This is a genomic window from Streptomyces sp. NPDC048172 (assembly GCF_043202595.1).
GTDB lineage: Bacteria > Actinomycetota > Actinomycetes > Streptomycetales > Streptomycetaceae > Streptomyces.
On record NZ_JBIDAT010000003.1, the window covers coordinates 397,106 to 451,896 of the forward strand.

A 54,791-nucleotide genomic window follows, 5' to 3' on the forward strand; every position below is an offset into this window, starting at 1 on the left:
CCCTGCGTTCCCGCAAGGAGTACGCGATGCCCGCACCCTCCGGAGCACCCTCCTCCGTAAGACTCGCCGCCGCTCAGATCATCGGCACCACCATCGAGTGGTACGACTTCTTCATCTACGGCACGGCCTCCGCCCTCGTCTTCAACAAGGTCTTCTTCCCCGACCTGTCCCCGCTGATCGGCACGCTTCTCGCACTCGCCACCTTCGGCGCGGGCTTCCTCGCCCGACCCGTCGGCGCGATCCTCTTCGGCCACTTCGGCGACCGCGCGGGACGCAAGAAGATGCTCGTGACGACGCTGCTGCTGATGGGCCTCTCCACGGTCGCCATCGGCCTGCTGCCTTCGTACGCGCAGATCGGAGCCGCCGCCCCGCTGCTGCTCCTCGCGCTGCGCATCGTGCAGGGCATGGCGGTCGGCGGCGAGTGGGGAGGCGCGGCGCTCATCGGCATCGAGCACGCCAGCCCGCGCCGCAAGACGCTCTTCGGCTCCTTCGCCCAACTCGGCTCGCCCCTCGGCCTGGTGCTGGCCACATGCGCGTTCCTCCTCGTCACCCTGGGCTCCGACGCCTGGCTGGAGACCTGGGGATGGCGCATCCCGTTCGTGGCGTCCGCGCTGCTCATCCCCGTCGGGCTGATCATCCGGAAGAAGATCCACGAGTCGCCCGACTTCGAGGCCGCCCGTAAGCAGGACAAGCAGGACAAGGGGGACAAGCGCACCTCGCTGCCGGTCGCGGAGGTGTTCCGCACGGACTGGAAGCGCATCCTCATCGGCACCGGCGCCTTCTCCGGCGTCTTCGTCACGTACTACCTGCTGACCACCTTCACCGTCGTGTACGCGACCGAGACGCTCGGCATGAGCACCTCCATCACGTTGCCCGCGAACCTCGTGGCGGCCCTCAGCGAAGGCGCGTTCGTCGTCGGCGCCCTCCTCGCGCCGCGCTTCAGCGCCCGGCGGGTCGCGACGGTCTCGGCGGTCGGCCTGCTGCTGTGGGCATATCCGGCGTTCGCCCTGGTCAGCACCGAGAATCCGGCGCTGCTGTACCTCGGTGTCGGCATCAGCATGGCGTTCGTCGGCGCCGGATACGGTGTGCTCGCCGCCGATGTCGCGCTGCTGTTCCGCCCCGAGGTGCGCTACACCGGGGCCTCGCTGTGCTACGGGCTCGCCGGAACCGTCGGCGGCATCACCCCCAGCGTCTCCACCTACCTGTTCGACGTCACGGACTCCGTCTACTCCGTGGCCGGACTGACCGCCGGTATCGCCGCGCTGATGGTGGCGTCCTGCCTCGCCCTGCCCCTGCGCCGCGACGAGGACGAACCCGCGCCCCCGGCCCTCGCCGACGCCGTGCCCGCGCCCGACCCCGCGCGCGATCCCGCGCGCGCCTGATTCCACGTTCCCGCCCCCTTACATGGAGAGACCAGCATGCCCGACCCCCACCCCTCCGCCGGTACGGTCGCCAACGGCCAGGTGTCCTTCTGGTTCCGCCAGACCGGCTTCCCGGCCCGCCGCCCGCCGCTCGACGGTCCCGACTCCGCCGACGTGTGCATCGTCGGCGCGGGCTACACCGGGCTGTGGACCGCGTACCACCTGAAGAAGACCCGGCCGGACCTGGACGTGGTCGTGCTGGAGCGGGAGTTCGCCGGGTTCGGCGCCTCCGGGCGCAACGGCGGCTGGCTGGCGGCGAAGGTCCCGGGCTCGCCCACGCGGTTCGCCAAGGAACACGGGCGCCAGGCCGTGCTCCGCTTCCAGGAACTGATGACCGCCGAGGTCGACAGGGTCCTGGAAGTGCTGGACAGCGAGGAGATCGACGCCCATCAGATCAAGAGCGGCTACCTGCGCGTCGCCCACGCCCCCGCCCAGCTCGACCGGCTGCGGACGTCCGTCGAGACCGACCGCGCCTGGGGGCACCACGACGAAGAGCTGCTCACCGCCGCCGGGCTGGCCGAGCGGATCGAGGTCGCGGGCGGCCTGGGCGCCGCGTACAACCCGCACTGCGCCCGCATCCACCCGGCCCGACTCGTCACGGGCCTCGCCCGGGCCGTCGAGCGGATGGGCGTGCGGATACATGAGTCCACGCCCGTCACGCGCATCGAACCGCGGGCCGCGGAGACCCCGTTCGGCCGCGTCACGGCCCGCTTCGTGCTCCGCTGCACCGAAGGCTTCACCGCTCAACTGCCCGGAGAGTCCCGCACCTGGCTGCCGATGAACTCCTCGATGATCGTCACCGAACCGCTTCCGGCGGAGGCTTGGGAGCGCATCGGCTGGAGCGGGCAGGAGCTGTTCAGCGACCAGACGCACGCCTACCTGTACGGACAGCGGACCGCCGACGGCCGGATCGCGCTCGGCGGACGGGGCGTCCCGTACCGCTTCGGCTCCCGGATCCGCCCCTGGGGCGGCACCAGCGAGGGCACCGTGACCGCGCTCGGCGGCATCCTCGCCCGCCTCTTCCCGGCCGCCGCCGATGTGCCGATCGCGCACGCGTGGTCCGGCGTCCTGGCCGTACCGCGCGACTGGTGCCCCTCGGTCTGCCTGGACCGGCGCACCGGCGTCGGCTGGGCGGGCGGCTACGTGGGGCAGGGCGTCACCGCCTCCCACCTGGCCGCCCGCACGCTCACGGACCTGGTGCTCGGCGAGGACAGCGAGCTGTGCCGACTGCCGTGGACGGGCCGTACGTCGCGGGGCTGGGAGCCCGAGCCGCTGCGCTGGCTGGGCGTGCACGGGATGTACGCGGCCTACCGCGCCGCCGACCGGCGGGAGACGGAGGGCCGCCCGACGACCTCGCCGATCGCCCGGGTGGCGGACGTCATCGCGTCCCGCTGAACCGTCAGCGCCCTCGCAGGCGCAGGCGCAGGGTCAGACTTCGGGCGCCGTGTCCGCGGTCATGTCGTACTCGTCGACGTCCAGGACCGTGCCCGTGACGGTGAGGAAGTCCAGCACCTCGCGATCGAGGTGCCAGCCGCAGAGGTTCGGCTCCGCGTCGGTGTCTCTGTCCGAGCCGGCCGGTTGCTCGAAGTAGCGGACGACCTGCAACACGGCGGCGTTGCCGGGCTCAGGCTCTTGGTCCAGCTGCCGCACGAGTTCGGCGATGCGGGCGGTGTGGTGCTGGAGGCGCTCGACGACCTGTGCGATCTGTTCCTCGACGCGCAGGCCCGACGTCCGGCATACGATCTTCCAGCTGTGGCAGACGGGGAGCGCGGGTTCGGTGCCGCGGCTGCCGCGCAGTGTCTTCTCATCGGGCTCGAAGCCCAGGAAGTCGGCCATCTCACGGGCGCTGGTGCGCTCGCTCTTCAGGGCGAAGTAGACGTACTGGTCGACAGGCATCCCCGGACGATATCCGCGTGTGCCCAGCCGTGCGCCGCTCTTCCCGAACGCCCGATAGACACTCCCCTGGGGTAGGGGGCCCCGTGGCTCGGTGGACATGCGGAGCGGCTGCGTCACCTGTGCGAGCGCTCCCGAGGCCAGGACGGGTTCGCCTTCAACTGCCCGCTCTCGGCGCCCGAGACCCTGCTCGCGGTGCTGGCCCAGCGGGAGGAGGCCGACAGGGCCGCCAGCCGGGACCGGGACCGCGACCGGTTCCGCACCGTGGCCGAGCGGGGCCTGCGCGTGCTGCGCCACTGACTGGCGCCCGGCGGACGGTACGCGGCAGGGCCGCCGCAGACGATCAGCATGGAGCTGCCGATGCCCGCCGGGTGCGTGACCGGGCGGCTGGCCGGTAGGCGGGCGGACGCCGCTGCGCAGTGAGCTTCCTGCGCTACTGCCGTGCCCACGACCCGGACTTCGCCGAATTCATCGAGCTGCTCATCGGCACCAAACTGCGCAAGGGCGAGGTCCTCGCGCCCTGCACTGGGCCGACGTCGACCTCGACCTCGACCAGGAGAGCCTGTACGTCCGCTCGACGCTCTCGACCATCGACGACGACCAGCTCGTCATGACACGGCCGAAGACCCACAAGAGCCGCGACCGGGTGGCCCTCGCACGCCCGCGCCGCACGGATGACGACCACTCCACGACCACACACGCAGAAGGCCGTTCCCACCTCTCGGTGGAAACGGCCTCCGACCTACTGAAACACCGTCGGGACGGCGGGATTTGAACCCACGACCCCTTGACCCCCAGTACGGTCCCGACGCCCCAGTGACCAGCGTGTTTTGCTATCAATGCTGGTCAGAGCGTCGGTCTGCGTTGGCGTGAGTGAGTCACGAAGAGCGTTGGAACCTAGATCGTCTCCCAGGATTCTCCCAACCGCTCAGCTTGTTCCTTAACCTTGGCCGTCATGTTCGGTGATGGTGACAGGGCGTTTGACGGTCTTTCTGGCGTCGTAGCGATTGGCCGGGTGTCGGTTCCTGGAGCCGGGCGGGCGTCCGGGACCACACCCTCGTTGGAAGGAGTCCAGTGACGGACGTCGAAAAGACCACGGCGACCGCGGAGGTCACGGTCGGAGTCGCTCAGCGCCCCGGCACCGAGCCGCCGTGCGCGGACGGCGCCCACGTCCACAGGCGAGACGACCGGGTGTGCGCGGCCGTCGTGGATGGGGCCGGTCATCGCGAGGAAGTCGTCGACTTCGCCAAGCGCGCACCGGCCGTGATCACCCTCATGGGGATGGCCATGGGTGGGCTCGTCGGCCTGACCACCGCCGGGCGGATGACCGAGGCGTACGACCGCCCGCCCCACATGTCCGCCATCTACGCCTCCATGGAGCCAGGCCGTCCCACGGGCGTCCACTGGATCGGGGACTGCCGGGCGTACGGCTGGGACGGGGAGACGCTCACCCAGTGGAGCACGGACCAGACGATGGGGCAGTGGCTGCGCTGGAACGGCGGCGTCCCCATTGAGGTCGCGGAGACTCAGGACAACTGGGCGAGGCTCGGTCTCGCGCAGGCGACAGAGATGACGTGCCGCCAGGTGGAGATCCCCGAGGACGTCCCCCTGGTGCTGCTCGTCAGCGACGGGATCTCCGACCAGGTGGACCAGGAGGCGGCCGAGGAGCTGTGCCGGGAGCACGCCGACGCCCCGCAGGTCCTCGCGGACGCACTCGTCGCCGCCGCCGAGGGTGAGGAAGAGGAGGACGCCGGGGAGCTGTACCGCGACGACGCGACCGTGGTCGTTCTGCGCAGGCCCATTACCTGACCTCGCTCAACAACCCGTCCACCACCATCGCGCGCTCGATCCCGAGCCTCTCACCCCGAACCAGAAGATCGCCGGGATAGCGGTATCACCGAACGTGACGAACGAGGTCCGGACGGGCGTCGGCAGATTTACAGTCACTCCAGCCAAGGCGCTCTGATCAGGTTTGCCGCACCAGCCGCACGGTACTGCCCCACTCGTGCCCCGCGGGTGCTCATCACGGGGCATGAATCTCTGCATCCGGGCGGGTGACAGGCCACTCGATCTACAGCCGAATCTCGGAGATCTGATCTACGACTCTGCCGGTCGCCCGGAGGATTCCCTGCCCGAAATCAGTCGGCGCCAGCAGAAGACCCAGAATCAACGCGAGGATCACTGTTAGCTGCTGGTCGCCACGGCTTCGAGCCTGTACCCGACGCCGCAGACGAAGCACGACGACGACCGCCAAGAGAACGGCTAAGTTGATCGTCAGCACCCTGCCCCTCCCTTCGTCCCACACAGCCTCTTATAGGACAAACGCAGCCTCACCGGCAGCGTGTACGGGAAGGGTTGGCGCTGAAGGGTGCCACTTTGACTGAAGGGTGTAGGGCCGCTAGATCACTCTCGACTCTTGCGGGTACGGGAAGGTGCCGCGCCATCCCACTCTTGACTCACGCTTGACCAAATGTCCTCCGACTTCTGGTCAAGCTGGCCCGGCGGCGGGCGGCAGGTACTCCGCCACGGCCGCAGCCGACAACAATCCGGCGCTGAGGTCGCAGTCCAAGGTGGGCGGTCCCCCGACACGGAGCGCTTCACGGATCGCAGTGGCGGTCAAGGCGCCGTCCGCCACTGCCCCCAGGGCCAGCACTTCAGCCAGCCACTGCTCAGGCCCCTTCGGCGCCCGGCGCCCCGCGCATCCAGTGGTCGCGCACTTTCACCTTGGACCGTCGTCACCATGTCGGTCATGCGCCCCAGCATCCCATCCCCGTGCGCCGTAGACGACGGCGCAGAGAAGGAGCCCTCATTGCTCCCACTGCCCCACGCAGCAACTCCCCGTTACGCTGGCACGCACCAGACGATTAACCAGGAGGGCTCTCCGAGTATGGGACCGCAGTCCATGGAGGCATACCACACGATCCGGCAGTGGATCGATTCCGGAGAGCTGAAGCCTGGCGAGAAGATTCCCAGTGAGCGCAAGCTGGAGGAAATGCTGCCCGTACGTCGCACTGCTCTGCGCCAGGTGCTTGCCCGTCTCGTGTCGGAGGGCCTGCTGGAGGTCCACGGCCGCAGCTCGTACCGGGTCGCGGGCAGCGTCAGCGTGAAGCGTCCGGCCGGGGTAGAGCCGTGGAAGATTCACGGTGAGCGGAGTCTCTACGAGAACCGCTGGGTGAACCTCGACCTCGTGGATGTTGATCCGCCCGGAGTCGAGCGTTTCGAGCACCACGTCGTCCGGCTGCAGCACGTCTCCATCGCCGCCATCGTGGACGACAAGGATCGTGTGCTCATGCTGTGGCGGTATCGCTTTGTGCCCCAGGCGTTCGGCTGGGAGCTCCCTGGGGGCATCGTGGACCCAGGTGAGGATCCGATGGCGACGGCGGCCCGCGAGGTCGAAGAAGAGACCGGTTGGCGTCCGACCGGGCCTCTGAAGCGCATCACGAAGTTTCAGCCCATGGTCGGCATGGTCGATTCGCCGCACGAGGTGTTCATCGGCCGCGGCGCGGAGCGGATCGGCGAGCCGACCGACGCGGAAGAAGCTGGTCACGTCGAATGGGTGCCGCTCAGCGACGTGCGCGGTCTGATGGCCCAAGGCGAACTCATGGGAGCAGGCACGCTTGTTGGGCTCAACTACCTGTTGGCTAACCGAGGGCAGCTCCCTCCGCCTACCGACGAGGCTGCGTAAGCAGTTCCACCCGCCGCTGCTGGCGAACGGATCCCGTCCGCTTCGCCAGCAGACGCGCCTGCTGCAAGTGCTGCTGCGCTTGCCCCGCCTCGCCGCGCACGAAGTGAGCTTGCGCCAGGTCGCATCGCAGACCGGCCTGAGCACGGACGAAGCTCGGGTCGGCGGCTTCAAGGGCCGCGTACAGGTCACCCACCGCTTCGTCTTCGCCGAGCAGTGCCAGCGCGTTGCCCCGCCACCTCGTCAGGTGGCCGTGATTCAGGAAGACGCTGAGAAGGTCGGGGTCGCGCGTCTCCCCGTCGTCCGGGAGGCAAACGACGGCGTTGTCGAGCGCGCGTCGGCAGTCGTCCGGCATCCCCGCCTTCGCGCAGAGTTCCGCTTCGGCCGCGTGCAGCCAGGCTCGAAGCCGTGGCGACAGCCGCTCCCCGCCGACTTCGCGCGCATACCGCACGAGCGCTACGGCGTCGTCCACGCGACCCGCTTCCCCGAGCACGTACGCCTGCTCTCCGGTGGCGTGCGCAAGGTACATGGGGGTGTCGGCTTCCTGCGCGGCACGCTTCGCCAGCTCGTACCGGCGCCAGGCCCTCTCGACAAACCCGCCGTCAAGGGCCTGCCAGGCGGCGAGCGAGGCGGCGCCCGTCAGCGCGAGAGCGACGGGCTTCCGCGTGTCGGGGAGCACGGCGAAGGTGAGTGCCTCTTCGAGAGCGGAGAGGTGATTGCTCATCTGGTCGACCAAGCCCGCGGCGCCCATCTGGCGATCCATCGTGCGCAGCAGCTCGGTCTGGTCCATGAACGTCTGCACCATGGACTGGCTGACACTGCGAGCTGAGTCGATGCGGTCGAGCAGGTCGTCGTAGCCGTCGGTGCTCGGCTGCTTCGCCGGTTCCGAGCCGAGCTGAGGCCCTCTCAGCTCCTCGTCGGTGACCCCCAGAACGGCGCGCAGAATCCTGGCGTACTGGTCGCCGATCTTGCGTTTGCCGTTCTCCCAGTCCGAGACGTAGACCTTCAGGCTCGACGGACTGGCGATCTCCATGCCGTGTCGCCCTGCGTACACCCCGATCGCGTGAACGAGCCGATCTTGGGACATTCCCTGTGCTTCTCGCGTGGCGCGTAGTGCGTTGCTCATGTGCACCGTCCTCGGCCTTGCTTCAGTGCTGCCTTCAGCAGCATGCCCTACATATCCGCAGGTCGTCAGGGGTTAACAGGATCTCTTAACCCTCCGCGTGTGAACCCGTGTTGGCTACCGCGGCCCCCTCACCCGCCCTTTCCTGGAAGTGCGCCGAGCTGAGCGATCGAGGGCGTCTGACTCGAAGGGCTTGACTCTGGTGCGCACCAGATGCAGTCTATTGGTGCGCACCAGATGAAGTCCAGCTTCATTCGGCGCACCGCCCGGCAGGCCCGGTGACACGGGCCCGGTCGAAGCGGTTCGAGAATTCAACAGCGTGATCCGCCACCGGTGATGGTCGTGACGACACCGGCCTAGGTGAGTGGAGATCCGTCGTGAGAGGGCCATTACCGCTGGTGGTGGCAGTCGGCATGTGCGAGGACCCCGCAGGGCTCATTGCTGTGGGAGAGCGCGGTGGGTCGGCACCTTGACGACGTAAAAGAACGACGCGGCACTACACCTTCGGCTGGAACTACGGCTCGGGATGAAGGTCTCCCCGGGCCCGAACGGCCGCCGCGTCAACGAGGCCAGCAGTCCTGTACTGCACGTCGTCCCCCTTCCCGAGCCTTCATGGGCTCGCGGCGGAAGGGCGTCGGCGTGGGGTCGCAGGAAGGCTCGTACGCCTGATCGAGGAGGAACTCATGGAGTACGTCGTGATCGCCTACCAGTACGGCGGGGTCGTGTGCGAGGTCGGCACCCTCGGGGCGGCGCTTCCGGCCGAGATGGCCACGGGCTTCGCCCGTGAGCTGCGTGCCGAGTTCCCGGGCGCGATCGTCGCGATCACACCCCGCGCCTCGTACGTCTCCCCGTTCTAGCCCAACACAAGGAGCCCGCCCGGTGCGGCTACACCGGGCGGGCTGTGAGACCGAACCCCTGATGTGACCAGGAGGTTGATCCTGATGAGGAAGCTTACCGGCGCCGCCTCGGCGCTGACCGATGCCGAGCGTGCGGAGCTGGCCCGGCGGGCCGCCGAGGCCACCTGGCGCAGCGAGAACAACGCCCGCATGAAGGGTGGCCGGTGATGGTGGCCGTTGAGATCGTCTCGTTCGGCTACCTGCACGGCGAGCCGCCGCCCGCGCATTTGACCATCGACCTGCGCGAGCACTTCCGCGACCCGCACGTCAGCCCGGAGCTGCGGTACATGACCGCCGACGATGAGCCGGTTCGGGCCGCGGTGCTGAACACCCCCGGCGTCGCGGAGCTGGTCGAGGCCGCGGCGACGGCGGTTGCCGCGTTCGCGTCCGGCCCGAGCGCCAGGGTGGTGACCGTCGCGGACGGTTGCGCGGGCGGTCGGCATCGTGCCCCGACCTTTGCCCGTGCGCTGGCTGAGCGGCTGCGGGCTGCCGGGCACAGCGTGACCGTGCGGCACCGCGACATGGGCAAGCCGGTCGTCGCGCGCTGAGGGTGTCGGCCCTTCCGTCCTCCGCGGGCTGCGGTCCGTGGGGGGCGGTGGGTCCGGGCACAGGGTCCGGGCGCGACCAGGAAGGAGCGCCCCTCATGGCGCGCAAGCACTCCGAGGACTGCGACCAGAACGTCACCGGCGTGGTGATCAATGGCGCCACCGGCCCGGTGCACCTGGGCAACGGGGACCTGAATATCTCCACCACCACGATCAACGGCGAGGGCATGACCGTGATCGAGGACGCCCACGGCGGCACGTTCTGCCGCTCCTGGGACCGCCGGTGACTGTCGTCTGGAGGAGGCATGGACTTCGACCACTACGCGTGCATTGAAGACCTCGCTGAGCGGCGCGAGGCTGTGGCCGCCGATCTGGAGGCCGAAGGCCGCGCCACACGGAACTCCGACTACCAGGACGCTGCTGATTTCCTGCGCGCCCTGAACGACCGCGACCGCGACTGACGGTTGCCTGATCCGCCCGGCACAGTGCGGGCGGTGAGGGGAGCCGGGACAGTCCCGGCCCGAACTACGGCGAGAGAAGAGGCCAGCTCATGGCACGCGACTACAGCGGCTACAGCGACGACGACGTGAAGTTCGACGTGTTCAACAGCTCCGCCTGCGCCAAGGAGGACCGCGCTGAGGGGCACGACGACAGTGACCGTCAGCGGGCCGTGAACGAGGGCCTGGACGAACTGAACAGGCGCAGCGGACGCTGACCGGTTGCCCGATCCGCCCGGACCTCGTGCCGGGCGGTGAGGGGAGCCGGGACAGATCCCGGCCCCGCGAAGGGCCCGGCCCGGTGCTGGCACACCGGGCCGGGGGAGAGCGAACCACCTGATCTGATGCGGAGGTTGATGCTCATGCGTATACGCCCGCGCGAGGGGCGGCCGGTGAGGGAGGGCTGCGTGTTCTGCTCCATCGTTGCTGGTCGGGTGCCCGCCGAGGTGGTGCGCGCTTGGGATGACGTGATCGCGATCGTGCCGCTGGACCCGGTCACGCCGGGGCATGTGCTGGTCATCCCGCACACCCACGTCGCCGACATCGGCGAGGACCCGGTGGTCTCCGCCCGCACCATGGCGTGCGCGGCGGAGCTGGCCGGGGAGCTGGAGGCGGCGAACGTCATCACGTCCAAGGGTTCCATCGCGACGCAGACCGTTTTCCACCTGCACGTTCACGTGGTTCCCCGACGCGAGGCGGATGCGCTGCCGCTGCCGTGGACGCCGCGGCAGGAGGCCAAGGAACGCTGCGCGGCCTGACGGTTGCCCGCGTCGTCCCGCCCGCTGTGGCGGGGCGGCAAGGGGAGCCGGGAGCGAGTGGCCCCGGATCCGGAAGGGAAGCATATGTGCACCATCAACCATTCCGCCTTCGCGAAGCCGGGCTATTTGATCGATACCCGGTGTGAGTCGCTGGCTCCCGCCGGGGCGCTGTTCACGCGGCTGCTGGGACACCACAAGGAGCTGGGGCTGACCGCGAAGCAGGTCGGCGAGCTGCTGGAGGTCTCCCGCGAGTACCACGACAGGCAGGTCGCGCTGCGTATCGAGTTTGCCCAGGTCACCGAACGGCTGGAGATCAAGTGGGGCCGGGTGGACGCTGAGTTCGTCGCCCAGCGCAAGGACCTGCTTGCGCAGCACGCGGAGCTGTTCGCCGCGGATGAGGCGCTGTTCTTCGAGTACGGCGAGAAGGGCCACGCCATTCTGACCGACGCGCAGATCGACGCCGCCGAACGCATCTACCACCGTGAGAAGGACGAGGGCCTTCAGGCGCTGAGCGAGGCGCTGAACAACGCCGTCGCGCCGGGCTTCTGCTTCTCCTCGCGGCGGGAGAGCATGGCGGCATGAGCGAGAGCGCTGCGGAGCAGTGGGCACACTGGCTGACCCGTCAGCGCGATCAGCATGTGGGCGCGGCGCGCGCCGCCGCCTCGTTGTCCGGGATCCGGGATCGGGTGTTGGCCGGATCCCGGATCCAGCCCGGGGACCGCGTCCTCGACCTGGGGGCGGGCACCGGGCTGCTGGCCCGTGAGGCGGTCGAGTTCGTCGGCCCGGAGGGCAGCGTCGTCGCGGTGGACATCTCCACCTCCGCGCTGGCGACGCTGCCCGAATCGGTCCATGCCGTGGCCGGGAGCGCGACACAGATCCCGCTGCGGGACGCGAGCGTGGACCAGGTACTCATCCGCTCCGTGCTGATCTACATCGAGGATCTCAACGCGGCGGCACGGGAGATCACCCGGGTGCTGCGTCCGGGCGGCTCGCTGTCGCTGTTTGAACCGATCAACGCGCAGCGGTTCCATGATGCGGGCGTCCGCGGCTTCACCGAGCAGCAGCTCGCTGAGCTGGCCGACGCGCAAAAACGGGGGAGCGGATCCGCGCGCACGATGCTCGCCTTCAGTTCCTGGCGGCTGCGCGAGGCGCTGCTTGACGCGTGCCTGTGTATCGATCACGCGGTCACCGAGCTGCACGAGGAGCGCCTGGAAGGCGAGGAGGCCGCCGCCGGGTACCTGGAGCGCCGGGGCCATGCCGGGGCGTTCACTGTCTTGGAGCAGGTCGAGGCGCTGTGGGGGAGCGAGGCGGCCGACCGTTACCGGGACGCCTGGTTGCGAGCCGCCCGTGAGCAAGGCGTGATCACTTTCTTCACTCCCACGCTGTACCTCCTGGCCAGCAAGCCCCCCAGGCCCTGACCGGGCCCCTCCCGCCTCACCCCTGGCGGCCCCGATGGGGCCGCCGCGTGTGGCCTGACGGCTGCCCGATCCGTTCGGACTTCGTGCCGGGCGGTGAGGGGAGCCGGGACAGTCCCGGCCCGTGAGGGGGTCCAATGTCTGACCGCATGAAGCAGCAGGCCAACGCCAACCGTGAGGCTGCGAGGACGCTGCGGGACCGCGGCAAGGACGACGCCGCGCAGCGCCTGGAGAGCCGGGCCGATGAGCTGGAGTCCGGCCGCGTCACCGACGTCACCGAGTCCGTGTCCAGGCTCATCGGTTGGGGTTTCGGCCGCCGCTGACCTTCCCCCTTTTTTCCCTTGTGCAGTGGCGCGGCCCCGGTGCTCGAACACCGGGGCCGCTTTCGGGCCGTTGCCACATTCATTCCGAGAGGACCCCGACCCATGTTCAACATCTGTACCGACTATGCGACCGTTACAGGCTGCGGCCTGCTGCGCGAGCCGACCCGCGGGGAGCTGGCCGCCATCGAGCGGGAGATGCCCGTCATCGAGGCGGACATCGACCTGCTGGACGTGCGGATCGCCGTGATGGACCGTCCGCCCAACGAGCTGGACGACCGCCGCCTGCGCCGGGCGCGTCGCCGCCTGCTGGACGCCCGCCGCGCGTTGACCAACCGCACCACTCCCAACGAGGGGGCGGCGTCATGAGCACGCGCAATCCCCAGGGCCTGGCGCTCTTTCTCGTGCTCGCCGGGATTCTCCTGGCCTTCACCGGCCTCGCCGGTGCGGTGGCGGTCCGGGACAACCGGCTGATGCTCATCGCCTCGGTGGGGTTCGCGCTCCAGGTCGCGGGCTGGCGCCGCGCCGCCCGGGCGGGAGGTGCGGCATGAGTGCCCCGGCTGACGCGGCGCTGGTCGCCGCGCACACGGAGGTGAAGGCGGAGCTGGCGCGCACGGACACCAAGGCGTCGCTGCTGCTGGCCTTCCACGCCGCGCTGCTGGCCGGAGCGCTGGCCCTCGCGACCGGCGCGCCCCTGACCCTCGCGTCGGCCCTCGTCGGCGCCGCCGGGCTCGGGGTGCTGCTGGCGGCGACGGCGCTGTTGCTGCTGACGGTCCGCCCGAACCTGGGTGGCGGCGGGGGCTTCCCGCTGTGGGCCACGCTCACCCCCGCGGGGCTGCGTACGCATCTGAGCGCGGACCGCCTCCCCAAGGACATCACCAACCTGTCGCGGATCGCGGTGGGCAAGTTCGCCCGCCTGCGCGCCGCGATCTCCATGACCCTGCTGGCCGGTGCCCTGCTGGTGGCCGCGGCCGTTCTCACACTGGGAGGTGCCCTGTGAGCGCCCCTACGGCACGTCAGAAGCTGACCAAGCCGCAGATTGTGGTACTGGCCGCGGCGTTCGTCCCGATGCTCGCGACCGGTATCGCCGGGGGCGTGGGCACGTTCAGCAACATCGGTGCTGCCTACGGCAAGGGCACCGCGCTGGGCGCGGTGTCCGCCGGTGAGGGCGCCACCGCCGTGCTGGCGCTCGTTCTGCTGGGTCTGACCATGCTGGGGCAGTCCTCGCCGCGGATCGTCCGTGCCGGGCTGTGGGCGCTGCCCGCCGCCGCCTCGGCCATGGCCGCGATGGCGGCGCCCGACGTGGGCCGCACCGTGATCTACGCCGTCACGCCGATGGGCATGACGGTGGCTGCGGAAGGCATGGCCTTCCTCGCCCGCCGCATCGTCGTCCACCAGGACGGCCGGGATGCCGAAGCGGAGGCTCGGGCGGCGGGCGTGGTCCGCGAGCTGGCCTATCAGCGCGCGGTGGCCGCCAACCACCCCGACAAGAAGGTGAAGAAGAAGGCGGAGCGGGAGGCGTGGAAGCTGGCCCGCCAGGTCGGGATGGGCGACGTCGAGCTGTCGGCCCGGCTGCTGCACGTCCAGCGCGAGCGCGTCATCGTCGGCGCGGACGCCGCGCTGGAGGCCATGTTCGTCGCCCCGGCACCCGAGGCGCCCGCCCTGCCGACCGGCCCGACCCAGATGGCTGCCCCCGCCCTTCCCCCGGTCGACGCAGACTGGGAGGAAACAGAGGTTCCTACCGCGAACCGGTCGGTACCCGAGCTGGGAGAACCGGCCCGCGCGGGGGAGGCGCGCCCCATGCCGACCCCGGCTGACGGGAACCCCTTCTGGGAGCCGGGAGACTCGACTCCTGTCCAGGCTGCTGGTCCCGCACCGCGCGCGGTGGCGGCGGAGTCGGCGCGGCCCCGCCGGGCGACCGGTCGGGTGCCGCAGTCGGCTCGCCGCCCGGCCCGACCCAAGCGCACGGCGGCCGAACTGCTCACCGAGGCCCGGAAGGCAACGGCCGACTGGCCCGAGGGGCAGTTGACCGCCGACCGGATCCGCGCCGCGGTGCACACCTCCTCCCAGCGCGCCCGCGAGCTGCGCGAGACCTTGCGGGACGAGCGCATCGGCCGTGCGGCCGAACAGCGCCACCAGTTCGAAGAGCCGCCGGAGGTCGAGGCCGCGTTCGCCCGGCTCGCCCCCGGCACCCCGGCCCGCCGTGAGGCGCTGGGGGTGGCGGCATGAGCGGGGCGGTGATGCCGCTGTACGTGCGCAACCCGGACGGCACGACCGGCATGATCCGCCGCCAGTGCACCAAGGAGTACAAGCTCACACCCATCAAGAAGCAGGTGCGGGCCCTGCTCGGCCACCCGGCCGGGCGGGTGCCCAAGGGCGTGTTCGCGGAGCAGTGGGTGGGCATCTCCCGCGATGAGTTCGACCGCGCGAAGGACTCCGGGATCCAGTACGCCATCAACCGGCACCCGCTGCTGGAGATGGACTGGTCACGGGCCGACTGCCTGCGTTTCCTGGCTCGCCGGGGCTGGGCATCGACGCCCAAGTCCGCGTGCATCGGCTGCCCGTTCCACACCAACGCGATGTGGCGCACCATGCGCGATGAGCGCCCGCGCGAGTGGGCGGACGCGGTCGCCTTCGACCGCGCCATCCGCCAAGGCGGAGTGCGCGGTATTCACCTCGGACGCCCTCTACTAGGGCAGGCGTTCTTGCACCGCTCATGTCTCCCGCTGGATCAGGCGCCGATCGACAAGGTCACCGCGCACGAATGGGGTCAGCGGCAAGGCTCCCTCCTTGACCTCATCGACAAAGACGAGGAGGGCGAGCCAAGCGGCTGCTCGCCCTGGACCTGCCACGGGGATGGCCGCGAGATCCTGCCCGAGCCGCAGGTGGTGGCGGCATGAGCGAGCCGATCGCCTACGCCGATCTGTGGCGGGCGGTGATGGAAGCGGCCGGGTTCCGCTGCCAGTGCACCGGCGAGTGCGGCAACAAGCACGCCAAGAGCCGGGGGCGCTGCCCACGCGAACACGACCAGCACGCCAGCAGGCACCGCGGCCCCGTCCGGCTCACCGCGGCCCCCGCCAACCCGGCGACCGGCGCCCGTGCCGCAGCGCAACTGCCCGTCTCGGCTCTGCGGGCGTGGTGCCCGGACTGCCATGACGCCGCCCGTCGGGCGGTCAGCCGAGAGACGCGGAGCGCGGCGGATCCCGCACAGAACGCGCTCTTCGACCTCCCCAACTGAGCCTCCGAGAGGAGCAGACATGAGCAACATCGAGAGAGCGAGCCAAGACGCGGTCGAAGCCGCCCGGCAGGGCGAGCAGTTCGCGATGATGCTCGCCGCCGTACAGGCTGCACAGCAGCCCCAGGCCACGCCTTGCCAGCACCACCAGGCTCCGGCGCGGCCCCCGTTCGATGCGCGCAAGGCGGTCACCTACACCGCCTGCGCCTGTGTGGGCACTGCCTTTCTCACGCTGTTCTTCCTGGCCTTCGCCATCGGCGCCTTCGCCGTGGGGGTGGCAGCGCTGGTCCTGTGGAGCGTCTGGAAGGGCGTGCAGCCGAGGAAGGGCTGACAGCTCGGAAGGAGAGCACCCCGTGTTCACCGCCGGACGGAAGGTCCTGATCATTTCGTGCGAGGACGCCCCGCGGGCGGCCGGACGCACCGGCCGGATAGTGGATGAAGTGCCGCCCGGCCCGCTCACAAAGGGCCGGTGGACGGTTGCCAGGGTCGGCCTGCTGGTCGGCCCCGTGCTGTGCCGCACGGGCGAGCTGCAACGCGTCGGCTGACGCCTGCCCGATCCGCCCGGAGGTTGTGCCGGGCGGTGAGGGGAGCCGGGACAGCCCCGGACTCCGCCGAGGAGGACCGATGCAGGCACCGCCCCGCAAGTACACCCGCAAGGAGAAGCTGACCCGCGCCGGGCTGCTGGTCCAGGGCGCCAAGGGCGCCTACGGCGACATCGGCAAGGTCGAGCGGGCGATCGAGACGATCGACGCCCGCGCCGAAGAGCGCGCCCGCGAGGAGACCGCCGCCTGGGAGCGCGAGGTGAAGGCCGCCCGCGCCGACGTGGCCGCCGCGAAGGTCCGCGAGCGGGCCGCCCGCGGCGCCGACCGCACGGCCGCCCGGCAGACCCGCCGCGAGGCGGAGAAGCGGCTCAAGGCCGTCGAGCGCACCCGCCCCTGACGCGCTGGTCAGGGGCCGACCGAGAACCGACCGAGGGAGATAAACCGATGAGTGAGACCGAGACGGGCGAGACCGTCCGCTACACCGCCGACGTGGTGTGCGTCCGGGTGACCGACCGCGGGCCCGAGCTGCTGACCATCCGCCGTGGCTGGCCCCCGCACGAGGGCCGCCTGGCCCTGCCCGGCGGACACGTGGATCCCGGCGAGACGGCCCGCGCGGCGGCGGCCCGCGAGCTGTTCGAGGAGACCGGCGTCCGTGTCCGCGAGGAGCGGCTGATCCTCGTCGGCGTCTTCGACGACCCGGAACGGGACCCGCGCGGGCGCTACGTCTCCGCCGCGTACGTGGTCGTCGTCGGTGCGGACACCACCGCGCAGGCTGGGGACGACGCCGCCGCCATCGAGTGGGTCCCGCTCCACGACCCGCCGGGGCTCGCCTTCGACCACAACCGCATCACCTACCTGGCGTGGCGCGACCAGCTCGCCTGGTTGCGCCGCCACCCGGAGGGCACGCCGCCCGCCGCCTAGTTCCGCCCCGCGACGGCCGCCTGAGCCTGCCAGCACCGTCGGCCGTCGCGGGCCCCTGCACCACCCCGAATCCGAGACTGGACAGGAGAACCCCAGCATGACGGACACTGCCGCCCCGGCGCCGCCCCTGCGGGCGGTCCCCGACCCCGCTCCCGGCCCCGACGAGACCCCGGCCGCGCCGGTCGCGGTGGACAACCCCAAGCTGCCCGACCCGAAGGTGCGCAGCGAAAAGCGCCGCCCTGTGCTGGCCGGATGGCTCACCAACCGGCGCGACTTCGCCGCCACCGCCCGCCACGCGGGTGCCAACCTGGGCTACGCCGCCCTGTTCCACGGCGTGCGTACCCCCATGTACGCCGCGCGGCTGGGCGTGATGGCGCCGCGTGGTGCCTGCCGCCTGGTGGCGTCCACGGGCCGGTGGGTGTGGGACAGCGAGGCGGCCCCGCTGCGCGACTTCGCGGTGCGCAACGAGGACGTGGAGGAGTACATGCGCCTGGCCCGGCTGCGTTCGGGGCGGGTGCGGCTGCGCGGCCTGGTCACCCTGCTCGCCGCCGTGTTCGGCACCGGCTTCGCGCTGTGGCTGTACGTCATGCTGCCCGAGGCCGTGTACCTGTTCGCGGTCGGCGGGGTGCTGCTGCTGGGCTGGGCCGGGCAGCAGCCCGATGCCCCGGTGGTCGGCCCCGCGGTGCTCAAGACCGAGGTGCAGAAGCTCACCGGCTCCATCGTGCTGCGCGGCCTGGACTCCATCGGCAACGCGAAGATCACCGCCGCCGTGAAGAAGGGCGGCGACATGAACGGGCTGCGCTTCACCTCCGAGATCGTGCGCGACGGCCCCGGCTACCGCGCCGACCTGGACCTGCCCTACGGCGTCACCCCCGAGGACATCATGGAGGCGCGCAAGCCGCTCGCCTCCGGGCTGCGCCGCAAGGTGGGCTGTGTGTGGCCCGGGCCCGACCCGACCGAGCACGAAGGGCGCCTGGTGCTGTGGGTCGGGGACAAGCCGATGAACGAGACCACGAAACCGGCCTGGCCGCTGCTGAAGTCGGGCACCGTGGACCTGTTCAAGCCGGTGGTGTTCGGCAACGACCAGCGCATGCGCGACGTGGCCGTCACCTTGATGTTCGCCTCCGTCGTGGTCGGCTCCATCCCCCGCATGGGAAAGACGTTCCTGATGCGGCTGCTGCTGCTCATCGCCGCCCTGGATCCGCGCTCGGAGGTGCACGCCTTCGACTTCAAGGGCACCGGCGACTTCGGCGCCCTGGAGCCGGTCTGCCACCGCTACCGCGCCGGTGAAGAGGATGAGGACATCGAATACGTCCTCAACTCCCTGCGCGAGCTGAAGGAAGAGCTGCGGCGCCGGGCGAAGGTCATCAAGTCCCTGCCGCGCTCGCGCTGCCCCGAATCGAAGGTCACCCCCGAGCTCGCCAGCGACAAGCGGCTCGGGCTGCACCCGATCATTGCAGGGTTCGATGAGTGCCAGGTGCCCTTCGAGCACGAGGAGCACGGCAAGGAGATCGAGGCGATCTGCACCGACCTGGGCAAGCGCGGCCCCGCGCTGGGCATGACCATGCTGTTCGGCACCCAGCGCCCGGACGCCAAGTCGCTGCCCACCGGCATCTCCTCCAACGCCGTGCTGCGGTTCTGCCTGAAGGTCATGGGCCAGCCCGCCAACGACATGGTGCTGGGCACCTCGATGTACAAGGCCGGGTACCGGGCCACCATGTTCTCCCGCGACGACCGGGGGATCTGCTGGATGGCCGGTGAGGGCGATGACCCGCGGATCGTCGCCTCCGCCTTCGTGAACGCGGTCGCGGCCGAACAGGTCGTCTCCCGGGCGCGGAAGCTGCGCGAGGACTACGGCAACATCACCGGCCACGCCATCGGCGCCGGGCCGGAGAAGACGACGGGCTCGGACATCCTGGCCGACATCGCCGCCGTCATGCCCGTCGGTGAGAAGGCCGCGTGGTGCGAGCGGATCGCCGCCCGCCTGGCCGACCACCAGCCCGAGACCTACACCGGCTGGACGGGCGAGAACGTCACGGCCGCGCTCAAGCCCTGGGGCATCAAGACGGGCCAGGTCTGGGGCCAGACCGACGAGGGCGAAGGCAAGAACCGGCGCGGCATCAAGCGCGCCGACATCACCGCCGCCATCACACGCCGTGACGCCGACAGGGCCGCGGCCTGACCCCAGCAGCACTGCTAGACCTAGCGGCTCCCGCTGCTAGGTCTAGCACCCCCGCTAGCGGCCCACACTCGCTGTGATCAGCGACTTAGCGTCTAGCGGCCCACCTGCGACAACCCCCGCAAACCCGCCCTGGAAGGGATACGGCACCCCATGCTCCTTGCTAGTACCGGCCTCCTCCTGGCCACCCTCGCCGGTTACGCAGCGTTGTGTGCGGCCCGGCCGTTCGCCGTCTGCCGCACCTGCCACGGCACCGGCCTGCGCGATACCCGGCGCCGCAGCATGAAGCGCTGCCGCCGCTGCAAGGGCCGCCGCTACCGCCTCCGCATCGGCGCCCGCCTGGCCAACACCGCCCGCCGCATCCACGCCGCGGGCACCCGCCCCACCACCCCGGCCAAGGAGACCCTGCCGTGGCAGTGACCCTCTCCCTCGTCCTCATCCTCGGACTCGTCCTCGCGCTCCTGCTGCGCTTCAAGTCCCTCGGGATCGGCGCCGCCCTCGTCGCCGCCCTCTTCGGCTTCTACCTCGCCCGCACCGATGCCGCCCCCACCATCACCAACCTAACCAACGCCGTCACCGACGCCATCGACCACCGCTGAACAGCACACCGGGCCCGACCACGAAGGAGAATCACCCGTGAGCGAACGCCACAACACGCCCCTATGGCTGCTGCGCGCCGAGAACACCCGGCTGCGCAACGAGCTGGAAGCCCAGCGCGAGGCCGTCGCGTACCCGGAAGAGCAGGAGGAGTACCCGGGCGAGCTGGGGCACCTGCGCCGCCTCCTGCACTCCGTCGCCCGCCTCTCCCGCGGCGAGGCGGAGGACGGCCCGCTGGTCGATCTGCTCATCGACCACTACTCCGACCCGGACATGGTGGATGCCACGCTCGCCGCCCAGGCGCCGGACCACGCGGCCGACATCGCGCACGTCCTGGGCGACGACGTGCGCGTACGCACCGACGAGGTGCGCCAGCGGCTCGCCGCGATGAACCCCGGCGAATACCGCGGGTGGACCGCGCGCGACCTCACCCGCGTCCTCAAGGAACTGGGCACCCCGCCGTACAAGTCCAACGGCCTCATGGTCGTCTCCGGCATCGCCGTCCTCGGGGCCCTCGAAGCCCGCGACCGAGACGGAACGACAGCCCGGCCCGACACCGAGCACCCCGCCACCGACCTGTTCGAGCACAGCGGCAACATCGCCGCCTGGCTCGACCTGCACAACGGCCGCGACCCGCACGAGGTCTCCATGCGGCTGCTGAAGGTCACCGAGGAGGCCGGGGAAGCCGCGCAGGCGTACCTGGGCTCGCAGGGCCAGAATCCCCGCAAAGGCCACAGCCACACCGAGGACGACGTGGCCCACGAACTGTGTGACGTCATCCTCGCCGCCGCCGTCGCCCTGTGGGACCACACCCAGGACCCCGCCGCGCTGCTGGCCGACACCATCCGCCAGCGGGCCGCACGCCTCGCTCAGCGGATGGACAACGAGCCCATCCCCTTCACCCCCGCCCCCGCGGCGGAGTTCGGGGAGGCGGCGTGAGCACCTTCGAGATCCGTGTCCTGTGCCAGGAGGGCGAGGCCGATGCGGTGGTCGGCGCGCTGCGCGAGACCTTCGACACCGGCCCCGTCCGCCGCTACCCGGCCCGCAGCGATAAGGGACGCGTGCGGCTGTACGTCACCGCGCAGCACCCGGCCGACCCCGGCCGGTGGCCCGCCCCCGAAGACGCCTACCGCCTCGCCCCCAGCCTCGATGCCGAACGGGCCTGGCTGAAGAGCGAGGCCCGGGAGAAGACGACGCTGGGCGTGCTGGTCTCCCGTGTCTTCTGGCTGCGGGACGCGGCCGTACGGGACCGGGCCGCCCTCCCCCACCCCGAGGACGCCGAAGCGGCCCGGGACGCCAACCGGGCCGCGCGCGAGTTGGTGTGCTGGGACCAGTCCGACCTGGAACCGGAGGAGACCTTCAGCATCGTCTCCGACCCGCGCGGCTACGTCCGCCGCGAGTACCAGGCATGGCGCGAGTGCCAGCAGGCCAGCGAATACGCCGACGCCTAGATACGCCCGGGGCGGCCCCCGACATCTCGCCAGATCCGGGGCTGCCTCTCCGGGCTGGCCGGCAGTTTGAGGATGAGCTCAGGTGGCGAGGGGGAAGCCTTCGAACCCCTCGGCTGTCTGCGTCACAAGCAGAATGTTCTCCCTCTTAAGCAGGTCACGTACGTCTTCGCTGGGCGCCTCCGGCAGCAGCACCGCCAGCCGCAGGCCGTCGGGGACCTTCAGGTGCCTGCGGTAGTCCAGGAGCTGGCCGATCGCGAATCGCACGGCGTTGCGAGTCGCCTTCCCCTTGGCCTCGTAGAGCACGTTGTCGGTCACGTCATACACGTCCGGCACAAGAGCGCCGGCCTCACCCTTGACGGTGATCTGGAAACTCTTGAACGTGTGCCCCGCGGCGGTCAGGTGTTCCTCAAAGGCCGTGACCAACTGGCCTTCCCGCCGCACGACCTGACGCTCTCCGCCAGGAATGTTGGCGACGGTGGTCTTGGTGGAGTGCTTCTCCGTCTTCTTGTCCTTGACCCCTGTCGCCTCCGCCTTCTCCTTAACGGCCGGGGGAAGGGTCTTCGGGCTCGCCGGCAGTTCGACCACCTTGTTGACGGTGGCCGGCATCGCCACGTCCTCATCGGTGAGGGACCAGGTCACTCCCGGAGCGGGGCGCAGGCGGAAGACGAACACGCGCCGCATCGCGCCGCTCTCGTCGGGGGCCTGACGCTCCACGTAGGGAAGCAGCGGATCGACCACGACCTGCCCGACGAACCGGTGCCGCATCCCACCCTTGGCAGCGCCCTTCTTGCCAACCGAGACGAACAGCAACACCGCGCGCCCGTCCGTGGCGGTGTCCAGGATCGCCTTGTTCCCCTTGGACATCTTCTGATCACCGGCCGTGCCTTCGCCGGTGTAGAGGAAGAGCGGGCCGTACTCGTCATCCTCGACCTGACCGTCGAAGGTGTAGCCGTACTTCACTCCCTGCGACGGGTCGGAGTAGACCAACACGGTCTCGCCATCGGCCGGGGTCTGGATACCGCCCTGGATGCCGCCGCCAAAGAGCGCTTTCACCTCGGCACGCGTCGCAATCGTGCCCGGAGTCAGGTCATCAGTCGTCATGACGCGCAATCTATCCAGCCCCGCTGACAACACCACTCGCCGGCAATCGTCGGCACCGAGGGCGACCCCACGTCTCGCCAAAGATCCCGGGGCCGCCCCTGCACCCAGCACCCCCTACAGAGCACTGGAGGTCTCCAGCATGACCCAACCCACAGACAATCGGCGAGTGGCTGTTCAGCTCGCGGCGGACGGCATCCCGGTCTTGCCACTGCGGCAGGGCAAGGTGCCATTCGGGAACTGCCGTGCGTGTGTCAGCAACGCGTGCGGCGGACGGCCGAACATGAAGACCGCCGGGCCCTGCGTGTGCCCGCACGTGTGCCATGGATGGGCCGCCGCGACGACCGACCCTGACCTGATCGCCTCCCCGGCATGGCGGGAGGCGTGGCGGCGAGCGGTCGCGGTCGCCTACCACCCGGGCGGCGCCCGGCTCACCGTCGTGGACCTGGACAGTGCCGGTGCGGTGGCCTGGGCTCGCGACCACCTGCCTGCGACGCGGACGGTGGCCACGACGCGCGGTCAGCACTGGATCTACCAGGGCACCATGCGCTCCGTGAACGGCATGCGCCCTGGCGTGGACATCAAATCCCGCATGTCCTACGCCCGATGGCTCGGACCCGGGACCGGCAGGATCACCGCCCTGCCGGATGCCGTGCGCGCGCTGGTCGTTGCCCGGCCCGCACCACGCGCTGTTTCCGGACCCGTGCCGGCCGGGGGCGGGGAGTGCCGTCATCGCACGCCCGCCTTCTTGGAGCGGGGCATCGCCATGGCTGAGGAGCGCATCACCCAGGCCCGGAGCGCGATCCACATCACCGTCTACCGGACCTTCCTCGCGGTGCTGTCGGTCCATGGCCGGTGCGGCTGCCTCACCGAGGCGCACGTCGCGCGGTTGTTCGCTGCCGCGCAGGCCAAGGGCGAGACCGCCCGGCACTGCGCGGAGGCGTGGACCAACGCCCGTACCAGCTTGGGACTGTGAGCGATGTCCGAGGACGACAAGCCCCCCGCACGCGAGGTCATCACCGACTACGCGCAATCCCACTTCCGCTACTTCCGCACCGTGGACGGCATGGTCTACGCCCAGCGCAACGGCCACCCCGTCGCCCGCCCCATCCGCTCCCAGGGCACCACCGGCAGCCACCGCCAGGAACTCATGGTCGGCCTGTTCAAGGACGGCTGCGGCGTGTTCAACGGCACCGCCTTGAAGGAGGCACTCGACTTGATCGAAGCACTCGCGCTGACCGAGGACGTCCAGTCCACCCACATCCGCGTCGCCCCCGGCTTCGACGGGGCCTCCTGGCTGGACCTGGGCCGCGATGACGGGCAATCCGTACGCATCCACCCCACCGGCTGGGACCTTGTCACCCCCGACCCGGCGGAGGTGTGCTGGCGGCGTACCCAGCTCACCGGCGAGCTCCCGCTGCCGGTCAAGGACACCGGCGGCAAGGGCATCGATGCCCTGTTGCGGCTGACGAACTTCGCCACCCCGGACACCGAATGTCTCGCGCTGGCCTGGCTCGTGGGCTGCCTGGAACCCTCCGTGCCCGTCCCCGCGCCCTTCCTCACCGGTCCCCAGGGCGCGGGCAAGTCCACCGCGGGCCGCATGCTCGTCCGCGTCATCGAGGGCATGAGCGGCGACCTGCGCCGCGCCCCCAAGGACGAGGAAAGCCTCATCACCGCAGTGGCGGCAGGGTGGATCACCGCCCTGGACAACCTCTCTCACCTGGCGCCGGATCTGTCCGACCTGATGTGCTGCATCGTCACCGGCGCCGAGTCCATCAAGCGGGCCCTGTTCAGCGACGGCGACGTCTACCGTTCCCGCTACCGCCGCCCCCTGTTGCTGACCGGCATCGACGTGGGCGTCATCCGACCCGACCTCGCCGAACGTCTCCTGCCGCTGCGGCTGGAGCGTCCCCGCGTCCGGCGCACCGAGGCGGAGCTGTGGGCCGACTTCGCCGAGGCGCTGCCGGTCATCCTCGGCTCGCTCCTCGACCTCACCGTCAAGGTGCGCGCCACCGAGGCGGAGACCCCGACCGATCTGCGCATGGCGGACTTCGCGCACCTGTGTGCCCAGTTCGACGCGGCCACCGGGCTTGCCTCGCTGCCCGCCTACCGGGCCAGCCTGGACGACCTCAACGACGACGTCATCGAGGGCGACCTGCTCGCGCAGACCGTCCTGCAGTACGCCGCCGCCCTCGAACCGGGTGTGGAGGAGCGGATGACGTCCTCGGAGTGGCTGGAGTGCCTCAGCCGCCTGCACCAGGGCGAGGAGTGCCGCCCTCTGCCCAAGGGTTGGCCGACCACGGGAAAGGTCCTCTCCGACCGCCTCAAGCGGCTCCAGCCCACCTTCGCCGCCCGGGGCGTCGTCGTTGACTGGGGCCGCGCCGCTACCGCCCGCTACATCGCCATCACCCGACCCGTACCCGAACCCCTGCACCAGCAGGGCACGCTGCACTGACAGCACGCCTTGCGTACCGGCAGAACAGCAAGAGGAGCACCCGGGGCGGGGTGCTCCTCTTGCTGTTCGCCGCGACAGCGGCGCGTGAAGGTCGCGCCGCGAAGCGGCTCCTTCTTCGCGTCTTGAGCCGCGCTCGCACTACTACAGACACCCCTCCTTTTTTTCCTAAGTAGGGAAGGTCTGCGTCACCGCGTCATCCGTCACCGGCAAGACGGCCGCTGACCTGCCTCAACGGCCGTGACGCAGATGCCCGAAACCTGCGTCATGCCGCGTCATCCGCGTCATGGGCCAGTGACACAGGCCCCGGACCGTGACGCGGGTTTCGGGCGTCTGCGTCACGCAAAACTGCTGGTCAGACGCCTAGGTGACGCGTATGACGCAGTGACGCAGAAATCCGCACCTCGGACAGACGCACTCACCACGACACAGGCCAACCGCCCAGAAGGGGTAGAGATGACCTCCCAGCAACGACATTCTGATCTGCCACGCCTCTTCAAGGCCGCGCAGGTGGCCGAAGCCCTCGAATGCTCGGAATGGTGGGTGAAGGAACAGGCCCGGCGGGGCCGCATTCCCTTCATCAAGAGCGGCAGCGGCTACCGCTTCACGAAGGCTCACGTAGAGGAGATCTTCCTCATCTTCGAACAGCGACCGGAACAGGCGGCAGGGCAGAGTGCCCCCGCTTCGCCTCGCCGCCGTTCTCCTGCCGCAACAGCGGCGGTTGTGCCGCTCCGCGCGCGCCCGCCGCGACGCAAGCGCAGCGCCGCCTGATCAACGAAGAGTGCTACGGGGTGCGTCCCAGCGCGGGGCGCACCCCGTAGCCGTGCCATCGAGAGGAACACATGGGATTCGCAGAGAATCGCGGCCCGTACTGGCGTGCCCGATACAAGATCGCGCCGGGCAAGTACGGCACGGTCAAGGATCCGACGGGCGCCACTGTGCGGTTCCTGACCCGCAGGGCTGCGGAGCAGGCGGCGCAGGACGAGGAGAGCCGGGTGCGCGCCGGTACGTGGCGCGATCCTTCAGCGGGCCGGATCAGCTTTGGCGAGTACGCGAACCAGTGGTTCGCCGAGCAGGATCTCGCGGCGTCGAGCATGCAGGGCTACCGGTACGCCATCGAGGTGCACCTGCTCCCCGAGTTCGAGACGTCGCCGCTCGCCGACATCCGGCGCGGCGACGTCAACGGCTGGGAGAAGCGGGAGAAGGAGTCCTACGCGGTCAACAGCGTCACGACCTGGCGCAAGATTCTGCACCTGATCCTGGCGGATGCGGTGGAGGAAGGGCTCATCGAGTCCAACCCCGCGGCGAAGCGCCGGGGGCGCGGCAAGCGAGCCGGACGCTCATCGGTGCGCGGCCCCGAGAAGGCCATCGTGAGTCCCCTGCAGGGGCTGCTGCTGGCCGAACGCGCGGCGCTTCTCTCCGGTCGCGATGACGAGTTCGTGGGCTGCGTGACCAAGCAGTACACGGGCGCCCGCTGGGGCGAACTGGTGGGCTTGGAGACCGAGTACGTTCGCCCCGAGGCCATCCGCATCGAGTGGCAGCTCTACGAGCTGGACTCCGGGGAGCTGCTGCGATGTCCGCCGAAGGACGACAGCTACCGGACAGTTGACGCCCCGGCGTTCCTCACCGGCCTGATCATGGATCACATCCGGCGCACCCGGCCCGAGCCGTGCCACTGCCATGGGAAGCGGTACGTCTTCCGGGGGCTGGGGACCGCGCGTACCCACCGGCCGGGCGCCAAGCTCATCGATGTGGCCCGGCGTGCGGGCGTGTCCACCGGCACGGTCTCCAACGTTCTCAACCGCCCGGAACGGGTGGCCGAGGCCACGCGTCAGCGTGTCGAGGCGGCGGCGAGCGAGCTGGGGTTCATCCCGAACCACGCTCTGTCTCCCGCGGCCCCGCACTGGCGCCGGAACGGATTCGCCACCTGGGTCTTCCAGCCCGCGGTGACGGGCTGGTACCCGAAGAAGGCGCCGCAGGAGGCCCGGCCGGTGCCGCTGCTGGGGGAGCCCTGGCCCGGCGTTCCGGTGCGCGGCCGGAACGCCGCGGGCCGGGCCGATGCGTGCTGGGTTCCCATTCGGCCGGGCCTGACGCCGCACGGGCTGAGGCACGGGCACAAGACCGACATGGACGGGCTGAGGACGGAGAAGGCACTCAAGGACGAGCGCATGGGGCACACCGACAGCTCCATCTCCGCCCACTACTCCCACGTCACGAACGACATGCGGCAGAACCTCATGCAGGGGCTCACCCGGCTGTGGGAGGAGGCGCTGGAACAGCGCCGGGAGCTCTGCTCGGGGTCGCCCGTCGCGGTGCTCGACGGGCTCCTTCGGGGCTTGAGCTAGCGGTCGTCAGGGGGCGAAGATTCCAAGATCTTCTCCCAGAATTCTCCCCAACGGCCCCTGAACGGCAGTGAGGGCCGGTCTCCCTTGTCGGAAGATCGGCCCTCACCTGCTACTTCACCGGTCGGGACGGCGGGATTTGAACCCACGACCCCTTGACCCCCAGTCAAGTGCGCTACCAAACTGCGCCACGTCCCGGTGCTCGTCCGGCTTCGGGGCTTTCCCCTCGCCGCTCGCGCACAAAGAACAATACAGCACTTCAGGGGGTGCTCGCGCACCCCTTCTCCGTGGGGGCGTGATCGCGTACGTGGGCGGGGTTTGGCGTGCGGGGATCGGGAAACTTCGGTGGTCCTGACCTGTATGGGGTGACTCCCGGGGCTCCCGTCGCGCCCCCGGGCTTCCGAGAGGGGGAGTCGACCGTGAGCCGGTCCCGCATCGTGATCGTCGGAGCAGGGTTCGCCGGGTACCAGGCGGCCCGTACGCTGTCGCGCCGCTTCCGTGGGGCGGCGGAGATCGTGCTGGTGAACCCCCACGACTACTTCCTGTATCTGCCGCTGCTCCCCGAGGTGGCGGCAGGCGTGCTGGAGCCGCGACGGGTGTCCGTCTCGCTCGCGGGGACGCTGCCGCGCGTACGGCTGGTGCTCGGGGAGGTCGGCGAGGTCGACCTGGAGAAGCGGCAGCTCCACTTCCGGGACCCGGAGGGGCAGGAGGGAGAGCTGCGGTACGACAGGCTGCTGCTCACCGTCGGCAGCGTGAACAAGCTGCTGCCCATCCCCGGCGTCGCCGAGCACGCGCACGGCTTCCGGGGGATGCCGGAGGCGCTGTATCTGCGTGATCACGTCACGCGGCAGATCGCGATGGCGGCGACCACGGAGGACCCGGCCGAGAGCGCGGCGCGGTGCACGTTCGTCGTGGTCGGCGCGGGCTACACGGGTACGGAGGTGGCCGCGCACGGCGCGCTCTTCACGGACGCGCTGGCCAAGCAGCACAGCAGGCCGGGCGGCACGCTCGGCGACGGCACGAAGGGCGGTGGCGGTCTGCGGGGCGACCGGCGGCCGAAATGGATGCTGCTGGACATCGCGCCGCGCGTGCTGCCCGAGCTGGACCGGCGGCTGTCGAAGACGGCGCACCGCGTACTGGCGCGGCGCGGTGTCGACGTCCGTACGGGAACGTCCGTACAGGAGGCGACGGGGGAGGGCGTGCTGCTGGACGACGGGGAGTTCGTCCGGACGCACTCGCTGATCTGGTGCGTCGGCGTACGTCCGGACCCGCTGGTCGAGCAGATGGGGCTGCCGGTGGAACGGGGACGGCTCGTCGTGGACGAGTACCTGCGGGTGCCGGGGCAGCCGGACGTGCTGGCCTGCGGGGACGCGGCGGCGGTGCCGGACCTGACGCGGGAGGGCGAGTTCACGCCGATGACGGCGCAGCACGCGGTACGGCAGGGGAAGATCGCCGCGCACAATCTGGCGGCCTCGTACGGCTACGGGGCCGCGCGCCCGTACAAGCATCATGACCTGGGGTTCACCGTCGACCTCGGCGGCCTTCAGGGCGCGGCGAACCCGCTGCACGTGCCGCTGTCCGGGCCGCTCGCCAACGCGGTCACCCGCGGCTATCACCTGGCGGCGATGCCGGGGAACCGCGTACGGGTCCTCGCGGACTGGATGCTGGACGCGGTGCTGCCACGGCAGGCGGTCCAGCTTGGGCTCGTACGGTCGTGGTCGGTGCCGCTGGAGTCCTCGTCACCGGAGGTCGCCCGGCTGCCGGAGGGGGCGTGAGCAACGCGTGAGGGGGCGTGAATTCCCTCCGGGAATCCGGGAAGGGGGCGTGAACCTCCTCCGGAGAGGGGGCGTGAATCCCCCCCCGGGAAAGGGCGTGGGTCACTCGCGAGGGTGACGGACTTGTCCCCAGTCGTGCGGTCATCCACAGAAAGTGAGCTGTCGGAACGGGGAGTGAGGGACCCGGCTACCTTCTGAAGCGCCGCGGCGGAGAGCGTCGGCGGCCGGACGGAAGGTGAAGGGGGACCGGGATGCATGGGGGACTGCCCGTCGTCGGTTTCAGCCTGCTCGTGTACGGAGCGGTGGGTGTCGTGGTGCTGGTCAGGGAAAGCGTCGGGGCCTGGTGCGACAGACGGGGTCGGACGGGTCGGGGGCGCAGCTGGCGCCGACGGGGCGGGCGGGGCGGGTGGGGGAGTGGTGAGGCATGCGTGCCGACGGTGACGTGAGCGCTGGCCGAGTCGCCAGCGGCGTCACGGTGATCATTCCGGCTCACAACGAGGAAGAGGGGCTGCCCGCCACCCTGGAGTCGCTGCGGGCCCAGACGCTCCCGCCGGACCGGGTGATCGTCGTGGACGACGCCTCCGACGACCGTACGGGCGAGGTGGCCCGTCGGTACGGGGCGGAGGTGATGCGCCCGCCCGCCAACCTGGGCAGCAAGGCGAAGGCCCAGAATCACGCGCTGCCGTGGTGCACCACGGACCTGGTGCTGGCCGTCGACGCCGACACGGTCCTCGCCCCGGACTACATCGAGCGGCTCGTCCCGGCCTTCGACGACCCGGAGGTGGTGGTCGCGGCGGGGAACGTGCAGACGAGGTTCGCGCGGACCGTGTGGGAGCGGGGCCGGTCGGTGGAGTATCTCTTCGGCTTCCATTGGCATCGCCCCATCCAGGCGCGCGCCGACAGCCCGATGGTCTGCTCGGGATGCTGCTCGATGTTCCGGCGGGAGGCGCTGGCCGGACAGGGCTTCTTGACCCGCACGATCGTGGAGGACATGGACTTCACCTGGATGTGCCAGATCGAGGGGTGGCGTGCGCGTTACGTGAGCGACGCTGTCGCCTGGGCGGCCGACCCGGAGAGCCTGCTCTATCTGCGCAAGCAGGTGTGGCGGTGGATGGCCGGGTTCTGTCAGAACGTGCGGATCCACACGGGCGCCCTGGTCCGGCGGAAGCCGATGCTGGCGCTGTGGGTGCTGGTCGCGCTGCTGGAGATCCTGACCGCGCCGTTGTGGTGGAGCGCGCCGCTGGTGCTCACGCTCGGCCTGGACCGGCCGGTGCTGCCCACGCTGGGGTGGTGGCTGGGCATCGAGGTCCTCTTCACCCTGCCGCCGTTGGTCTACGCGGCACGCAGACGAGGACTGCCGCTGAGGAAGGTGCTCTGGAACGTCCCCTGTGTCTACCCCACCAAGATCGTCAACCTCTGGTACGCGTGGAAGGCGGTGCTGGTCGAGCTGGTCCTCGTTCCACTGAAGCTGTCGCGGGGACTGACCGTGTACGAGAAGGGACGGGCCCCGACGGCAGTGGCGGCCGGATGCTGAACGGGCGCACCGTGGGGCGGGGCACAGGCGATTAACCCACCGGGAAGCTGGGATGGTCGAGGACCCAGAGCCAGGTGCCGTCAGGCTGGCGGCGGGCCACCTCGACCGTGGTGCCGCCGCCCGGCAGGCGGGTGGACGTCAGCGCGAGGTCGTCCGTGCGCAGCGTGGGCTGCTGCTCGCCGGGGGAGAAGACTGGACGGGCGGCCACGATCTGCTCGTACGCCTGCCGGATCTCCCCGCTGCCGGTGGCCACCTGGCCGTCGGGGAGGGCCAGCACGGCCTCGGGTTCGTACAGCGCCACCAGCCCGTCCACGTCGCCCGTGTTGAGCCGCTCCAGGACGAACCGGCTCAGATCCTCCGGGCACGTGGCCCGCTCGTGCCGCACGCCGCCGTGGGAACCCATTGCCCTCGTCTCCCCTCGGGATCTCCCCTCAGGCCGGGGCGAGTTCCCGGCCCGGTCATCGTGGCACGAGGGGGTGACACCCGGGCGGCGCCCGCTCCGCGGGCACCAGGACGCAACGAATGGAGCCTTGTCATGTCAGCCGATTCCCCCGTCACACCCGGCACGCCCGGAGCGGGGCCCCGGCGAGGGCCGCGCGAGGTGCTGGACCTCTTCCACCGGGCGATGCTCGCCCTGTCTGCGGACGACCTCGCCGAGCTGTACGCGGTCGACGGCGTTCATGAGTTCCCGTTCCTCTTCCCCGGGATGCCGCCGCGCTATGAAGGGCGCGAGGAGATACGCGCGGGGTACGCAGCGGTGTGGGGCGCGAGCCCGGCGCGGCCGCGGCGGATCGAGGAGATCGCCGTCCACCAGGGCGCGGACAGCGAGGTGATCGTCGCCGAGCACGTGGTCACCGGCACGCTGGCCTCGGACGGCCTCCCGTTCGCCTTCCCCGGACTGTTGGTGCTGCGCATCCGCGACGGCCTGATCGTCCATGCCCGGGACTACATGGACGGCCTCGCCGTGGCCCACCGGATGGGCAGACTCGAAGCGGTGGCCGCACGCTTCAGCGAGCCCGGGGACGGGAGCGGGGATGGGAGCGGGAGTGGCGATGACCGTTCATGATGCGTGGCCGTCGTCGCCCGGCGTGCCACGGGCGGAAGGCGGTACGGGAGCAGCCGTGCGGACGGGAGGGAGGAATTCGCGGATCAGCGTGCGGTGCCACCAGTCGCCGGTCTCCCGGCGCTCGGCGGGGGTGGTGAAGCGGTAGCGGTAGAGCAGGGCGCGTAGGTGGACGGGCGGCGCTCCGGGGAAGGGGTTGCTCCGCAGCAGGCGGACGGTGGGCGGGTCGTTCTCCAGGAGCCGCGTGACGAAGGGCTCGAACCAGCCGCGCGTGTACGCGGGGGAGAGCGCGCCGAACCACATCTGCCAGTCGAGACGGAGGTGATAGGGGGCGAACTGCCGAGGCAGACGGCGGACATCGCCGGGCTTGCCGTGGAACTCGTACTCGCGCCAGACCGTGGCGGACGTGAGGCGCTCCTCGGCGGTGCCCTCCAGGACGATTTCGCGACGGACCCGCGTGATGCTGCCGAAGGCGCCGTAGGTGTTGACCAGGTGAAGGGGGTTGAAGGAGCGGTTCATCTGCTGGCGGTGGCTGAGCAGGTTGCGCGCGGGCCAGTAGCTGAGGACGGCGACCAGGGCCGTCACGCCGCACACCAGCACGGCGAACCAGAGCGGGGTGTCGCCGTACGACGGGGTGCCGGTGAGCGGCGAGGGGTCCACCGCCGACAGGGCGATGACGATCGTGAGCCAGTTCAGCCAGGAGAAGTTGCCCGACAGCACGAGCCAGAGCTGAGTGACGATCACGAGCCCCGCGGCGGCGGAAGCGAAGGGCTGGGGGAGGAACAGCCCGAAGGGGACGACGAGTTGCGCCACGTGGTTGGCCGCGACCTCGACACGGTGCAGAGGCTTGGGGAGGTGATGGAAGTACCAGCTCAGCGGGCCGGGCATCGGCTGGGTCTCGTGGTGGTAGTAGAGGCACGTCAGGTCGCGCCAGCAGGTGTCACCGCGCCATTTGATCAGGCCCGCGCCGAACTCCACGCGGAACAGCAGCCAGCGCAGCAGGAAGAGCACCAGCACGGGCGGCGCGACGTCGTCGTTGCCCAGGAACACGGCGAGGAAGCCCGCCTCCAGCAGCAGTGACTCCCAGCCGAAGGAGTACCACGTCTGGCCGACGTTCACGATCGACAGATAGAGGAGCCACAGCAGTGCCCACATCGCCATCGAGACGCCCAGCGGCACCGAGTCCGCCGCCCCCGCGGCGACGGCGGCGGACAGTGCGGCCCCCGCCCAGGCGCAGCCCGCGAAGAAGCGGTCCGTGCTGCGCCACTGGAAGAGGCTCGGCGCCGCCCGGAACGGCACTCGCCGGACGAAGGCCCGCACGGGGAGCAGCCCGTGCACTCCCAGCAGCGCGCGGAACTGCAGCGCGGCCGACACGAAGCCGACCAGGTACAGGCAGGCCAGCGCGCGCTGGAGCACCAGCCTGCTGAGGCCGTACCCGGGCGCCGGGAACCATGGCGTGAACCAGTCCATCGCGGCCATGGGTACCACCCCTGGGCGGTCCTCACGCCCGGGGGCGGAGCGCGGCGCGGTGCGGAGTGGCAGATCATGGACGGATGAGCGATGAGGGATACGTACGGGTGCGGGGCGCCCGCGAGCACAATCTGCGGGGCGTCGACGTGGACATTCCACGGGACGCGCTCGTCGTCTTCACCGGTGTCTCGGGCTCCGGGAAGTCCTCACTCGCCTTCGGGACGCTGTACGCGGAGGCACAGCGCCGCTACTTCGAGTCGGTGGCGCCGTACGCGCGGCGGCTGATCCACCAGGTCGGCGCGCCGAGGGTGGAGGAGGTGACCGGGCTGCCGCCCGCCGTGGCCCTGGAGCAGCGCCGCTCGGCGCCCACCGGGCGTTCCTCGGTCGGGACGGTCACGACGCTGTCCAATTCGCTGCGGATGCTCTTCTCGCGTGCCGGGAGCTATCCGGAGGGGGCCGGGAGGCTCGACTCGGACGCGTTCTCGCCGAACACGGCCGCCGGGGCATGTCCCGAGTGCCACGGCCTGGGAACGGTGCACCGGGTCACCGAGGAGTCGCTCGTCCCCGACCCGTCGCTCACGATCCGGGAGGGCGCCATCGCGGCCTGGCCCGGGGCGTGGCTGGGCAAGAACCTCCGGGACATCACCGCCACGCTCGGCCACGACATCGACAGGCCGTGGCGCGAGCTGCCCCAGGACGCCAGGGACTGGCTGCTCTTCACCGACGAGCAGCCCGTGGTGACGGTGCATCCGGTGCGGGAGGCGGGGCGTATCCAGCGGCCGTACCAGGGCACGTACCAGAGCGCGAAGCGCTACGTCCTGCACACGTTCGCGGACACCAAGAGCGCGACCATGCGGCAGCGGGTGCAGCGTTTCCTGGTGAGCGCCGACTGTCCGGTCTGCGGAGGTCGGCGGCTGCGGCCCGAGGCGCTGGAGGTGACGTTCGAGGGGCACGACATCGCCGCGTTGGCGGCCCTGCCCCTGGAGCGGCTCGCGGAGCTGCTGCGGCCCAGCGCGGAGGCCGCCGAGGAGACCGGGAACCCGAGCGAACGGGGGCGGGAGCGGGAGCGCAGCGTCGAGGAGAACGTGGCCGCGACGCTCGCCCGCGACCTCGTCTCCCGTATCGAGGTGCTGACCGAGCTCGGCCTCGGCTATCTGAGCTCCGACCGGCCCACGCCCACGCTCTCCGCGGGCGAGCTGCAGCGGCTGCGCCTCGCGACGCAGCTCAGGTCGGGGCTCTTCGGAGTCGTGTACGTGCTGGACGAGCCCTCCGCGGGGCTGCACCCGGCGGACACCGAGGCGCTGCTGACGGTGCTCGACCGGCTGAAGGACGGGGGCAACTCGCTCTTCGTCGTCGAGCACGACATGGCGCTCGTCCGGCGCGCCGACTGGATCGTGGACGTGGGGCCCGGGGCCGGGGAGCACGGGGGAGAGGTCCTCTACAGCGGCCAGGTGCCGGGGCTGGCGGGCACGGAGGCGTCCGCGACGAGGCGCTGGCTCTTCGCCGGGGCCGGGCGTCCCGAAGCGGCTCGCCCGGTCCGGGAGCCCGCGGGCTGGCTCTCCCTCTCCGGCGTGACGCGGCACAATCTGCGGGACCTGGACGTGGATGTGCCCCTCGGCGTCTTCACGGCCGTCACCGGGGTCTCGGGATCCGGGAAGTCGACGCTGGTCAGCCAGGTGCTCGCCGATCTCGTCGCCGACCGTACGGGCGGAGGCGCCGAGCAGCCCGGCACCGGGGACGCCGTCGGCACCGGCGCTGACGCCGACGGCGAGGACGTGGGCCGGGCGGAGCGGACCGATCCCGAGGCGGGCGTCGCCGTCGCCAAGGGGCTGGAGGCGATCGACCGGCTCGTCCGCGTCGACCAGAAGCCGATCGGGCGGACGCCACGGTCCAACCTGGCGACGTACACGGGGCTGTTCGACGCGGTACGGAAGGTGTTCGCGGCCACCGACGAGGCGAGGGCCCGGGGGTACAACGCCGGGCGGTTCTCGTTCAACGTCACCAGCGGCCGCTGCCCCACCTGCCAGGGCGAGGGGTACATCGCCGTGGAGCTGCTCTTCCTGCCCGGTACGTACGCGCCGTGCACCGACTGCCATGGAGCGCGCTACAACCCGGAGACGCTGGAGATCACCTACCGGGGCGCCACCGTCGCCGACGTCCTGGAGATGACCGTCGACGCCGCCGCCGGCTTCCTGTCCGACGTGCCCGCCGCCGCGCGCGGCCTGGGCGCCCTCCAGCGCGTCGGGCTCGGCTATCTGCGGCTGGGCCAGCCCGCGACGGAGCTCTCGGGCGGCGAGGCCCAGCGCATCAAGCTCGCCAGCGAGCTCCAGCGGGTCCGGCGCGGGCACACCCTCTACCTCCTCGACGAGCCCACCACCGGCCTGCACCTCGCCGACACCGACGTCCTGATGCGTGAGCTGCACGGCCTGGTCGACGCGGGGCACAGCGTCGTCGTGGTCGAGCACGACATGGCCGTGGTGGCGGGCGCCGACTGGGTCATCGACCTCGGTCCCGGCGGCGGGGAGCGGGGCGGGCGGGTCGTCGCCTCGGGCACCCCCGCCGAGGTGGCACGCGCCGCTGCGGGCGCCACCGCGCCGTATCTGCGCGCAACCCTGGAAGACTGACCCCGGTCCGTACGGGCAGGACGACGGGACGAGAGCCGGGGCCGGGGCCGGGGCGGCCGCACGGCCAGGGGAGGCAGGGGAGGACGCGTATGACCCACGCTCTGATCATCGGGGGCGGCATCGGCGGGGCCGTCACGGCGATGGCGCTGCACAAGGCGGGTATCGGCGCCACCGTGTACGAGGCGTATCCGGCGGAGGCCGAGGACGTCGGCGCCTTCCTCGTGCTGTTCCCCAACGGCCTGGAGGCGCTGCGGACCATAGACGCCCACGGCCCCGTGCTGGACGCGTCGTTCTCAGCTTCGCGCATCGAGCTGCTGTCGTCCTCGGGCGAGCGGATGGGCGTGCGCCCCGCGTCCACCGGCGCTCAGGTGGACGGACGAGAGCCCCTGGGCACGCGCACGCTCAAGCGCGCGGCGCTGTGGCGCGCGCTGCGTGATGAAGCCGTGCGCCGGGGCGTCGCCGTCGAGTACGGCAAGCGGTTCGTGTCGGCGGAGACCGCGCCCGACGGCACCGTGACCGCCCGTTTCGCGGACGGCGGCACCGCGCGCGGCGACGTGCTGATCGGGGCCGACGGACTGCACTCCGTCACGCGCCGCCTGATCGACCCCGAGGCCCCCGAGCCCCAGTACACGGGACAGACGACCGTCTGCGGTTACGCCCGGGACGTCCCCTCCGAGCTGGCCCCGGAGCAGAGCACGTACCGGATGATCCGTGGCTCGCGCGCCTTCCTGGGCTGCACCCTCGCGCCCGACGGGACGGTCTGGTGGTTCGCCAACACCCCCGGCGAGGAGCTGCCCCGTGAGCGGCTCTCGACCGCGACGCCGGACCGGGCGGAGCGCTGGCGGGAGCACGTCGCCGGGCTCTTCGCGGACGACGCCTCCCCGGCCGCGGCGATCGTCCGCTCCACCGGGGGCGAGATCGTCGCCACCAACGCCTACGACATCGCCCGCACGCCCCACTGGTCACGCGGCCCCCTGGTCGTCCTGGGCGACGCGGCGCACACGGCCGCTCCGAACGCCGCGCAGGGCGCGTCCATGGCCATCGAGGACGGCGTCGTCCTCGCCCGCTGCCTGCGCGACCTTCCGGACACGGGCGAGGCGTTCGCCGCGTACGAACGGCTGCGCCGGGAACGGGTGGAGACCGTTGTCGAGGAGAGCGCACGTATGAACCGGAGCATCATCCGCCGGGGCCAGGGGAATGCGGCCGCGGGGGCGGGCGACCCCACGGGCCAGGAGACGGCCGAGCCGCCCCGCCGTCCCCCCGAGGGCGTCGACTGGCTGACCCACTACCGCATCGACTGGGACGAGAAAGTGCGGGCCGGGGGCGCCTGACGGGGCGACCGGGTGGCTGTGACCTGCTGACCGGGTGGCTACGGTGGACCCCATGACCATCCGAGTGCTCCTTGTCGACGACGACGCGCTGGTCCGTGCCGGGCTGCGGCTGATGCTGGACGGGCTGGACGACGTCGCCGTCGTCGGTGAGGCCGAGGACGGCGACCGCGTCCTCCCGCTCGTCGACGAGCACAGGCCGCACGTCGTGCTGATGGACATCCGGATGCCCGCCATGGACGGCCTGACCGCCACGGAGGTGCTGCGGGCCCGTCCCGACGCGCCCGAGGTCGTCGTGCTGACAACCTTCCACGCGGACGCGCAGGTCCTGCGTGCGCTGCGCGCCGGGGCTGCGGGGTTCCTCCTCAAGGACACCCCGCCCGCCGAGATCCTGGCGGCCGTACGGAAGGTGGCCTCCGGCGAGCCCGTCCTCTCGCCCGCGGTGACGCGCCAGCTCATCCACCACGTACGGCCCGGGGGCGAGGACAGCCGCAAGGACCGTGCCCGTAAGGCGCTGGACGGACTGGGCGAGCGGGAGCGTGAGGTGGCCGTCGCCGTCGGCAAGGGCATGTCGAACGCGGAGATCGCCCGTTCCCTCTACATGAGCATCCCCACGGTCAAGACGCACGTCTCCCGGGTGCTGACGAAGCTGGACCTGAACAACCGGGTGCAGATCGCGCTGCTGGCCCATGACGCGGGCCTGCTGGAGGACGCGGGTGAGCGGCAGGGAGGGCGGCAGAGCGAGCGGCAGGGAGGGTCCGTCGGGGAATCCTGAGCGCTCCGCGGTGTTGACACCTGTGTGACTTCTGCATCGACCGGACCCGCAGCGGCCGTCCCGGCCCGCCTGTCCATCCTCGACCGCTCCCTCGCCCGCGAGGGCGAGCACCCCGGCGCCGCGCTGCGCGACACGGTGGCCTTCGCGCGGGACGCCGAGGCGCTCGGCTACCACCGCTTCTGGGTGTCCGAGCATCACGGGGTCCCGGGCATCGCCGGTTCGGCACCGACCGTTCTCGCCGCCGCGGTCGCCTCGGCCACGAGCCGCATCCGGGTGGGCACGGGCGGCGTGATGCTGCCCAACCATCAGCCCTTGGTGGTCGCCGAGCAGTTCGGGGTGCTGGAGTCGCTCTTCCCCGGCCGGATCGACATGGGCCTGGGCAGGTCGGTCGGCTTCACGGACGGCATACGCAAGGCGCTGCGCGTCGGCAAGGACGCCGCCGACGGATTCAGCGAGCAGATCACCGAACTGCTCGCCTATTTCGACGGCACGGGCCCCGTCCGCGCCCGGCCCGCCGACGGGCTCCGTGTGCCCGCCTTCCTCCTCGCCGTCGGCTCCGGCGCCGAGATCGCGGCCGAGCACGGACTGCCGCTGGTCATCGGCGCGGCGCGGGACGAGCAGCGGATGCTGGACGCCATCGGGACCTACCGCGAGACGTTCCGGCCCGGCGGCCAGGCGGAGGAGCCGTACGTGATGGTCGCGGCCAACGTCGCCGTGGCGGACAGCGCGGAGGAGGCCGCGCGCCTCCAGGCGCCCGAGGCGTGGTCGACGGCGGTCTCCCGCACCCAGGGCGCGTTCACGCCGCTGGCCCCGCCCGAGGACGTGCTCGCGCGGACGATGACGGCGCGCGAGCGTACGGCCTACGAAGCCGCCCGCTCGTCGCAACTGCACGGCACGGGGGACGAGATGGCGACGGCGCTCGCCGCCCTCACGGCCCGCACGGGCGCCGACGAGCTGCTGCTGACGCTCAACACCCACGACCCGGCCGACCGCCTGGACTCCTACCGGCGCCTGGCCCACGCGACCGGCCTCGTGTCCGGCGCACCCTCCGCCGTCCCGCCCGTCACCCCTCTCGCCGCCTCAGCGGCGCGCTGACGGGCGCGGAGCGGCGGGAGGGGCCCCGGGGGCACCGTCGTCGCGTCAGGTCGGCAGGACGCAGCCCAGGGATGGTGTGGCGGCCGGTGAACCGGACGCCGTGAGTGCCCCGGTCTTCCCGTCGACCGTGAAGACGCCGACGGTTTGCCCGTACTGGTTGCCCGCGAACAGCAGCGAGCCCGACGGCGACAGGCTGATGTGGCGCGGCCAGGAGCCGCCGCTCGGCACCGTGTCCACCAGGCGCAGCGCGGCGCCGCCGTCCTCGACGGCGAACCAGGCGACGCTCTCGTGGCCGCGGTTCGACAGGTAGACGAAGCGTCCGTCGGCGGAGACGGTCACCTCCGACGGGTAGTTGCGCGTCCCGGGATCCTCGCCGTCCGGCAGCGTCGGCCAGCTCTTGCCCCGGATGAGCTTGCCGGTCGCCGGATCGAAGGCGCAGGCGGTGATGGTGCTGTCCAGTTCGTTGGCCACGTAGGCGTACGGCGCGCTGGGATGGAAGACCATGTGCCGGGGCCCGGCGCCCGGTACGGACGCCATTTCGGAGACCGCGCCGAGCGCCCCGCTGTCCGCGTCGATCCCGTAGGTGTAGACCCGGTCGGTCCCCAGGTCGACGGCGAAGACGAAGGCGCCGTCCGGGTCGGTGAGGATCTGGTGGGCGTGCGGCCCCTCCTGGCGGTCGGGGTCCGGCCCCGAGCCCGTGTGCTGCACGAGCGCCGTGCGCTCGCCCGGAGCGCCGTCCGCGCCGATGGGGTGCACGGCGACGCTGCCCGCCCCGTAGTTCGCGCTCAGCAGGTGACGGCCCGAGGGATGGACCGACAGATGGGTGACGTTGGCGCCGCCCGTGGAGCGTGCCTCGCCGAGCGGGGTGAGCGCGCCGCCGTCGCCGATGCCGAAGGCCCGTACGCGCCCTTCCGGGGTGCCGTTGTCGAGGGCGTAGAGCACCTTGCCCGAGGGGGCGAGCGCGAGGAAGGTGGGGTCGGTGATGCCGGGGAAGTCGCCGGTGCGGGTGAGGGCCCCGGTCGCCGTGTCGTAGGTGCAGGTGACGATCCCGCTGCCGTAGGTGCCGAGGTACGCGGTGCGCAGCTCGGCGTCCTTGCCGTGCGGCCGTCCGCGGGACGGTCGAGTGGAGGCCGCACGGGCGGAGGGCACGGACGTACCGCCGACGACCGCGGCGGTGCCGAGCGCGCCCGCACCCAGCACTCCGAGGAACGAGCGTCGTGCGGGCCCGGGGCTGATCCCGGTGCCGGTGCCGGTGCCGGAGTCGGTGCCTGTGTCCGGTCCGGGCGTGGCTCCGGTCGGACGGTTGTGGGGCGGGATTTCCGGTGAACGCGATGCCATGGGGACGCACCTTTCGGGAGTGGTGGGGGACGAGGCGCGTGGCACGTATCGCCCCCACAGTGCCGAAGGAGTCCGCTTAGGTCCAGACCAATTGCCGCCAAGGGTCCGGTACTTCGGCCCGTCCGGTGCGCCACGGAACGGCGCACCGGACGGGCCCACGGTCACTGCGCGGCGGGCAGCTCCCGCTTCAGGATCTTGCCCATGTCGTTGCGCGGCAGCGCGTCGAGGAAGCGCACCACGCGCGGCCGTTTGTGCGGCGCGAGCTGCTCGGCGACCAGCGCCGACAGCTCGTCGCCGTCCGGCGGGCTCTGCGGGTCGGCGGGAACGATCCAGGCGACGACGCGCTCCCCGAGGTCGTCGTCGGGCTCGCCGGTGACGGCGGCCTCGGCGACGGCAGGGTGGCTCAGCAGGACGTTCTCGATCTCTCCGGCGCCGATCTTGTAGCCGCCGCTCTTGATGAGGTCGGTGGCCTTGCGGCCGACCAGCCGTACGTATCCGTCGGCGTCCCGTGTCGCCATGTCGCCCGTGCGGAACCAGCCGCCGTCGAAGGCCTCGGTCGTCGCGTCCGGACGGTTGAGGTATTCGGTGAACAGGTTCGGGCCGCGCACCTGGAGCTCGCCGACGCTCTCCGGGTCGCCCTCGGGGATCCGCTCGCCGCTCTCGTCCACCAGCCGTACGTCCACGTCCCGCAGGGGGACGCCGACGGTGCCGGGGCGGGGCTCGCCGTCCGCGCGGACGCTGGTGTTCATCAGGGTCTCGGTCATGCCGTACCGCTCGACGACGTGCTGTCCCGTCGCTCTGGTCAGCCGCTCGTGGTCGGGGAGCGGCAGCGCGGCGGACCCGGAGACGAGGAGGCGCGCGCCCCCGAGCGCGTCCGCCAGCTCGGGGCTGGTCCCGCAGGCTTCGGCGAGCCGGTGGTACATGGTCGGCACGCCGAACAGCATGGTGCCGCCGCCCGCCAGCTCCCGCGTCACGCCCTCCGGCGTGAAGCGCCCCAGGTGCCGCAGGGTGCCGCCCCTGCGCAGCGGGCCGAGCACGCCCACGATGAGCCCGTGCACATGGAACAGCGGCAGTCCGTGCACCAGGACGTCGTCGGCCGTCCACTGCCAGGCGTCCTCCAGCGCGTCCAGGTTGCTCGCGATGGAGCGACGGGAGAGCACGACGCCCTTGGGGGGACCGGTCGTTCCGGAGGTGTAGACGATGAGCGCCGCGGAGCCGGGGCTCGGCTCGGGCGGCAGCCCCCAGGAAGTCGCGGTCTCCTCGGAGAGCAGCTCGTCCAGGTCGACGCCCGTGCGGGGCAGGCCCGACAGCGGCTCTGGGAGGTCGGCGTCCGGCTCGGTCAGCACCTGGGCCGGTGCGCTGTCGCCGACGATGTGCGTCAGCTCGCGGTCGCCGCTCTTCGGGTTCACGGGGACGACGGGTACGCCCGCGACCAGCCCCGCGACCACGCCAACGGCCGTCTCCAGGGTGGGCGTTGCCCAGACGGCCACCCGCGCGGCGTTGTCGAGGCGTGCCGCGAGGCGGCTCGCGGCACGGGCGAGCTCGTGGTAGCTGAGCGCGCGGTCCCCGAAGCGCAGAGCGGTCTGCGAGGACGCCTCCTGGAGGGCGGGGAAGAGCAGGGACACCCGGGGTCTCCTTCGTGATCGCGTCTGGGGCGGCCAGCATCTCACCTGGCGGCCCCCGGGCGGTGCGGCGGGACACGGTGGGCGGCGAGCGATGCCGAGTGATGCCGAGTGACGCCGAGGATAAAGGTAAGGAAACTTTCCTGTTGCCCTTGACGGCAATAGGAAACAACCCTAACTTTCCCGCCACCCCCACCTCTTCGCGAGGTGTCATGTCCCCCACAAACACGGAGATCCGCCATGCGAATGGCCCGGAGCAGCACCCATCGCGCGCGTCGCCGCCACGGGAGGCCCGCCCTGGTCGGCGCCACCGCGGCGGCGACTGCCCTCGCGCTCCTCGGCGCCTGGAACGCCACCGCGACGCCCGGAACCGACGACGCACGCGAGGACGGACGGCCCGGCGCCGAAGCGGTCCGCTGGGAGGCCGACCCCGCGCAGGGCACCAAGGTCTTCGAGGGCGTCGAGAAGAAGCCCGGCGAGATCGGCGTCGTCGACGACCCGACGGGCGAGCACGGCAAGACGTACCGGCTCCACACCTCGGGCGAGAAGACCGACCCCGATGAGCGCGTACGGGTCGAGACGCGCGGCCACAGGACGCCGGACGGCGAACGTCTGCGCTTCCAGGAGGGCGACAAGGTCTACGTCGGCTGGCGCTCCCTGTGGGACCCGCTGCCCACGGCGGAGAAGAACTGGGTCGCCCTCTGGCAGCTCAAGGACTACGGCGGCGGCGCCGCGACACCCCCGCTCTCCCTGCGGGCCCGGGGCAACGGCACCGTCGACCTCGAATACTGCGACCCGGACCTCAAGACCACCGAGCTGTGGCAGGCCGACCTCAAGACCGGCCAGTGGTACGACTTCGTGGTCGGCCTGACCGTCTCGGACGACCCTGCCAAGGGCAAGGTCGAATTCTGGGCCAACGGGAAGAAGCAGCAACTCAAGGGCCAGGACGTCTTCAAGGGCGCCACCCTGCGCGCCGACTGGGTCACCGACAAGTGGGGCGTCTACCGCTCCGACGGAGTGAAGGGCCCGGCCACCGCGTACCTCAACAGCGCCAAGGTGGGCACGAGCTACGAGGACGTCGCCCCCTGACGCCCGCTCCCCCTTCTCCAACCACCCCCCCCACATCTCCATCTCCCCTCACATCCCCCCATCCCCCCATCCCCCCACTGAGAAAGACTGAGACAGGAGGCACACCTCCATGGCCCAGCACTCCTTCACGCGGCGGCGGCTCCCCTGGATCGCTCTCGCCGTAGCGCTCGCGGGCGCGCTTCTGCTCGCCCTCACCCCCCAGTTCAGCGCCAACGCGGGGGAGGAGCAGCCGGACAGCTCCTCCCGGACGGCCGCCAGGACCGCGGCCCCCGCTCCCGCCGGGTCCGCCGTCGCGCGGAACGGACAGCTCAAGGTGTGCGGCGAGAAGCTGTGCAACCAGAAGGGCAAGGCCGTTCAGCTCAAAGGCATGAGCTCGCACGGCACCCAGTGGTACGCGAAGTGCCTCACGGACGGCTCCCTGGACGCGCTCGCCGGCGACTGGGGCGCGGACGTCCTGCGGGTCTCCACGTACGTCCAGGAGGGCGGATACGAGTCCGACCCCGAGAAGTTCACCAAGCTCGCCCAGCGCGTCGTCGACCAGGCCATCGCGCGCGGCATGTACGCCATCATCGACTGGCACCAGCTCGAACCCGGCGACCCGAACGAGAACACCGACCTGGCCAAGAAGTTCTTCACCGACATGGCGAAGAAGTACGCGGACCAGCCGAACGTCTTCTACGAGATCGCCAACGAACCCAGCGGTGTCTCCTGGACGGACATCAAGTCCTACGCCGAGGAGGTCGTCCCGGTGATCCGGCAGCACGACCCGGACGGCGTCGCCCTCGTCGGCACCCGCGCCTGGTCCTCGCTGGGCGTCTCCGAGGACGGTGACGAGAAGGAGGTCATCGACGACCCCGTCGACGCCGAGAACATCATGTACACCTTCCACTTCTACGCCGCCGACCACGACGACGAGTACCTCCAGACCCTCTCCAGGGCCGCGGACAAGCTCCCCATGTTCGTCACGGAGTTCGGCACCCAGAACGCGGCGGGCGAGGGAGGGAACGACTTCACCATGTCGCAGAAGTACATCGACCTGATGGAGAAGAAAGGCATCTCCTGGACCAACTGGAACTACTCCGACGACGACCGTTCGGGCGCGGTGTTCAAGCCGGGCACCTGTGACGGCGACCAGTGGGAGGGCACCGGGGTCCTCAAGGAGGCCGGTGTCTGGATCCGGGAGCGCGTCAAGAGCTGACCGGACGGAGGGCCGTACGGAACCCGGCCCGGGGAGTACGTGCGTGGGGCGCACTCCCCGGGCCGGACGGCCGTTCCGGTACCGATCGGTTCCGTTGTCCGTCGGGCCCCGTCAGTCCTTGTAGAGCTGCGAGCCGGGGACGACCTCCTGCTGTTGCTGCGGGCTCGACCACAGGAGCTTCATATGGGCCTCACCGCCCTGCTCCCGGTGCTCGACCTTGATGTCGTACTTCTTGCCCGCCTCGAGCTTCACTGTGCCCTTGTCGACCCTCGGGTCGTGCGGCACGCCCGCGTCGATGACGAGCTTGCCGTCGATCCAGACCTTCGCCGTGTCGTCCGAGACGGTGGTGAAGGTGTAGGTGTCCGTGTAGCGCGGCTGGACGGAACCGGACCAGCGGGTGCTGAAATTGTCGGCCGGTACGGACGGGGCCGGTGAGCCGTCGAACCGCCACGCGTAGTTGATTCCCGCGTCGGTACGCGTCACCGAGGGGGCGCCCTCGAAGGAGTCGTTGTCCCAGATCTCCGTCTTGAGCCCCTCGCCCTTGCCGCGCACGCCACCCGGCGACTTCACCGCGAGCTCGATGACGGTGGCGGTCTCGTTCACCGCGTCCCCGGACGGGGTGATGTCGAAGCCGTCGCCCGCCTTCTTCACCGTGACCTTCTGGTCGCTGCCCAGGACGCGCGCCCCCTTGATGTCGAACGGCACTCTCGCCTTCAGATGCAGCGCCTTCCCGTCCTTCGGCCACTCCGTGACGGCCGCGTGCAGCTTCTTGCTGCCCTCGCGCGAGACCTCGCCCCACGCGGGTTTCTCGACGAGTCCGCTGTACCCGGCGCCGTACACCGCGCGCCCCTGGCCGTTCGCGCGCAGCCAGTCGCCCATCGCGCGCAGCCGCTCCACCGACTCCTCCGGGACGCGCCCCTTCTTGTCCGGCCCGATGTTCAGCAGGTAGTTGCCGCTTCTGCTGGCCGTCGACAGAAGGTTGCGCGTCAGCTCCGCGGCGGACTTCCACTCGTGGTCGTAGCGGGCGAAGCCCCAGTGCCCGTTGAGCGTCATACAGCTCTCCCAGGGCTGGCCTTCCACGGGCTGGCCGGGGATCTCCTGCTCCGGGGTGCCGAAGTCGCCGTCGACGACCCGGCGCTTGCCGACCCGGTTGTTCACCAGGAGGCCCGGCTTGAGGCCCTTCACGTACCGCTCCAGTTCGGCGCCGTCCTTGGGGGACCAGCGGTTGGTCGGGTTCTCCGCGTCCCATTCGCCGTCGAACCAGAGGAGCGCGGGATCGTACTCGCCGACCAGCTCCTTGAGCTGCGCGTACATCCGCTTCTTGTACTTGGGGAAGGTGGCCGGATCGGCGAAGTCCGGGTCGTGCCAGTCCCAGATGGAGTAGTAGAAGCCGAGCTTGATGCCCGCCTTGTCGGCCTCGGTCTTGAGCTCGCGCATGATGTCGCGCTTCTTGTCGAACGAGGAGTGGTCACGCAGGTTCCATTTGTTGACCTTCGTGGGCCACATCGCATAGCCGTCGTGGTGCTTGGACGTGATGACGATGTACCGCTGCCCCGCGTCCTTGGCGGCCTTCACGACCTTCTTGGCGTCGAACTCGGACGGGTCGAACGTGGCGGCCTGCTTCTCGTACGCGTCCTTGGGGACGTCGCACTCCCGCATGATCCATTCGGCGTCCTGGCAGACCGTTCCGTCCGGTCTTGTGTACTCGCCCTCCAGGTTGGAGTAGGCGCCGAAATGGATGAACATTCCGAAACGGTCCTGCCGCCACCATTCGGTGCGGTCAGAGGTGAACGGATCGTCTGTCGCGTAGTTCGTACCCGGGCCGTCGGTCACCTTCGCGTTCCTCGTTTTCTTCTTCTCCTTCGGTGATTCGGATGATGCGGAGGCGGGGGAAGGCCGCTGATCCGGTTCGGCGGCGCCGGAGACGGAGGGCAGGGCGGAGGCCAGCAGTCCGGCTCCCAGCAACACGCCCAGGGTCCGGGCGGGACGTCGTGCTGAATGGCGCATCGAGAACTCCTTTGTCCGGGAGGAAGGGAAGCGGAGGAAGGGAAGCGAAGGAACGGAAGGCAGCGGAACGTGGGTTACTCGGGAAGGCCCCAGGGCGCGGACGGGCCCAGGGAGGGGACGTCCCGCGGCCCGGCGTCCGGGCCCGCGTCCGAGGCTGTGGCCGGACGGGAGCCGCGCGGCGTGACGATGGCGGTGCCGCCCCGGGGCAGGTCGAGGGCGACGCGTCCAGGGCCCGTCTGCCGCCAGCGCAGCGCCCGGCCCGACGCGTCCCGCACGCTGATCTCTCCGGGTACGCCGTGCTCCAGGACGAGATGCGCCCCGGCCTCGCCGCGCACCCGCACCCAGCGCGTACGGCCGTCGGCGCGGTCCGCGTCCACGAGGAAGCCGCCCTGGGCGCGCAGCGAGGCGACGGACGCGTCGGGCCAGCGGCGTGAGACGGACGGGAAGACCTTCACGACCCCGCCGTGGCTCTGCGTCACCATGTCGAGCATCGACTGCGCGCCCGCCAGCGGGCTCTCCAGAGCGAGGTTCTTGCCCTCGCGGTACATGGTGTTGACCGTCATCTGGCAGTCGTCCACCACGTTCAGACCGGTGAAGAACGTCAGGAGGTCGAGGGCCTTCTCGGGCTCGTCCATGACGGAGTACATGGACGAGCCCACGGCGAAGCTGTAGCCGTGCCACCGCTCGCGCGTGCTCACCCAGTGCGCCATGGAACGCCGCATCACCCCCCGGTCGGAGGGGCGGTCCCACACCGTCTCGCGCAGGGGGTGCAGCCAGAGCAGATGGGAGTGGTGCCGGTGCGACTCGGCCAGGGGCACGTCCTTGCCGACCATGACACCCTGCTCGGGATGGCGCGCGTACGGGGTCAGCCTGTGCGCGATGTCCCACCAGCGCTTCTCCGCCGGGTCGTCGAGACGGAGCGTGCGCGCGCACTCCAGCAGCGTGATGGCGCCCCACCGCAGGAGCGACAGGTCGTACGTGCAGTCCTCGGCGTCCGCGTACTCGGGCGAGCGCGTCCTCGGCAGATGGAGCCGCCCGTCCGGGCCCTCGTGCAGGAACAGGCTGTAGAAGTGCACGGCTTTCGCCAGTACGGGCATCAGCACGTCCCGCAGCACCCGGCGGTCCATGGTGTGCCGGTAACCCAGCCACACATGGTGCAGGGCCCACACCAGATTGCCGAAGTTGTCGGTGATCCGGTCGCTGCCGGGCACGCCGACGTCGTGGGCGCCCGCGCGCAGCTGCCAGTCGGAGGGATGGCCGAGCGCGTAGCTCTTCCCGTCGCGGTGCTCCTCCGGCACGGACAGCGGAAGATTCTTCTCGAACCGCCGGAACGCCTCGGTGACCGAGTCCAGTTCGGCGTGGTTCGCGCCGTGCACGGGCGCCATGCCGATCTGCACGTTCAGGTTCCACCACAGCGCGGGCCAGTTGTTGCCCACCTCGGGGAACCACGCGCCCCATTCCGAAATGGCTGGTCCTTCCGCCCTGGTGGCCGAGGCGAGCTTGTAGAGCTGGATCAGATAGAAGCGCTGGAGCCGCTTGTCCGGGACCGACAGGAAGCTCTTCCGGTGGAAGGCGTGCCACCAGTCGCGGTGCTCCCGCACCAGTGCGTCGGGCCGACCCGCCAGAGTGCGCTCCACGGCCCGAACGGCCGCCCGGGTGGCCTCCGCCACCTCACCGGGGAAGCGGTACACGAGATGGGCCGCCAGCAGCCTTCCCGTGCCCTCTCCGCGCTCGCGCCAGGCGGTGGTCCAGCCCCCTCCGGCGAGCAGCGGCTGCTCGCAGTAGCCGGTGCCGTCGGCCTCACCCGTGCGGGGCGGGTCGTTGGGCACGTACTCCGGGGGTTTCCCGCTGGTCCGGGTGGTGCCCGCCTCCAGCCAGGTGAAGGACCACGCGGCCGACTCCTCGCCCCGGCTCGGCACGGTGGACACCAGCAGTCCGCCGCTGCCGTTGTGCACTAGGGCCCGCAGGGTGACGCTGCCGCGCGTGGTGGTGACCGTGCCGCGCAGTTCGGCGTCCCACAGGTCCAGCGTCCAGTCCAGGGCCGTCACCTCGCCCGCCAGGGTCAGCGTGAAGTACCCGACGGGAAGCCGCGAGTAGCCGATTCCGGCCCGCCACTGGCCGCGCTGGTCCTGAACGCGGGTATGGCTGAGCATCACCTTCAGCGTGTCGGCCCGCTCGCCCGCGTACACCTGGCAGCCCAGATCGCCGTTGCCGAGGAACGGCGCCTCCTGCCAGCCACGGGGCATCCGGCGCCAGCGGAGCGACGCGTCCCGGACGTACTCCTCGTGCACCCGCCCCGCCTCGTGGGACGGCGCCTTCGCCGGGTCCGCCCAGGCGGTGGAGGAACCCGCCTCCCACAGGGCGCCGGTGCCCGCCGTGACCGCCGCCGCGGCGGTCGCTCCCAGCGCCGTACGGCGTGTGAAGGGTCGCGTCACCGTGACCGCACCCCCAGCAGCTTCCGGTAGTGGTCCACGGACGGGCCGATGCCGTGGTCCGGGTCGGCCTCGTACACGCCGTCGGCGTCCTTCTTGCCGAAGCTGTACGGCTGGTAGAGCGTGGCGCACGACTCGTGCCGTTCGGCCAGCCGCTCCCAGGCCCGCCAGGACGCGTCGTAGGCGCGTACGTGCTCGGACATGGTGTCGCGTGCGTACGAGCCAGAGCGGTCCCCGGCGACGCCGCGCAGCATGACCTGCCAGCCGTGGCCGATGACCGAGTAGAGGCAGTGGCCGTACCGCGCGGAGACGCGCAGATACGCGCGGTCCTCCGCGTCGCGCAGCCGGATCCCGTCGGACAGCTCCGCGACGCGCGCCCAGATCCGCGCGGCCCGCGCCTTCTCGGCGAGCACCTGCTCCACCACCCCGTCGTCGACGAACGTGGCGAAGTCCCGGGCGAGATCCTTGTCGGAGCCCCCGAGGAACTGGTCCCGTGTCCAGGTCAGCGCGCGTACCGGATGAGCGGCGCCGTAGTGACCGCGCAGGGTGCCGGCGGCGGACAGCAGGGCCAGCTCGCGGAAGCGGCCCGCCCCGTCCCCGCGCAGCCCCGTACGGCGCGCGTACGCGGCGAACGCGCCCTTCTCACCGAGGCCCGTGTCGCGGGCCCAGCGGGCGGTCACCCACATGTTCAGGTCGCACCACAGCTCGTTGGAGATGTACGGCCCCCGCCAGCCCCCGCCGCGCGACCAGGTCCACACCCCGGCGAGCAGCGGGTTGTCCACGAGATCTGCGAGTCCCCGGGGCGAGCCGTCCGCGTCGCCGTACTCCTCGAAGCCGTTGATGACCCCGTCCGCGACGTAGTCCGGACAGGCACCCTTGGCCTCGTACTCGCGCTGGCACTGCACCTCGACGATCTGTCGGTGGTTCCCGATGCCGAGCGTGGGGTTGAACGGGATGGTGCGCCAGAAGTCGGAGGCGGTGTGCTTGACCGAGAACAGCAGCTTCGGGTGCGGCGCGATACGTCCCGTCACCTCGCGGTAGTAGGCCGGGTTGTCGCGCAGCCCGCCGTCGCCGCCGGTGTTCCAGGTGCGGTAGAAGAGCTGCTTGCCCGCCCGTACGCACACCTCGTCGCGCAGCAGCCCGATCAGCAGCTCGTGGCTGGCCTTGTCCTCGGTGATGGGGTTGTTGCCCGTGTGGAACGGGACGTTCTGGAGGTAGGTCTCGCCGGTTCGGATGACCAGACCGTCGATGCCGGGGAAGCGCGCGAACAGCTCGCGCAGCATCAGCCGGTGGATCTCCTGCGTGCGCGGCTTGTGCAGGGAGATGTTCCCCTGCGCGTCCAGCACCTCGTCGCCGTACAGCTCCACGAGCCGTTTGGGCAGCACGATGATGTCGGTGAAGAAGTAGCAGGCGATCCCGGCGGCGTGGGCCCGCGCGACATGGGCGTCGACCCGGCGCGCGTTGTCCTCGACCCAGGCACGTCCTTCCGAACCGGCGGGGAAGATCCTCTTGTCGACCGTTTCGAAGGTGAGCGCCGTATGGGGCGGACGGAACTCGTTGATGACCTGCCCGTCGTAGTCGTACGAGGCCAGCACGCGCGGATCGTTGTAGCGGCTGTCCGTCATGGGTTCGCCCGGATTCGCGTGCACCATGTCGAGCAGGAAGGGCAGCCGCCGTCCCGGACGGTCTCCGCGCGCCTCGGTGCCGCCCGCGCGCGCCGGGGAAGTGGCGCCCATGGCGAACAGGGCGCCCGTTCCGGCGGCGGCCCCCAGGACCGTCCGCCGGGAGGCGCGGGAAGCAGCCGTACTGGTGGCCCGGTCACTGGTCATGAGGGCAGCCCCCATTTCGGCGCCTCGGCGATCGGTTCGACGGGCCGTACGGTCATGTCGGGCCGCTCGCCCCGGACGGTCAGCACGGCCTCGCCCTCGGCCTTGAGGTCGATACGGACGGTGCCCTTGCCCGCGTCCTCGGACGGTAGAGGCCGCCCGCGCCCGTCCCGCACCTCCACCCGGCCGGGCAGCGAGTGCCGTACGACGCACGGAGCCCCGGCCTCGCTGCGCAGCCGTACCCAGCGCGTACGGCCGTCCGTCCGGGCGGCGCTGAGCAGGAACGCGCCCTGGGTGCGGAAGTCGTGCACGGTCACGTCCCGCCAGTCGTCCGGCACGGCGGGGAAGACCCGGATGGTGCCGCCCCAGCTCTGGCACACCATGTCGTGCAGGGACTGCGCGGCCGACAGGGGCGTCTCGATGACGGGGCCGGACTCCTTGTACATGGTGTTCGGCTGGATGAAGCGCTCCATGAGCTGGTCCAGATACTCCAGGGCCTTGTCGCCCCGCCCCATCTGGGCCGACATCGAGGCCGCCCCGGTGAAGGTGTAGCCCTGCAGTGCGCCCTCGAAGCCCACCCAGTGGTCGAGGGACGTCTGGATGACCTCGCGGTGCTCGGGCTGCTCCCAGGTGACCTCGTAGAGGGGATAGACGGCCAAGAGGTGCGAGTAATGGCGGTGCGACTGGGCGAACGGCACCCCCGCGGCGATCATGAACCCGTTCTTGTCCCGCGGGTACGGCGTCAGCTTGGCCAGCACCTCGCGCCAGCGCGGCACCATCTCGTCGTCGATGTCCAGGGTCCGTGCGGCGTCCAGCAGGGTGCGGCAGCCCCAGCGGAGCAGCATCAGGTCGTAGTTGCAGTCCGGACCCGACTCCGGGTACTCGGGCGAGTACGTCAGGGGCAGATGCAGCTTGCCGTCCGGGCCGCCCTCCAGGAAGTGCAGGTAGTAGGCGACCGCCTTGCGCAGCAGGGGGAAGAGCACGTCGCGCAGGATCCGCTCGTCCATGGTGTGCCGGTAGCTCAGCCAGACGTTGTGCAGCGCCCAGGTCAGATTGCCCACCTCGGGCGTGGGCTGCTCCTGCCCCGGGATGCCGACGCCGTAGCCGCCGTTCTGCGCGTCGGCGCCGTTGCGCAGCCGGACGTCGGTGGTGCGCGGGATTCCGGCGGAGTCCTTGCGGTACGGCGGCGCGAGGGCGGCGGAGAGCTGCTCGCGGTGCTCGCTCAAGGCGCGGGTGACGGCGTCGAGTTCGAGGTGGTTCGAGCCGTGTATGAGCCAGTACTCCAGCTGGACGTTGAGGTTCCACCAGGTCGCGGGCCACGGGGTCGGCTCCAGCCAGGGGCCGCAGGTGGCCATGACGGGCGCGTCCGCGCGGGCGGCCGAGGCGGCCTTGTAGAGCTGGATCCAGTAGAAGCGCTGGAGCTTGGCGTCGGGGAACGACAGGAAGCTCTTGCGGTAGTAGCCGCGCCACCAGTCGCGGTGCGAGCGGGCGAGCGCGTCATAGGGAAGCGCCGAGGCGGAGCGCAGGGTTTTGAGCGCCTGCTCAACGGCCGTGCTCGAAGGGTGCGAGTGCGCGACGGTGGCGTGGAGCGTACGGGCGCCGCCGCCGCGCTTCGTCTCGCGCCAGGCGGTCACATGATGCCCGCCCGCGTGCAGGGGCTGCACGGCGGCGTGCACCCCTCCCGGGTGGTCCTCCGTGCGCGGCGCGGGGTTGGCGGTGTAGCCGTCCGGGGGTTCCTTGAAGGCGAGGCGCGGACTGACCGCCTCGGCGGGATGGAAGGTCCAGGAGAAGTTCCGCTCGCCCGCGCTCGGGCGGACGTCCACGACGAGTACGGAGCGGGAATTGTGCACCAGGGCGCGCAGGGTGAGCTTTCCGCGCGTGGTCGTGAGAGTGCCGGTCAGCTCCGCGTCGTACAGCCCGAGCCGCCAGTCGAGACCGGTGATCTCGCCTTCCGGCTCCAGCGTGAAATGGCCCAGCGGCAGCCGCGCGAGGCCGAAGAGAGAGCCGAACTCGGGCCTGTGGTCCTGGACCTCACTGTGCTGGACGGTGAGGCGGACGGCTCGCTTCCCGGCCTCCGGCTCGGCGTAGAGCGTGGCGCCCAGCCGCGCGTTGCCGAGGAACGGCCCCTCGTACCAGGTGGTGGGCATCCGCTGCCATACGGGATCGGCGTCCCGCAGCACCTGCTCCCACAGGGCGTGCCCGGTGCGCGGGGTGGTCGCCGAGGACGAGTCATCCGCGTGCGCGGGGGAGGGGAGGAGGCCCGCCGTCCCCGTCGCACCGACGACCCCCGCGGCCGAGGCGGTGGCAACGGCCGTGCCGAGCACGGTTCTTCGTGAGGGGGATCTGTGCGGGGCCCTGTGCGGATGGCTGGGCATGCGACCTCCAGTCACGTACGCGCCGGTGGTTCCTGTCCGTGAACCCACCCCGCATAGTGCAGCCGCCTCAGCCGGAGCGGAAGACCTCGCGCACCACAAACATCGGACGTCAAGATGAGCCAGACCCCTGGAAGTTCGACTTCCAGGGGTCTGGCTTGCGTATTCCTCGGATCTAAGAGGCGTGCCGCTCGGGTCGCGAGATCATCCCGCCGCCTTGGGGAACAAGGAGGTGAACGCGCCGGTCGCGTCGGACAGCCCCCGTGCGAAGGGGGAGTCGAAGTGCCAGACCAGGAAGAGCAGGAACGCGATCAGCGCGCTGAACAGCCCCGCGAGGACGAGTTCCCGCCCGGAACGCTGGATCTGGAGCGCGAAGAGCATGCCGATCGCGACCATGGCCCCGACGATCAGACCGAACCACACCACCCCCGGCATCGTCGGCTCGGCACTGGAGGCGCGCTGGCTGCGCGCGGCGTCCACCTCGGCGACCTGATCGACAGCCGCCTGGTACGACTGGGCCTGCTGCGTGGTGGGCGGCTCGTACGCCATCACGTCCTCGCGCAGCTCCCCGAGCAGCTTGGCGCCCTTGTCGGTGAGCTCGCCGGTCTTCTTCATGTGCGGCCACTCGGTCCGCACCGTGTAGCGCACATACGTGTTCACGTCGTCCCGGACCCGCTCGCGCTCCTCTGCCGGATAGACCCGCACCCGCTCGCTCACCTCGTGGAGCGCCTGGGCCTCGTTGGTGACGGACTCGTCCGCCGCGTTCCTGGCCTCCCAGACTCCGGCGATGGCCAGACCGAGGACGATCGCGTAGACCACCCCCACCATCATCGTCATGTACTCGATCACGTCGGGCGTCTCGGTCGGATCGTCGTCATCGCCCGCGCGGCGCTGTCTCAGGATGACGACCACCATGACGACGACGCAGGCGGCGAGCATGCCGAGGGCCAGCACGAGCCATTCGGACATAGGGGTACCCCAGGTGAGTTCAGCGGAAGAGATGGTCTGAGGCCCATTGTTGAGAGTTCCGGCCCGCGGTCGAGATCCCAGACCCACGCACCGCCGGAACGGGTGAAATCCTGAGCGCCAAGGTGTCTCCGACACCTGCCGGGGCAGGGAGCGTCAATCACCGGAAGAGTGAATTCGCCTCCCCGGAGCGGGAGATGGGGACAGGGCGGCGCCGAGGTCCGTCAGGACCAGGGGTCGGGGTCGGTCAGGACCTCCGCCAGCGACCGGCCCGTCCGCTCGGCCACGGACACCCGCTCCTGGACCTCGCGCATGGTGCGCGGCCGGTACCCCGGTCCTTCGGCCTCGCAGCCCACCGCGGGGAAGCGCACTCCGGCGGAGAGCACGACCGCGAGCGCGCGCCATCCGTCCGTGTCACGGCGGCCCGGCACCGCCAGCTGCGGGCCCGCGTCGATCATGTCGCCGCCGCAGAACGCGCACCGGGCGGGCGCCGCGCGGAGCGGCCGCTTGAAGGCGGACCTGCACGGCGTGCAGACGACGTGGGTGTTGAGGATCCCGGGCATGAAGGCAGGCTACGCGCGCCCCCGCGCACGCCGCTCCGCCTTTTCCGCGCAGCTGTCGGCGACGGTCTCGGCGAAGACCCGCGCGAGCGGCGTGAGGGCGTCCCAGCGCCGCACGGCCCAGCCGACGGGCAGCGGGGGCAGGACGGGGACCGGAACGAGCCGGAGAGGGCCCTCGTCGCCCGGCACGGCCCACCCCGGCAGCGCGGGCACGACGGCATGGCCGAGGCCGAGTTCGGCGAGGAGCAGGGCGGTGTCCCAGTCGGCGACGCTGGTCGCGGCGTCGGGACGGACGCCCAGCTCGGCGAAGGCGGCGTCCAGCCGGGTGCCGGACGTGGAGTCCTGCGGCA

At 71.0% G+C, this 54,791-nt stretch carries 57 protein-coding genes and 1 tRNA gene (1 of these 58 cut by a window edge); 42 read left to right on the forward strand and 16 right to left on the reverse strand.

Going from position 1 to position 54,791, the window contains the following annotated elements; genetic code table 11:
• Window positions 1-26 precede the first annotated feature (26 nt).
• On the forward strand, window positions 27-1,382 hold the full coding sequence (locus ACGF3A_RS15140; protein ID WP_393729723.1) for an MFS transporter: 1,356 nt from the start codon (window positions 27-29) through the stop codon (window positions 1,380-1,382).
• Between the two features lie 36 nt (window positions 1,383-1,418).
• A complete protein-coding gene (locus ACGF3A_RS15145; RefSeq protein ID WP_393729725.1) occupies window positions 1,419-2,816 on the forward strand; it encodes an NAD(P)/FAD-dependent oxidoreductase in 1,398 nt (465 codons plus the stop codon).
• 33 nt (window positions 2,817-2,849) lie between these two features.
• On the opposite strand, the gene ACGF3A_RS15150 is transcribed toward ACGF3A_RS15145, so the two are convergent.
• Window positions 2,850-3,317: a DUF4279 domain-containing protein gene (locus ACGF3A_RS15150; RefSeq protein ID WP_393729727.1), complete on the reverse strand. Its 468-nt coding sequence runs from the start codon at window positions 3,315-3,317 to the stop codon at window positions 2,850-2,852.
• A gap of 1,071 nt (window positions 3,318-4,388) precedes the next feature.
• On the opposite strand from ACGF3A_RS15150, the gene ACGF3A_RS15155 reads away from it, so the two are divergent.
• The gene (locus ACGF3A_RS15155; RefSeq protein ID WP_393729729.1) at window positions 4,389-5,123 is read left to right on the forward strand and encodes a SpoIIE family protein phosphatase; all 735 of its coding nucleotides are present in this window, start codon (window positions 4,389-4,391) and stop codon (window positions 5,121-5,123) included.
• A gap of 262 nt (window positions 5,124-5,385) precedes the next feature.
• Here the strand turns inward: ACGF3A_RS15155 and ACGF3A_RS15160 are convergent, their stop codons facing one another.
• Window positions 5,386-5,595, reverse strand: a complete 210-nt coding sequence (locus ACGF3A_RS15160; RefSeq protein WP_393729731.1) for a hypothetical protein — start codon at window positions 5,593-5,595, stop codon at window positions 5,386-5,388.
• Window positions 5,596-6,201: 606 nt separating this feature from the next.
• On the opposite strand from ACGF3A_RS15160, the gene ACGF3A_RS15165 reads away from it, so the two are divergent.
• A complete protein-coding gene (locus ACGF3A_RS15165; protein ID WP_393729733.1) occupies window positions 6,202-6,999 on the forward strand; it encodes an NUDIX domain-containing protein in 798 nt (265 codons plus the stop codon).
• Here ACGF3A_RS15165 and ACGF3A_RS15170 read toward each other — a convergent pair.
• Window positions 6,980-8,029: an XRE family transcriptional regulator gene (locus tag ACGF3A_RS15170; RefSeq protein WP_393729735.1), complete on the reverse strand. Its 1,050-nt coding sequence runs from the start codon at window positions 8,027-8,029 to the stop codon at window positions 6,980-6,982. The two genes, ACGF3A_RS15165 and ACGF3A_RS15170, sit on opposite strands and share 20 nt — an antisense overlap.
• A 773-nt stretch (window positions 8,030-8,802) precedes the next feature.
• Here ACGF3A_RS15170 and ACGF3A_RS15175 point away from each other — a divergent pair.
• From ACGF3A_RS15175 to ACGF3A_RS15295, 25 genes are all read left to right on the forward strand, one after another.
• A complete protein-coding gene (locus tag ACGF3A_RS15175) occupies window positions 8,803-8,976 on the forward strand; it encodes a hypothetical protein (protein ID WP_393729737.1) in 174 nt (57 codons plus the stop codon).
• Window positions 8,977-9,060: 84 nt separating this feature from the next.
• Entirely contained in the window at window positions 9,061-9,183 is a 123-nt protein-coding gene (locus ACGF3A_RS15180; protein WP_393729739.1) for a hypothetical protein, read from the forward strand.
• Window positions 9,183-9,563: an ATPase gene (locus ACGF3A_RS15185; protein WP_393729740.1), complete on the forward strand. Its 381-nt coding sequence runs from the start codon at window positions 9,183-9,185 to the stop codon at window positions 9,561-9,563. The genes ACGF3A_RS15180 and ACGF3A_RS15185 overlap by 1 nt, the downstream gene beginning before the upstream one ends.
• Window positions 9,564-9,658: 95 nt before the next feature.
• Window positions 9,659-9,847 (forward strand): hypothetical protein, encoded by a 189-nt coding sequence (locus ACGF3A_RS15190; RefSeq protein ID WP_393729742.1) that lies wholly within the window; start codon window positions 9,659-9,661, stop codon window positions 9,845-9,847.
• Between the two features lie 18 nt (window positions 9,848-9,865).
• Window positions 9,866-10,021, forward strand: coding sequence for a hypothetical protein (locus ACGF3A_RS15195; protein ID WP_393729744.1), 156 nt, complete (start codon window positions 9,866-9,868; stop codon window positions 10,019-10,021).
• Window positions 10,022-10,110: 89 nt separating this feature from the next.
• Window positions 10,111-10,275: a hypothetical protein gene (locus tag ACGF3A_RS15200; RefSeq protein WP_393729746.1), complete on the forward strand. Its 165-nt coding sequence runs from the start codon at window positions 10,111-10,113 to the stop codon at window positions 10,273-10,275.
• Between the two features lie 189 nt (window positions 10,276-10,464).
• A complete protein-coding gene (locus tag ACGF3A_RS15205) occupies window positions 10,465-10,815 on the forward strand; it encodes an HIT family protein (RefSeq protein ID WP_393729747.1) in 351 nt (116 codons plus the stop codon).
• 84 nt (window positions 10,816-10,899) lie between these two features.
• The gene (locus ACGF3A_RS15210; RefSeq protein ID WP_393729749.1) at window positions 10,900-11,397 is read left to right on the forward strand and encodes a hypothetical protein; all 498 of its coding nucleotides are present in this window, start codon (window positions 10,900-10,902) and stop codon (window positions 11,395-11,397) included.
• The gene (locus ACGF3A_RS15215; protein ID WP_393729751.1) at window positions 11,394-12,233 is read left to right on the forward strand and encodes a class I SAM-dependent methyltransferase; all 840 of its coding nucleotides are present in this window, start codon (window positions 11,394-11,396) and stop codon (window positions 12,231-12,233) included. The genes ACGF3A_RS15210 and ACGF3A_RS15215 overlap by 4 nt, the downstream gene beginning before the upstream one ends.
• A gap of 134 nt (window positions 12,234-12,367) precedes the next feature.
• Entirely contained in the window at window positions 12,368-12,553 is a 186-nt protein-coding gene (locus tag ACGF3A_RS15220) for a hypothetical protein (protein WP_393729753.1), read from the forward strand.
• Window positions 12,554-12,655: 102 nt separating this feature from the next.
• The gene (locus ACGF3A_RS15225) at window positions 12,656-12,919 is read left to right on the forward strand and encodes a DUF6284 family protein (protein ID WP_393729755.1); all 264 of its coding nucleotides are present in this window, start codon (window positions 12,656-12,658) and stop codon (window positions 12,917-12,919) included.
• Window positions 12,916-13,101, forward strand: coding sequence for a hypothetical protein (locus ACGF3A_RS15230; RefSeq protein WP_393729757.1), 186 nt, complete (start codon window positions 12,916-12,918; stop codon window positions 13,099-13,101). Before ACGF3A_RS15225 ends, ACGF3A_RS15230 begins: the two co-directional genes overlap by 4 nt.
• Window positions 13,098-13,550, forward strand: a complete 453-nt coding sequence (locus ACGF3A_RS15235) for a Pycsar system effector family protein (protein WP_393729759.1) — start codon at window positions 13,098-13,100, stop codon at window positions 13,548-13,550. The genes ACGF3A_RS15230 and ACGF3A_RS15235 overlap by 4 nt, the downstream gene beginning before the upstream one ends.
• 68 nt (window positions 13,551-13,618) lie before the next feature.
• Window positions 13,619-14,779, forward strand: a complete 1,161-nt coding sequence (locus ACGF3A_RS15240) for a conjugal transfer protein (RefSeq protein ID WP_393730683.1) — start codon at window positions 13,619-13,621, stop codon at window positions 14,777-14,779.
• Window positions 14,776-15,450, forward strand: coding sequence for a hypothetical protein (locus tag ACGF3A_RS15245; RefSeq protein WP_393729761.1), 675 nt, complete (start codon window positions 14,776-14,778; stop codon window positions 15,448-15,450). Before ACGF3A_RS15240 ends, ACGF3A_RS15245 begins: the two co-directional genes overlap by 4 nt.
• A complete protein-coding gene (locus tag ACGF3A_RS15250; protein WP_393729763.1) occupies window positions 15,447-15,788 on the forward strand; it encodes a hypothetical protein in 342 nt (113 codons plus the stop codon). The genes ACGF3A_RS15245 and ACGF3A_RS15250 overlap by 4 nt, the downstream gene beginning before the upstream one ends.
• Before the next feature lie 19 nt (window positions 15,789-15,807).
• Complete coding sequence (locus ACGF3A_RS15255) at window positions 15,808-16,116, forward strand: NfeD family protein (RefSeq protein ID WP_393729765.1); 309 nt, start codon at window positions 15,808-15,810, stop codon at window positions 16,114-16,116.
• A 22-nt stretch (window positions 16,117-16,138) separates the two neighbouring features.
• A complete protein-coding gene (locus ACGF3A_RS15260) occupies window positions 16,139-16,330 on the forward strand; it encodes a hypothetical protein (RefSeq protein WP_393729767.1) in 192 nt (63 codons plus the stop codon).
• Window positions 16,331-16,409: 79 nt separating this feature from the next.
• The gene (locus ACGF3A_RS15265; protein ID WP_393729769.1) at window positions 16,410-16,724 is read left to right on the forward strand and encodes a hypothetical protein; all 315 of its coding nucleotides are present in this window, start codon (window positions 16,410-16,412) and stop codon (window positions 16,722-16,724) included.
• A 47-nt stretch (window positions 16,725-16,771) separates the two neighbouring features.
• Window positions 16,772-17,248 carry an NUDIX domain-containing protein gene (locus ACGF3A_RS15270; protein WP_393729771.1) on the forward strand — a complete coding sequence of 159 codons (477 nt, stop codon included), beginning with the start codon at window positions 16,772-16,774 and terminating at the stop codon, window positions 17,246-17,248.
• Between the two features lie 97 nt (window positions 17,249-17,345).
• A complete protein-coding gene (locus ACGF3A_RS15275) occupies window positions 17,346-19,430 on the forward strand; it encodes a cell division protein FtsK (protein WP_393729773.1) in 2,085 nt (694 codons plus the stop codon).
• A gap of 150 nt (window positions 19,431-19,580) precedes the next feature.
• Window positions 19,581-19,847, forward strand: coding sequence for a hypothetical protein (locus ACGF3A_RS15280; protein WP_393729775.1), 267 nt, complete (start codon window positions 19,581-19,583; stop codon window positions 19,845-19,847).
• Window positions 19,838-20,026, forward strand: a complete 189-nt coding sequence (locus tag ACGF3A_RS15285; protein WP_393729777.1) for a hypothetical protein — start codon at window positions 19,838-19,840, stop codon at window positions 20,024-20,026. Before ACGF3A_RS15280 ends, ACGF3A_RS15285 begins: the two co-directional genes overlap by 10 nt.
• Before the next feature lie 37 nt (window positions 20,027-20,063).
• Window positions 20,064-20,963, forward strand: a complete 900-nt coding sequence (locus tag ACGF3A_RS15290) for a MazG-like family protein (protein ID WP_393729779.1) — start codon at window positions 20,064-20,066, stop codon at window positions 20,961-20,963.
• Window positions 20,960-21,475 (forward strand): hypothetical protein, encoded by a 516-nt coding sequence (locus tag ACGF3A_RS15295; protein WP_393729781.1) that lies wholly within the window; start codon window positions 20,960-20,962, stop codon window positions 21,473-21,475. Before ACGF3A_RS15290 ends, ACGF3A_RS15295 begins: the two co-directional genes overlap by 4 nt.
• Window positions 21,476-21,553: 78 nt before the next feature.
• On the opposite strand, the gene ACGF3A_RS15300 is transcribed toward ACGF3A_RS15295, so the two are convergent.
• On the reverse strand, window positions 21,554-22,576 hold the full coding sequence (locus ACGF3A_RS15300; protein WP_393729783.1) for a hypothetical protein: 1,023 nt from the start codon (window positions 22,574-22,576) through the stop codon (window positions 21,554-21,556).
• Window positions 22,577-22,715: 139 nt separating this feature from the next.
• Between ACGF3A_RS15300 and ACGF3A_RS15305 the strand changes: the two genes are divergently transcribed.
• The 4 genes from ACGF3A_RS15305 to ACGF3A_RS15320 all read left to right on the forward strand — a co-directional run bounded on the left by ACGF3A_RS15305 (window position 22,716) and on the right by ACGF3A_RS15320 (window position 27,370).
• A complete protein-coding gene (locus ACGF3A_RS15305; RefSeq protein ID WP_393729785.1) occupies window positions 22,716-23,549 on the forward strand; it encodes a bifunctional DNA primase/polymerase in 834 nt (277 codons plus the stop codon).
• 3 nt (window positions 23,550-23,552) lie between these two features.
• Entirely contained in the window at window positions 23,553-25,028 is a 1,476-nt protein-coding gene (locus ACGF3A_RS15310) for an ATP-binding protein (RefSeq protein WP_393729787.1), read from the forward strand.
• Window positions 25,029-25,481: 453 nt separating this feature from the next.
• Window positions 25,482-25,796 carry a helix-turn-helix domain-containing protein gene (locus ACGF3A_RS15315; RefSeq protein ID WP_393729789.1) on the forward strand — a complete coding sequence of 105 codons (315 nt, stop codon included), beginning with the start codon at window positions 25,482-25,484 and terminating at the stop codon, window positions 25,794-25,796.
• A 71-nt stretch (window positions 25,797-25,867) separates the two neighbouring features.
• A complete protein-coding gene (locus ACGF3A_RS15320; RefSeq protein WP_393729791.1) occupies window positions 25,868-27,370 on the forward strand; it encodes a LacI family DNA-binding transcriptional regulator in 1,503 nt (500 codons plus the stop codon).
• Between the two features lie 121 nt (window positions 27,371-27,491).
• Here ACGF3A_RS15320 and ACGF3A_RS15325 read toward each other — a convergent pair.
• Window positions 27,492-27,565: transfer RNA gene (locus ACGF3A_RS15325), tRNA-Pro, on the reverse strand.
• Window positions 27,566-27,786: 221 nt separating this feature from the next.
• Here ACGF3A_RS15325 and ACGF3A_RS15330 point away from each other — a divergent pair.
• Together ACGF3A_RS15330 and ACGF3A_RS15335 are read left to right on the forward strand one after the other, a co-directional pair.
• Entirely contained in the window at window positions 27,787-29,142 is a 1,356-nt protein-coding gene (locus ACGF3A_RS15330; protein ID WP_393729793.1) for an NAD(P)/FAD-dependent oxidoreductase, read from the forward strand.
• A gap of 442 nt (window positions 29,143-29,584) precedes the next feature.
• Window positions 29,585-30,676 (forward strand): glycosyltransferase, encoded by a 1,092-nt coding sequence (locus ACGF3A_RS15335; protein ID WP_393729794.1) that lies wholly within the window; start codon window positions 29,585-29,587, stop codon window positions 30,674-30,676.
• Between the two features lie 31 nt (window positions 30,677-30,707).
• On the opposite strand, the gene ACGF3A_RS15340 is transcribed toward ACGF3A_RS15335, so the two are convergent.
• The gene (locus ACGF3A_RS15340; protein WP_393729796.1) at window positions 30,708-31,079 is read right to left on the reverse strand and encodes a YybH family protein; all 372 of its coding nucleotides are present in this window, start codon (window positions 31,077-31,079) and stop codon (window positions 30,708-30,710) included.
• A 132-nt stretch (window positions 31,080-31,211) separates the two neighbouring features.
• On the opposite strand from ACGF3A_RS15340, the gene ACGF3A_RS15345 reads away from it, so the two are divergent.
• Window positions 31,212-31,742 (forward strand): nuclear transport factor 2 family protein, encoded by a 531-nt coding sequence (locus ACGF3A_RS15345; protein WP_393729798.1) that lies wholly within the window; start codon window positions 31,212-31,214, stop codon window positions 31,740-31,742.
• On the opposite strand, the gene ACGF3A_RS15350 is transcribed toward ACGF3A_RS15345, so the two are convergent.
• A complete protein-coding gene (locus ACGF3A_RS15350) occupies window positions 31,737-33,218 on the reverse strand; it encodes a lipase maturation factor family protein (protein WP_393729800.1) in 1,482 nt (493 codons plus the stop codon). The two genes, ACGF3A_RS15345 and ACGF3A_RS15350, sit on opposite strands and share 6 nt — an antisense overlap.
• Before the next feature lie 74 nt (window positions 33,219-33,292).
• On the opposite strand from ACGF3A_RS15350, the gene ACGF3A_RS15355 reads away from it, so the two are divergent.
• The 4 genes from ACGF3A_RS15355 (at window position 33,293) to ACGF3A_RS15370 (ending at window position 39,031) form a co-directional block, all read left to right on the forward strand.
• Window positions 33,293-35,833, forward strand: coding sequence for an ABC transporter (locus tag ACGF3A_RS15355; protein WP_393729801.1), 2,541 nt, complete (start codon window positions 33,293-33,295; stop codon window positions 35,831-35,833).
• Between the two features lie 89 nt (window positions 35,834-35,922).
• Window positions 35,923-37,164 (forward strand): FAD-dependent monooxygenase, encoded by a 1,242-nt coding sequence (locus ACGF3A_RS15360; RefSeq protein WP_393729803.1) that lies wholly within the window; start codon window positions 35,923-35,925, stop codon window positions 37,162-37,164.
• Window positions 37,165-37,216: 52 nt separating this feature from the next.
• Complete coding sequence (locus tag ACGF3A_RS15365) at window positions 37,217-37,936, forward strand: response regulator (protein ID WP_393729805.1); 720 nt, start codon at window positions 37,217-37,219, stop codon at window positions 37,934-37,936.
• Between the two features lie 24 nt (window positions 37,937-37,960).
• Entirely contained in the window at window positions 37,961-39,031 is a 1,071-nt protein-coding gene (locus ACGF3A_RS15370) for an LLM class flavin-dependent oxidoreductase (protein ID WP_393729807.1), read from the forward strand.
• A gap of 45 nt (window positions 39,032-39,076) precedes the next feature.
• On the opposite strand, the gene ACGF3A_RS15375 is transcribed toward ACGF3A_RS15370, so the two are convergent.
• Both ACGF3A_RS15375 and ACGF3A_RS15380 read right to left on the reverse strand, forming a co-directional pair.
• Window positions 39,077-40,369: a lactonase family protein gene (locus tag ACGF3A_RS15375; protein ID WP_393729809.1), complete on the reverse strand. Its 1,293-nt coding sequence runs from the start codon at window positions 40,367-40,369 to the stop codon at window positions 39,077-39,079.
• Between the two features lie 161 nt (window positions 40,370-40,530).
• Window positions 40,531-41,994, reverse strand: coding sequence for an acyl-CoA synthetase (locus tag ACGF3A_RS15380; protein WP_393729810.1), 1,464 nt, complete (start codon window positions 41,992-41,994; stop codon window positions 40,531-40,533).
• 237 nt (window positions 41,995-42,231) lie between these two features.
• Here ACGF3A_RS15380 and ACGF3A_RS15385 point away from each other — a divergent pair, with 237 nt between their 5' ends.
• Both ACGF3A_RS15385 and ACGF3A_RS15390 read left to right on the forward strand, forming a co-directional pair.
• Window positions 42,232-43,080, forward strand: a complete 849-nt coding sequence (locus tag ACGF3A_RS15385) for a heparin lyase I family protein (RefSeq protein ID WP_393729812.1) — start codon at window positions 42,232-42,234, stop codon at window positions 43,078-43,080.
• Between the two features lie 109 nt (window positions 43,081-43,189).
• Window positions 43,190-44,278, forward strand: coding sequence for a glycoside hydrolase family 5 protein (locus ACGF3A_RS15390; protein WP_393729814.1), 1,089 nt, complete (start codon window positions 43,190-43,192; stop codon window positions 44,276-44,278).
• Window positions 44,279-44,389: 111 nt separating this feature from the next.
• Here ACGF3A_RS15390 and ACGF3A_RS15395 read toward each other — a convergent pair whose 3' ends face one another.
• The 7 genes from ACGF3A_RS15395 to ACGF3A_RS15425 all read right to left on the reverse strand — a co-directional run.
• On the reverse strand, window positions 44,390-46,285 hold the full coding sequence (locus ACGF3A_RS15395; RefSeq protein WP_393729816.1) for an alpha-L-fucosidase: 1,896 nt from the start codon (window positions 46,283-46,285) through the stop codon (window positions 44,390-44,392).
• 74 nt (window positions 46,286-46,359) lie between these two features.
• On the reverse strand, window positions 46,360-48,720 hold the full coding sequence (locus tag ACGF3A_RS15400; protein WP_393729818.1) for a glycoside hydrolase family 95-like protein: 2,361 nt from the start codon (window positions 48,718-48,720) through the stop codon (window positions 46,360-46,362).
• On the reverse strand, window positions 48,717-50,546 hold the full coding sequence (locus ACGF3A_RS15405; RefSeq protein WP_393729820.1) for a hypothetical protein: 1,830 nt from the start codon (window positions 50,544-50,546) through the stop codon (window positions 48,717-48,719). Before ACGF3A_RS15405 ends, ACGF3A_RS15400 begins: the two co-directional genes overlap by 4 nt.
• Window positions 50,543-52,918: a glycoside hydrolase family 95-like protein gene (locus ACGF3A_RS15410; protein ID WP_393729822.1), complete on the reverse strand. Its 2,376-nt coding sequence runs from the start codon at window positions 52,916-52,918 to the stop codon at window positions 50,543-50,545. Before ACGF3A_RS15410 ends, ACGF3A_RS15405 begins: the two co-directional genes overlap by 4 nt.
• A gap of 201 nt (window positions 52,919-53,119) precedes the next feature.
• Window positions 53,120-53,884 carry a DUF4239 domain-containing protein gene (locus ACGF3A_RS15415; protein WP_393729824.1) on the reverse strand — a complete coding sequence of 255 codons (765 nt, stop codon included), beginning with the start codon at window positions 53,882-53,884 and terminating at the stop codon, window positions 53,120-53,122.
• Window positions 53,885-54,105: 221 nt separating this feature from the next.
• Window positions 54,106-54,444, reverse strand: a complete 339-nt coding sequence (locus tag ACGF3A_RS15420) for a deoxyxylulose-5-phosphate synthase (RefSeq protein ID WP_393729826.1) — start codon at window positions 54,442-54,444, stop codon at window positions 54,106-54,108.
• A gap of 9 nt (window positions 54,445-54,453) precedes the next feature.
• Window positions 54,454-54,791, reverse strand: partial view of a LysR family transcriptional regulator gene (locus tag ACGF3A_RS15425; protein ID WP_393729828.1) — the final stretch only. The gene runs 583 nt beyond the window's last position; 338 of the gene's 921 nt are visible here — the last part of the coding sequence; its start codon lies off the right edge, out of view; the stop codon is at window positions 54,454-54,456.

What these genes read in the sequence shown, in the direction of transcription:
- ACGF3A_RS15140 (WP_393729723.1), top strand. Translation starts at nt 27, where the DNA reads ATGCCCGCACCCTCCGGAGCACCCTCCTCCGTAAGACTCGCCGCCGCT.
- ACGF3A_RS15145 (WP_393729725.1), top strand. Translation starts at nt 1,419, where the DNA reads ATGCCCGACCCCCACCCCTCCGCCGGTACGGTCGCCAACGGCCAGGTG.
- ACGF3A_RS15150 (WP_393729727.1), bottom strand. Translation starts at nt 3,317, where the DNA reads ATGCCTGTCGACCAGTACGTCTACTTCGCCCTGAAGAGCGAGCGCACC.
- ACGF3A_RS15165 (WP_393729733.1), top strand. Translation starts at nt 6,202, where the DNA reads ATGGGACCGCAGTCCATGGAGGCATACCACACGATCCGGCAGTGGATC.
- ACGF3A_RS15170 (WP_393729735.1), bottom strand. Translation starts at nt 8,029, where the DNA reads ATGGAGATCGCCAGTCCGTCGAGCCTGAAGGTCTACGTCTCGGACTGG.
- ACGF3A_RS15175 (WP_393729737.1), top strand. Translation starts at nt 8,803, where the DNA reads ATGGAGTACGTCGTGATCGCCTACCAGTACGGCGGGGTCGTGTGCGAG.
- ACGF3A_RS15180 (WP_393729739.1), top strand. Translation starts at nt 9,061, where the DNA reads ATGAGGAAGCTTACCGGCGCCGCCTCGGCGCTGACCGATGCCGAGCGT.
- ACGF3A_RS15185 (WP_393729740.1), top strand. Translation starts at nt 9,183, where the DNA reads ATGGTGGCCGTTGAGATCGTCTCGTTCGGCTACCTGCACGGCGAGCCG.
- ACGF3A_RS15190 (WP_393729742.1), top strand. Translation starts at nt 9,659, where the DNA reads ATGGCGCGCAAGCACTCCGAGGACTGCGACCAGAACGTCACCGGCGTG.
- ACGF3A_RS15195 (WP_393729744.1), top strand. Translation starts at nt 9,866, where the DNA reads ATGGACTTCGACCACTACGCGTGCATTGAAGACCTCGCTGAGCGGCGC.
- ACGF3A_RS15200 (WP_393729746.1), top strand. Translation starts at nt 10,111, where the DNA reads ATGGCACGCGACTACAGCGGCTACAGCGACGACGACGTGAAGTTCGAC.
- ACGF3A_RS15210 (WP_393729749.1), top strand. Translation starts at nt 10,900, where the DNA reads ATGTGCACCATCAACCATTCCGCCTTCGCGAAGCCGGGCTATTTGATC.
- ACGF3A_RS15215 (WP_393729751.1), top strand. Translation starts at nt 11,394, where the DNA reads ATGAGCGAGAGCGCTGCGGAGCAGTGGGCACACTGGCTGACCCGTCAG.
- ACGF3A_RS15220 (WP_393729753.1), top strand. Translation starts at nt 12,368, where the DNA reads ATGTCTGACCGCATGAAGCAGCAGGCCAACGCCAACCGTGAGGCTGCG.
- ACGF3A_RS15225 (WP_393729755.1), top strand. Translation starts at nt 12,656, where the DNA reads ATGTTCAACATCTGTACCGACTATGCGACCGTTACAGGCTGCGGCCTG.
- ACGF3A_RS15230 (WP_393729757.1), top strand. Translation starts at nt 12,916, where the DNA reads ATGAGCACGCGCAATCCCCAGGGCCTGGCGCTCTTTCTCGTGCTCGCC.
- ACGF3A_RS15235 (WP_393729759.1), top strand. Translation starts at nt 13,098, where the DNA reads ATGAGTGCCCCGGCTGACGCGGCGCTGGTCGCCGCGCACACGGAGGTG.
- ACGF3A_RS15240 (WP_393730683.1), top strand. Translation starts at nt 13,619, where the DNA reads ATGCTCGCGACCGGTATCGCCGGGGGCGTGGGCACGTTCAGCAACATC.
- ACGF3A_RS15245 (WP_393729761.1), top strand. Translation starts at nt 14,776, where the DNA reads ATGAGCGGGGCGGTGATGCCGCTGTACGTGCGCAACCCGGACGGCACG.
- ACGF3A_RS15250 (WP_393729763.1), top strand. Translation starts at nt 15,447, where the DNA reads ATGAGCGAGCCGATCGCCTACGCCGATCTGTGGCGGGCGGTGATGGAA.
- ACGF3A_RS15255 (WP_393729765.1), top strand. Translation starts at nt 15,808, where the DNA reads ATGAGCAACATCGAGAGAGCGAGCCAAGACGCGGTCGAAGCCGCCCGG.
- ACGF3A_RS15265 (WP_393729769.1), top strand. Translation starts at nt 16,410, where the DNA reads ATGCAGGCACCGCCCCGCAAGTACACCCGCAAGGAGAAGCTGACCCGC.
- ACGF3A_RS15270 (WP_393729771.1), top strand. Translation starts at nt 16,772, where the DNA reads ATGAGTGAGACCGAGACGGGCGAGACCGTCCGCTACACCGCCGACGTG.
- ACGF3A_RS15275 (WP_393729773.1), top strand. Translation starts at nt 17,346, where the DNA reads ATGACGGACACTGCCGCCCCGGCGCCGCCCCTGCGGGCGGTCCCCGAC.
- ACGF3A_RS15280 (WP_393729775.1), top strand. Translation starts at nt 19,581, where the DNA reads ATGCTCCTTGCTAGTACCGGCCTCCTCCTGGCCACCCTCGCCGGTTAC.
- ACGF3A_RS15300 (WP_393729783.1), bottom strand. Translation starts at nt 22,576, where the DNA reads ATGACGACTGATGACCTGACTCCGGGCACGATTGCGACGCGTGCCGAG.
- ACGF3A_RS15305 (WP_393729785.1), top strand. Translation starts at nt 22,716, where the DNA reads ATGACCCAACCCACAGACAATCGGCGAGTGGCTGTTCAGCTCGCGGCG.
- ACGF3A_RS15310 (WP_393729787.1), top strand. Translation starts at nt 23,553, where the DNA reads ATGTCCGAGGACGACAAGCCCCCCGCACGCGAGGTCATCACCGACTAC.
- ACGF3A_RS15315 (WP_393729789.1), top strand. Translation starts at nt 25,482, where the DNA reads ATGACCTCCCAGCAACGACATTCTGATCTGCCACGCCTCTTCAAGGCC.
- ACGF3A_RS15320 (WP_393729791.1), top strand. Translation starts at nt 25,868, where the DNA reads ATGGGATTCGCAGAGAATCGCGGCCCGTACTGGCGTGCCCGATACAAG.
- ACGF3A_RS15340 (WP_393729796.1), bottom strand. Translation starts at nt 31,079, where the DNA reads ATGGGTTCCCACGGCGGCGTGCGGCACGAGCGGGCCACGTGCCCGGAG.
- ACGF3A_RS15345 (WP_393729798.1), top strand. Translation starts at nt 31,212, where the DNA reads ATGTCAGCCGATTCCCCCGTCACACCCGGCACGCCCGGAGCGGGGCCC.
- ACGF3A_RS15350 (WP_393729800.1), bottom strand. Translation starts at nt 33,218, where the DNA reads ATGGCCGCGATGGACTGGTTCACGCCATGGTTCCCGGCGCCCGGGTAC.
- ACGF3A_RS15355 (WP_393729801.1), top strand. Translation starts at nt 33,293, where the DNA reads ATGAGCGATGAGGGATACGTACGGGTGCGGGGCGCCCGCGAGCACAAT.
- ACGF3A_RS15360 (WP_393729803.1), top strand. Translation starts at nt 35,923, where the DNA reads ATGACCCACGCTCTGATCATCGGGGGCGGCATCGGCGGGGCCGTCACG.
- ACGF3A_RS15365 (WP_393729805.1), top strand. Translation starts at nt 37,217, where the DNA reads ATGACCATCCGAGTGCTCCTTGTCGACGACGACGCGCTGGTCCGTGCC.
- ACGF3A_RS15375 (WP_393729809.1), bottom strand. Translation starts at nt 40,369, where the DNA reads ATGGCATCGCGTTCACCGGAAATCCCGCCCCACAACCGTCCGACCGGA.
- ACGF3A_RS15385 (WP_393729812.1), top strand. Translation starts at nt 42,232, where the DNA reads ATGCGAATGGCCCGGAGCAGCACCCATCGCGCGCGTCGCCGCCACGGG.
- ACGF3A_RS15390 (WP_393729814.1), top strand. Translation starts at nt 43,190, where the DNA reads ATGGCCCAGCACTCCTTCACGCGGCGGCGGCTCCCCTGGATCGCTCTC.
- ACGF3A_RS15395 (WP_393729816.1), bottom strand. Translation starts at nt 46,285, where the DNA reads ATGCGCCATTCAGCACGACGTCCCGCCCGGACCCTGGGCGTGTTGCTG.
- ACGF3A_RS15405 (WP_393729820.1), bottom strand. Translation starts at nt 50,546, where the DNA reads ATGACCAGTGACCGGGCCACCAGTACGGCTGCTTCCCGCGCCTCCCGG.
- ACGF3A_RS15410 (WP_393729822.1), bottom strand. Translation starts at nt 52,918, where the DNA reads ATGCCCAGCCATCCGCACAGGGCCCCGCACAGATCCCCCTCACGAAGA.
- ACGF3A_RS15415 (WP_393729824.1), bottom strand. Translation starts at nt 53,884, where the DNA reads ATGTCCGAATGGCTCGTGCTGGCCCTCGGCATGCTCGCCGCCTGCGTC.
- ACGF3A_RS15420 (WP_393729826.1), bottom strand. Translation starts at nt 54,444, where the DNA reads ATGCCCGGGATCCTCAACACCCACGTCGTCTGCACGCCGTGCAGGTCC.